56 protein-coding genes (2 of these 56 only partly in view) are annotated in these 56,593 nt (G+C 61.1%); 20 read left to right on the forward strand and 36 right to left on the reverse strand.

Annotated features, from left to right (window positions below; genetic code table 11):
* The 6 genes from AB8B31_RS18720 to AB8B31_RS18745 all read left to right on the forward strand — a co-directional run.
* A protein-coding gene (locus AB8B31_RS18720) for an ABC transporter substrate-binding protein (RefSeq protein WP_130653079.1) crosses the window boundary here: on the forward strand, positions 1–788 show its 3' portion. 373 nt of this gene lie to the left of the window's left edge; the window shows 788 of its 1,161 coding nt (coding positions 374–1,161); the start codon falls outside the window, past its left edge; the stop codon is at positions 786–788.
* 232 nt (positions 789–1,020) lie between these two features.
* Positions 1,021–2,007, forward strand: a complete 987-nt coding sequence (locus AB8B31_RS18725) for an ABC transporter ATP-binding protein (protein WP_166480780.1) — start codon at positions 1,021–1,023, stop codon at positions 2,005–2,007.
* Positions 2,004–2,966 carry an ABC transporter permease gene (locus AB8B31_RS18730; RefSeq protein ID WP_047622383.1) on the forward strand — a complete coding sequence of 321 codons (963 nt, stop codon included), beginning with the start codon at positions 2,004–2,006 and terminating at the stop codon, positions 2,964–2,966. The genes AB8B31_RS18725 and AB8B31_RS18730 overlap by 4 nt, the downstream gene beginning before the upstream one ends.
* Positions 2,956–3,768 carry an ABC transporter permease gene (locus AB8B31_RS18735; protein ID WP_047622382.1) on the forward strand — a complete coding sequence of 271 codons (813 nt, stop codon included), beginning with the start codon at positions 2,956–2,958 and terminating at the stop codon, positions 3,766–3,768. Before AB8B31_RS18730 ends, AB8B31_RS18735 begins: the two co-directional genes overlap by 11 nt.
* 13 nt (positions 3,769–3,781) lie before the next feature.
* Positions 3,782–5,209 carry a gamma-aminobutyraldehyde dehydrogenase gene (locus AB8B31_RS18740; RefSeq protein WP_166480779.1) on the forward strand — a complete coding sequence of 476 codons (1,428 nt, stop codon included), beginning with the start codon at positions 3,782–3,784 and terminating at the stop codon, positions 5,207–5,209.
* A gap of 150 nt (positions 5,210–5,359) precedes the next feature.
* Positions 5,360–5,533, forward strand: coding sequence for a DUF1328 domain-containing protein (locus tag AB8B31_RS18745; protein WP_003552965.1), 174 nt, complete (start codon positions 5,360–5,362; stop codon positions 5,531–5,533).
* Between the two features lie 129 nt (positions 5,534–5,662).
* On the opposite strand, the gene AB8B31_RS18750 is transcribed toward AB8B31_RS18745, so the two are convergent.
* The 8 genes from AB8B31_RS18750 to AB8B31_RS18785 form a co-directional block, all read right to left on the reverse strand.
* On the reverse strand, positions 5,663–6,322 hold the full coding sequence (locus tag AB8B31_RS18750; RefSeq protein ID WP_077988263.1) for a DUF3313 domain-containing protein: 660 nt from the start codon (positions 6,320–6,322) through the stop codon (positions 5,663–5,665).
* A 166-nt stretch (positions 6,323–6,488) separates the two neighbouring features.
* Positions 6,489–7,865, reverse strand: a complete 1,377-nt coding sequence (locus AB8B31_RS18755) for a sensor histidine kinase (RefSeq protein ID WP_166480778.1) — start codon at positions 7,863–7,865, stop codon at positions 6,489–6,491.
* On the reverse strand, positions 7,862–8,602 hold the full coding sequence (locus AB8B31_RS18760; RefSeq protein ID WP_166480777.1) for a response regulator: 741 nt from the start codon (positions 8,600–8,602) through the stop codon (positions 7,862–7,864). The genes AB8B31_RS18755 and AB8B31_RS18760 overlap by 4 nt, the downstream gene beginning before the upstream one ends.
* Before the next feature lie 231 nt (positions 8,603–8,833).
* Positions 8,834–9,112, reverse strand: coding sequence for a hypothetical protein (locus AB8B31_RS18765; RefSeq protein WP_018243640.1), 279 nt, complete (start codon positions 9,110–9,112; stop codon positions 8,834–8,836).
* Positions 9,113–9,306: 194 nt separating this feature from the next.
* On the reverse strand, positions 9,307–9,798 hold the full coding sequence (locus AB8B31_RS18770) for a hypothetical protein (protein ID WP_130759044.1): 492 nt from the start codon (positions 9,796–9,798) through the stop codon (positions 9,307–9,309).
* 123 nt (positions 9,799–9,921) lie between these two features.
* Complete coding sequence (locus tag AB8B31_RS18775; protein ID WP_166480776.1) at positions 9,922–10,371, reverse strand: DoxX family protein; 450 nt, start codon at positions 10,369–10,371, stop codon at positions 9,922–9,924.
* A 57-nt stretch (positions 10,372–10,428) separates the two neighbouring features.
* A complete protein-coding gene (locus AB8B31_RS18780) occupies positions 10,429–10,893 on the reverse strand; it encodes a tetratricopeptide repeat protein (protein WP_166480775.1) in 465 nt (154 codons plus the stop codon).
* A gap of 20 nt (positions 10,894–10,913) precedes the next feature.
* Positions 10,914–11,888, reverse strand: coding sequence for an MBL fold metallo-hydrolase (locus AB8B31_RS18785; protein WP_166480774.1), 975 nt, complete (start codon positions 11,886–11,888; stop codon positions 10,914–10,916).
* A 300-nt stretch (positions 11,889–12,188) separates the two neighbouring features.
* On the opposite strand from AB8B31_RS18785, the gene AB8B31_RS18790 reads away from it, so the two are divergent.
* Together AB8B31_RS18790 and AB8B31_RS18795 are read left to right on the forward strand one after the other, a co-directional pair.
* Complete coding sequence (locus tag AB8B31_RS18790; protein ID WP_026230604.1) at positions 12,189–12,944, forward strand: sigma-70 family RNA polymerase sigma factor; 756 nt, start codon at positions 12,189–12,191, stop codon at positions 12,942–12,944.
* Complete coding sequence (locus AB8B31_RS18795; RefSeq protein WP_166480773.1) at positions 12,941–13,741, forward strand: anti-sigma factor family protein; 801 nt, start codon at positions 12,941–12,943, stop codon at positions 13,739–13,741. Before AB8B31_RS18790 ends, AB8B31_RS18795 begins: the two co-directional genes overlap by 4 nt.
* Positions 13,742–13,794: 53 nt before the next feature.
* Here AB8B31_RS18795 and AB8B31_RS18800 read toward each other — a convergent pair whose 3' ends face one another.
* Positions 13,795–14,463 (reverse strand): DUF1345 domain-containing protein, encoded by a 669-nt coding sequence (locus AB8B31_RS18800; RefSeq protein WP_018243647.1) that lies wholly within the window; start codon positions 14,461–14,463, stop codon positions 13,795–13,797.
* Between the two features lie 93 nt (positions 14,464–14,556).
* The gene (tal, locus tag AB8B31_RS18805; RefSeq protein ID WP_026188531.1) at positions 14,557–15,522 is read right to left on the reverse strand and encodes a transaldolase; all 966 of its coding nucleotides are present in this window, start codon (positions 15,520–15,522) and stop codon (positions 14,557–14,559) included.
* A gap of 405 nt (positions 15,523–15,927) precedes the next feature.
* Here tal and AB8B31_RS18810 point away from each other — a divergent pair, with 405 nt between their 5' ends.
* Positions 15,928–16,953: a sugar-binding transcriptional regulator gene (locus AB8B31_RS18810; RefSeq protein ID WP_065278088.1), complete on the forward strand. Its 1,026-nt coding sequence runs from the start codon at positions 15,928–15,930 to the stop codon at positions 16,951–16,953.
* Between the two features lie 35 nt (positions 16,954–16,988).
* On the opposite strand, the gene AB8B31_RS18815 is transcribed toward AB8B31_RS18810, so the two are convergent.
* The gene (locus tag AB8B31_RS18815; RefSeq protein WP_028733924.1) at positions 16,989–17,861 is read right to left on the reverse strand and encodes a methylated-DNA--[protein]-cysteine S-methyltransferase; all 873 of its coding nucleotides are present in this window, start codon (positions 17,859–17,861) and stop codon (positions 16,989–16,991) included.
* A gap of 179 nt (positions 17,862–18,040) precedes the next feature.
* The gene (locus tag AB8B31_RS18820; protein WP_128408730.1) at positions 18,041–18,538 is read right to left on the reverse strand and encodes a DUF2244 domain-containing protein; all 498 of its coding nucleotides are present in this window, start codon (positions 18,536–18,538) and stop codon (positions 18,041–18,043) included.
* On the opposite strand from AB8B31_RS18820, the gene nth reads away from it, so the two are divergent.
* Positions 18,537–19,343 carry an endonuclease III gene (gene nth, locus AB8B31_RS18825; protein ID WP_018243652.1) on the forward strand — a complete coding sequence of 269 codons (807 nt, stop codon included), beginning with the start codon at positions 18,537–18,539 and terminating at the stop codon, positions 19,341–19,343. The genes AB8B31_RS18820 and nth overlap by 2 nt on opposite strands.
* Here nth and AB8B31_RS18830 read toward each other — a convergent pair.
* Positions 19,308–19,886 (reverse strand): TetR/AcrR family transcriptional regulator, encoded by a 579-nt coding sequence (locus AB8B31_RS18830; RefSeq protein WP_018243653.1) that lies wholly within the window; start codon positions 19,884–19,886, stop codon positions 19,308–19,310. The genes nth and AB8B31_RS18830 overlap by 36 nt on opposite strands.
* An 82-nt stretch (positions 19,887–19,968) precedes the next feature.
* Here AB8B31_RS18830 and AB8B31_RS18835 point away from each other — a divergent pair, with 82 nt between their 5' ends.
* The gene (locus AB8B31_RS18835; protein ID WP_166480772.1) at positions 19,969–20,394 is read left to right on the forward strand and encodes a VOC family protein; all 426 of its coding nucleotides are present in this window, start codon (positions 19,969–19,971) and stop codon (positions 20,392–20,394) included.
* Between the two features lie 224 nt (positions 20,395–20,618).
* Here the strand turns inward: AB8B31_RS18835 and AB8B31_RS18840 are convergent, their stop codons facing one another.
* Positions 20,619–21,332, reverse strand: coding sequence for a sulfate transporter family protein (locus AB8B31_RS18840; RefSeq protein ID WP_018243655.1), 714 nt, complete (start codon positions 21,330–21,332; stop codon positions 20,619–20,621).
* A 237-nt stretch (positions 21,333–21,569) separates the two neighbouring features.
* On the opposite strand from AB8B31_RS18840, the gene AB8B31_RS18845 reads away from it, so the two are divergent.
* Positions 21,570–22,424 carry a MurR/RpiR family transcriptional regulator gene (locus tag AB8B31_RS18845; RefSeq protein WP_018243656.1) on the forward strand — a complete coding sequence of 285 codons (855 nt, stop codon included), beginning with the start codon at positions 21,570–21,572 and terminating at the stop codon, positions 22,422–22,424.
* Positions 22,425–22,451: 27 nt separating this feature from the next.
* Here the strand turns inward: AB8B31_RS18845 and AB8B31_RS18850 are convergent, their stop codons facing one another.
* The 9 genes from AB8B31_RS18850 to AB8B31_RS18890 all read right to left on the reverse strand — a co-directional run bounded on the left by AB8B31_RS18850 (position 22,452) and on the right by AB8B31_RS18890 (position 32,388).
* On the reverse strand, positions 22,452–24,035 hold the full coding sequence (locus AB8B31_RS18850) for an FGGY-family carbohydrate kinase (protein ID WP_166480771.1): 1,584 nt from the start codon (positions 24,033–24,035) through the stop codon (positions 22,452–22,454).
* A complete protein-coding gene (locus tag AB8B31_RS18855; RefSeq protein ID WP_166480770.1) occupies positions 24,035–24,724 on the reverse strand; it encodes an HAD family hydrolase in 690 nt (229 codons plus the stop codon). The genes AB8B31_RS18850 and AB8B31_RS18855 overlap by 1 nt, the downstream gene beginning before the upstream one ends.
* A gap of 97 nt (positions 24,725–24,821) precedes the next feature.
* The gene (locus AB8B31_RS18860) at positions 24,822–26,303 is read right to left on the reverse strand and encodes a mannitol dehydrogenase family protein (RefSeq protein WP_166480769.1); all 1,482 of its coding nucleotides are present in this window, start codon (positions 26,301–26,303) and stop codon (positions 24,822–24,824) included.
* A gap of 84 nt (positions 26,304–26,387) precedes the next feature.
* Entirely contained in the window at positions 26,388–27,386 is a 999-nt protein-coding gene (locus AB8B31_RS18865; RefSeq protein ID WP_166480768.1) for an ABC transporter ATP-binding protein, read from the reverse strand.
* 18 nt (positions 27,387–27,404) lie between these two features.
* Complete coding sequence (locus AB8B31_RS18870; RefSeq protein WP_018072683.1) at positions 27,405–28,235, reverse strand: carbohydrate ABC transporter permease; 831 nt, start codon at positions 28,233–28,235, stop codon at positions 27,405–27,407.
* Position 28,236: 1 nt separating this feature from the next.
* A complete protein-coding gene (locus AB8B31_RS18875; protein ID WP_018497491.1) occupies positions 28,237–29,109 on the reverse strand; it encodes a carbohydrate ABC transporter permease in 873 nt (290 codons plus the stop codon).
* Between the two features lie 138 nt (positions 29,110–29,247).
* Complete coding sequence (locus AB8B31_RS18880; RefSeq protein ID WP_166480767.1) at positions 29,248–30,558, reverse strand: ABC transporter substrate-binding protein; 1,311 nt, start codon at positions 30,556–30,558, stop codon at positions 29,248–29,250.
* Positions 30,559–30,704: 146 nt separating this feature from the next.
* Positions 30,705–31,658, reverse strand: coding sequence for a sugar-binding transcriptional regulator (locus AB8B31_RS18885; protein ID WP_018072680.1), 954 nt, complete (start codon positions 31,656–31,658; stop codon positions 30,705–30,707).
* 151 nt (positions 31,659–31,809) lie between these two features.
* A complete protein-coding gene (locus AB8B31_RS18890; RefSeq protein ID WP_026230768.1) occupies positions 31,810–32,388 on the reverse strand; it encodes an exopolysaccharide biosynthesis protein in 579 nt (192 codons plus the stop codon).
* A gap of 393 nt (positions 32,389–32,781) precedes the next feature.
* Between AB8B31_RS18890 and AB8B31_RS18895 the strand changes: the two genes are divergently transcribed.
* A complete protein-coding gene (locus tag AB8B31_RS18895) occupies positions 32,782–33,693 on the forward strand; it encodes an ROK family protein (protein ID WP_130759055.1) in 912 nt (303 codons plus the stop codon).
* Between the two features lie 51 nt (positions 33,694–33,744).
* Here the strand turns inward: AB8B31_RS18895 and AB8B31_RS18900 are convergent, their stop codons facing one another.
* The 10 genes from AB8B31_RS18900 to AB8B31_RS18945 all read right to left on the reverse strand — a co-directional run bounded on the left by AB8B31_RS18900 (position 33,745) and on the right by AB8B31_RS18945 (position 46,994).
* Positions 33,745–35,655: a beta-N-acetylhexosaminidase gene (locus AB8B31_RS18900; protein WP_130759056.1), complete on the reverse strand. Its 1,911-nt coding sequence runs from the start codon at positions 35,653–35,655 to the stop codon at positions 33,745–33,747.
* A gap of 234 nt (positions 35,656–35,889) precedes the next feature.
* Positions 35,890–39,036 carry an efflux RND transporter permease subunit gene (locus AB8B31_RS18905; RefSeq protein WP_130717952.1) on the reverse strand — a complete coding sequence of 1,049 codons (3,147 nt, stop codon included), beginning with the start codon at positions 39,034–39,036 and terminating at the stop codon, positions 35,890–35,892.
* Between the two features lie 26 nt (positions 39,037–39,062).
* Positions 39,063–40,202 carry an efflux RND transporter periplasmic adaptor subunit gene (locus AB8B31_RS18910; protein ID WP_130653093.1) on the reverse strand — a complete coding sequence of 380 codons (1,140 nt, stop codon included), beginning with the start codon at positions 40,200–40,202 and terminating at the stop codon, positions 39,063–39,065.
* 49 nt (positions 40,203–40,251) lie between these two features.
* Positions 40,252–40,860, reverse strand: a complete 609-nt coding sequence (locus tag AB8B31_RS18915; protein ID WP_018447050.1) for a TetR family transcriptional regulator — start codon at positions 40,858–40,860, stop codon at positions 40,252–40,254.
* Positions 40,861–41,117: 257 nt separating this feature from the next.
* Positions 41,118–41,549: an OsmC family protein gene (locus tag AB8B31_RS18920; protein ID WP_166480766.1), complete on the reverse strand. Its 432-nt coding sequence runs from the start codon at positions 41,547–41,549 to the stop codon at positions 41,118–41,120.
* 147 nt (positions 41,550–41,696) lie between these two features.
* A complete protein-coding gene (locus AB8B31_RS18925) occupies positions 41,697–42,476 on the reverse strand; it encodes an SDR family oxidoreductase (RefSeq protein WP_439007489.1) in 780 nt (259 codons plus the stop codon).
* Between the two features lie 3 nt (positions 42,477–42,479).
* Positions 42,480–43,367 carry an aldose 1-epimerase gene (locus AB8B31_RS18930; protein ID WP_166480765.1) on the reverse strand — a complete coding sequence of 296 codons (888 nt, stop codon included), beginning with the start codon at positions 43,365–43,367 and terminating at the stop codon, positions 42,480–42,482.
* Complete coding sequence (gene araH / locus AB8B31_RS18935; protein ID WP_018243671.1) at positions 43,364–44,314, reverse strand: L-arabinose ABC transporter permease AraH; 951 nt, start codon at positions 44,312–44,314, stop codon at positions 43,364–43,366. Before araH ends, AB8B31_RS18930 begins: the two co-directional genes overlap by 4 nt.
* Positions 44,315–44,435: 121 nt before the next feature.
* Positions 44,436–45,941 (reverse strand): L-arabinose ABC transporter ATP-binding protein AraG, encoded by a 1,506-nt coding sequence (gene araG, locus AB8B31_RS18940; RefSeq protein ID WP_166480764.1) that lies wholly within the window; start codon positions 45,939–45,941, stop codon positions 44,436–44,438.
* 69 nt (positions 45,942–46,010) lie between these two features.
* Positions 46,011–46,994 (reverse strand): arabinose ABC transporter substrate-binding protein, encoded by a 984-nt coding sequence (locus AB8B31_RS18945; protein WP_028734717.1) that lies wholly within the window; start codon positions 46,992–46,994, stop codon positions 46,011–46,013.
* A gap of 213 nt (positions 46,995–47,207) precedes the next feature.
* Between AB8B31_RS18945 and AB8B31_RS18950 the strand changes: the two genes are divergently transcribed.
* From AB8B31_RS18950 to AB8B31_RS18965, 4 genes are all read left to right on the forward strand, one after another.
* The gene (locus tag AB8B31_RS18950; RefSeq protein ID WP_003543153.1) at positions 47,208–47,963 is read left to right on the forward strand and encodes a FadR/GntR family transcriptional regulator; all 756 of its coding nucleotides are present in this window, start codon (positions 47,208–47,210) and stop codon (positions 47,961–47,963) included.
* Positions 47,964–48,029: 66 nt separating this feature from the next.
* Positions 48,030–49,178 (forward strand): galactonate dehydratase, encoded by a 1,149-nt coding sequence (dgoD, locus tag AB8B31_RS18955; protein WP_028734718.1) that lies wholly within the window; start codon positions 48,030–48,032, stop codon positions 49,176–49,178.
* Positions 49,179–49,331: 153 nt separating this feature from the next.
* Positions 49,332–49,727, forward strand: coding sequence for a DoxX family protein (locus tag AB8B31_RS18960; protein WP_018447043.1), 396 nt, complete (start codon positions 49,332–49,334; stop codon positions 49,725–49,727).
* Positions 49,728–49,809: 82 nt separating this feature from the next.
* Positions 49,810–50,589 (forward strand): SDR family oxidoreductase, encoded by a 780-nt coding sequence (locus AB8B31_RS18965; protein WP_166480763.1) that lies wholly within the window; start codon positions 49,810–49,812, stop codon positions 50,587–50,589.
* 16 nt (positions 50,590–50,605) lie between these two features.
* On the opposite strand, the gene AB8B31_RS18970 is transcribed toward AB8B31_RS18965, so the two are convergent.
* Both AB8B31_RS18970 and AB8B31_RS18975 read right to left on the reverse strand, forming a co-directional pair.
* Complete coding sequence (locus AB8B31_RS18970; protein ID WP_018447041.1) at positions 50,606–51,823, reverse strand: adenylate/guanylate cyclase domain-containing protein; 1,218 nt, start codon at positions 51,821–51,823, stop codon at positions 50,606–50,608.
* 63 nt (positions 51,824–51,886) lie between these two features.
* Complete coding sequence (locus tag AB8B31_RS18975) at positions 51,887–52,912, reverse strand: LacI family DNA-binding transcriptional regulator (RefSeq protein WP_166480762.1); 1,026 nt, start codon at positions 52,910–52,912, stop codon at positions 51,887–51,889.
* A gap of 95 nt (positions 52,913–53,007) precedes the next feature.
* Here AB8B31_RS18975 and AB8B31_RS18980 point away from each other — a divergent pair, with 95 nt between their 5' ends.
* The 3 genes from AB8B31_RS18980 to AB8B31_RS18990 all read left to right on the forward strand — a co-directional run bounded on the left by AB8B31_RS18980 (position 53,008) and on the right by AB8B31_RS18990 (position 56,385).
* Entirely contained in the window at positions 53,008–54,195 is a 1,188-nt protein-coding gene (locus tag AB8B31_RS18980; protein WP_166480761.1) for a phytanoyl-CoA dioxygenase family protein, read from the forward strand.
* Between the two features lie 92 nt (positions 54,196–54,287).
* Entirely contained in the window at positions 54,288–55,109 is an 822-nt protein-coding gene (locus AB8B31_RS18985) for an SDR family oxidoreductase (protein ID WP_018243680.1), read from the forward strand.
* A gap of 364 nt (positions 55,110–55,473) precedes the next feature.
* The gene (locus tag AB8B31_RS18990) at positions 55,474–56,385 is read left to right on the forward strand and encodes an SMP-30/gluconolactonase/LRE family protein (RefSeq protein ID WP_018243681.1); all 912 of its coding nucleotides are present in this window, start codon (positions 55,474–55,476) and stop codon (positions 56,383–56,385) included.
* Between the two features lies 1 nt (position 56,386).
* Here AB8B31_RS18990 and AB8B31_RS18995 read toward each other — a convergent pair whose 3' ends face one another.
* Positions 56,387–56,593 carry the 3' end of a ThuA domain-containing protein gene (locus AB8B31_RS18995; protein WP_018243682.1) on the reverse strand. It continues 543 nt past the right edge of the window, so the window shows 207 of its 750 coding nt (coding positions 544–750); its start codon lies beyond the right edge, outside the window — the gene reads right to left on this strand; it ends in the stop codon at positions 56,387–56,389.

Genomic DNA, 56,593 nt, shown 5'->3' on the forward strand with positions numbered 1-56,593 from the left:
GCCTGCAGAACGGACCGTGGTATACGGTCGGTGGCGTGCATTACGGCGTGCCCTATCTCTGGGGACCGAATGTCCTGATGTACAATACCGATGCCTTCAAGGACAAGGCGCCGACCAGCTGGAACGTCGTCTTCGAGGAGCAGACACTGCCCGACGGCAAGTCCAACAAGGGCCGCGTCCAGGCCTATGACGGCGCGATCTACATCGCCGATGCCGCCATCTACCTGATGGCCCACAAGCCGGATCTCGGCATCAAGGACCCATACGAGCTGAACGAGGACCAGTACAAGGCCGCCCTCGACCTGTTGCGCGGCCAACGCAAGCTCGTCTCCCGCTACTGGCACGACGCGATGATCCAGATCGACGACTTCAAGAACGAAGGCGTCGTCGCCTCCGGCTCCTGGCCTTTCCAGGTGAACCTGCTGCAGGCCGACAAGCAGAAGATCGCCTCCGCTTTTCCGGATGAAGGCGTCACCGGCTGGGCCGACACCACCATGCTGCATGCCGACAGCGAACATCCAAACTGCGCCTATATGTGGATGGAACATTCGCTGAAGGCCAAGGTCCAGGGCGACGCCGCCGCTTGGTTCGGCGCCGTGCCCTCCGTTCCTGCGGCCTGCAAGGGCAATGAACTGATGGGGGATACCGGCTGCGCCACCAACGGCTTCGATCACTTCGACAAGATCAAGTTCTGGAAAACCCCTGTCGCCAAATGCACGACGCAGGGCGAATGCGTGCCCTATCATCGCTGGGTGTCGGATTATATCGGCGTGATCGGCGGACGGTGACTTGCGTTCTCACTGAGGGGACTGTTGTAGCGTAGGACCCCTTCCCAACCCCTCCCCACAAGGGGGAGGGGCTTCAGCGGCGCCGCCTCGTCCCTGCTGTATGCAGCAGTAAGGTTGTATCCGGAGGGTGCTGAAGGTTAAGTCCCTCCCCCTTCTGGGGAGGGGTTGGGGAGGAGTTTTTGCGTCTGCAAGAATCTCACCCGTTCAGTGCATCTCAAGACCCGGAGCCCTCATGACATCCGCCGTCCGTTTCCAACAGGTATCACGCCATTTCGGCCAGGTTCGCGCCGTCGACGGCGTCGATCTCGAGATCGCGCCGGGCGAATTCTTTGCCATGCTCGGGCCATCCGGCTCCGGCAAGACGACGTGCCTGAGATTGATCGCCGGCTTCGAGCAGCCGACCGCGGGCCATATCCAGATCTTCGGCGAGACGGCAGACGGCGTTCCGCCCTATCGCCGCAACGTCAACACCGTGTTCCAGGACTATGCGCTCTTTCCGCATCTCAACATCCTCGACAATGTTGCCTATGGGCTGATGGTCAAGGGCGTCGGCAAGGCGGAGCGGATGAAGGCGGCAGGCGATGCCCTCGAACTCGTCAAGCTGCCGGGCTACGGCGCCCGCCGCCCCGGTCAGTTGTCCGGCGGCCAGCGGCAGCGCGTGGCGCTCGCCCGCGCGCTCGTCAACAAGCCGAAGGTGCTGCTGCTCGACGAGCCGCTCGGCGCGCTCGACCTGAAGCTGCGCGAGCAGATGCAGGAAGAATTGAAGAGCCTGCAGCGCGCGCTCGGCATCACCTTCGTCTTCGTCACCCACGATCAGGGCGAGGCTCTGTCCATGGCCGACCGCGTCGCCGTCTTCAACAATGGCAACATCGTCCAGCAAGGCACGCCGCAGGATATCTACCGCTGCCCGAAGACCCGCTTCGTCGCCGATTTCGTCGGCTCGTCGAACGTCATCGCGCCTGATCTGATGGCCTTGCTCGGCGGCGAGAAACGCTGGGCGAGCCTCCGCCCCGAGGCGATCCGGCTGGCAAGCGATGGCGTCGAGGCGAAAGTCGAAAATGCAAGCTTCCTCGGCGCGGCGACGCGTCTCAGCGTCGACCTCAAGGGCAGCCGGCTGCATGTCATGCTGCCGGCCGGCGCGCCAGTGCCGGATCTCGGCGCCGGTATCCGCCTCGCCTGGCAACCGGCCGATATCCACTACATGGATGATGCGGCATGACGGCGCTCACCATCACAGGCGGCAAGACTTCGATCCTTCCGGGGCGTGGCGGTTTCTTCGGCCAACTGTCGGATGCCTTCTGGCGGCACCCGAAGCTCTTGCTCTTCCTGATGCTGACGCCGCCGCTGCTCTGGCTCGGCATCATCTATATCGGCTCATTGATCGCCCTGCTTCTGCAGAGCTTCTTCTCGATCGACGATTTCTCCGGGCTGGTGAATACTGAATTCACCCTCTCGACCTATGCGCAACTGCTGAATCCTGCGAATTTCGACATCATCATCCGCACCCTGGTGATGTCGGCGCTGGTCACCGCCGCCGCCGCCCTGATCGGCTTCCCGATCGCCTATTATGCGGCGCGTTATGCGCAAGGCAAATGGAAGGCGCTCTTCTATCTCGGCGTCATGCTGCCGCTCTGGTCGAGCTATCTCGTCAAGATCTACGCCTGGAAACTAATCCTCGCCAAGGAGGGCATCCTCACCTGGATCTTCGAAAAGCTCCATCTCTCCTGGCTGCTTGATGCCATCCTGAACCTGCCCGTCATCGGCGGAAACTCACTGTCGGTCAGCTACCTCGGCACCTTCATCGTCTTCGTCTATATCTGGCTCCCCTATATGATCCTGCCGACGCAGGCGGCCCTCGAGCGGGTGCCCGGCAACCTGATCGAGGCCTCGGCGGATCTCGGCGCCACGCCGCGCCAGACCTTCCGCACCGTGCTCCTGCCGTTAGCGCTCCCCGGCATCGTCGCCGGTTCGATCTTCACCTTCTCGCTGACATTGGGCGATTACATCATCCCGCAGATCATCGGCTCGTCCAGGCTCTTCATCGGCCAGGCGGTCTATGCCCAGCAGGGAACGGCCGGCAATGTGCCGCTCGCCGCCGCCTTCTCCGTCGTGCCGATCGTCATCATGGCGCTTTATCTGTCGCTCGCCAGGAAAATGGGGGCTTTCGATGCGCTCTGACCACAGGACATCGCCACTGACCTTGAAGATCGCCGCAGCCGTCGGATTGCTCTTTCTGCACCTGCCGATCCTGCTGATCTTCGTCTATGCCTTCACGACCGAAGAGAAGAGCTATCAGTGGCCGCCGCCCGGGCTGACGCTGCAGTGGTTTGCCGTCGCCTGGAACCGGCCGGATGTCTGGTCGGCGCTCAGCCTTTCCGTACAGGTCGCCGTCATCGCCACGGCGATCGCGCTGGTCCTCGGCACGCTCTGTGCTGCGGCCGTCAGCCAGACGAAGTTCTTCGGACGCGAGGCGATCTCGCTGCTGGTCATCCTGCCGATCGCCCTTCCCGGCATCATCACCGGCATTGCCCTGCGCTCCGCCTTCAGCCTGTTCGACATCCCGTTTTCGGTCTGGACCATCGTGCTCGGCCACGCCACCTTCTGCGTGGTCGTCGTCTACAACAATGCGGTCGCTCGTTTCCGCCGCACCTCCGGCTCGCTGATCGAGGCCTCGATGGATCTCGGCGCCGACGGCTTCCAGACCTTCCGTCATGTCATCCTGCCGAATATCGGCACCGCTCTTCTTGCCGGCGGCATGCTTGCCTTCGCCCTGTCTTTCGACGAGGTCATCGTCACCACCTTCACCGGCGGCCAGCAATCGACCTTGCCGATCTGGATGCTCGAAGAACTCATCCGCCCGCGCCAGCGCCCTGTCACCAATGTGGTCGCCATGGTCGTGGTGCTCGTCACCTTCCTGCCAATCCTGGCAGCCTATTACCTCACCCGCGATGGCGACCAGATCGCCGGCGCTGGCAAATAACAGGGAGAACATCATGGATATCCAAATGCTGATCGGTTCCCGCTTCGAAAGAGGCACGGAGACGGAAGAGCACATCCTGAACCCGAAGACGGGCGAGACAGTGATCGACCTTCCGGAAGCCTCGCTCTCCCAGGTCGACGCCGCCGTCGATGCCGCCGAAAAAGCCTTCACAAGCTGGTCGCAGACGACGCCTGGCGAGCGTTCCGGCTACCTGCTGAAGATCGCCGACGCGATCGAGAAGGATGCCGTCGGCTTCGCCACACTGGAGGCTTTGAACTGCGGCAAGCCGATCAATGCCGTGCTGAACGACGAAATCCCGGCGATCGTCGATTGTTATCGCTTCTTCGCCGGCGCCGTGCGCAACCTGCACGCACCGGCGGCCGGCGAATATCTGCCCGGCCACACCTCGATGATCCGCCGTGACCCGATCGGCATCGTCGGCTCGATCGCGCCGTGGAACTATCCGCTGATGATGATGGCCTGGAAGCTGGCGCCGGCCATCGCCGGCGGCAATACCGTCGTCTTCAAGCCTTCGGAGCAGACGCCGCTGACGGCGCTGAAGATGGCCAAGCTGCTCTCCGAGATCCTTCCCGAAGGCGTCGTCAACGTCATTCTCGGCCGTGGCGAAAGTGTCGGCAACGCCTTGATCAACCATGCCAAGATCGGCATGATCTCAATCACCGGCGATATCGCAACCGGCAAGAAGGTGCTGCAGGCCGCTGCCAAGACCGTCAAACGCACCCATCTGGAACTCGGCGGCAAGGCCCCGGTCATCGTCTTCGACGATGCCGATATCGATGCCGTTGTCGCAGGCATCCGCACCTTCGGCTATTACAATGCTGGCCAGGATTGCACGGCCGCCTGCCGCATCTATGCCGATGCCAAGGTCTACGACAATTTCGTCGCCGACCTCTCCTCAGCCGTCTCGAGCATCCGCTTCAACCAGGCCGACGATACCGAAAACGAGATCGGCCCGCTGATCTCCAGGCGCCAGCGCGACCGCGTCGAGAGCTTCGTCGCCCGTGCTTCCGAGCACAAGCACATGGAGATCACTGCCGGCGGCAAGGTCTCCGGCGACAAGGGCTTCTTCTTCACGCCGACCGTCATTGCAGGCGCCCTGCAGGACGACGAAATCGTCCGCCGCGAGGTCTTCGGCCCGGTCGTCTCGGTCACCCGCTTCTCCGATGCCGATGATGCCGTTGCCTGGGCAAACGACAGCGATTACGGCCTGGCCTCCTCCATCTGGACCAAGGATATCGGCCGCGGCATGAAGACCGCCGCCCGCCTGCAATATGGCTGCACCTGGATCAACACGCATTTCATGCTGGTGAACGAGATGCCGCATGGCGGCCTCAAACAGTCGGGCTACGGCAAGGACATGTCGGTCTACGCACTGGAGGACTACACCGCCGTACGCCACGTGATGATCAATCACGGCTGAACCGGCGGGAAAAGCAAGGGTACGAAATTCGACGCAATGCCCATCAGTAGCACCGGGAGGTGCTTCACAGAGATCGCCAATCCATTCAAGCGATCTGGAACATTTTCCCGGTTGCTGCGTCTTTCCCAGGCAAACGCAAAGGATGATGTCATGCTGAAATGGGCTCTGATATTTTTCGTGATTTCGATCATCGCCGGCTTCTTCGGTTTCTCGGGCGTCTCCGCAGCTACCGCGACGATCGCACGCGTTCTTTTCGGCATCGCGCTGGTGATCTTCCTGATCTTCCTTGTCCTTGCGCTGATGGCCGGTCAGGCGATCCTCTGATCGGTTGCGGAGCCGTTTGAAGACATCGGGGCCGCACCACTTCCGCATGCGGCCCTTCCTCTCTGTTGTCGAACGTCTCGGCTAGTTCGGCCGTGCATGGAACACGGCTAGGTCTTTTGCTCCTATCCCCTATTTCAACTCGGCAAGCAGAGCATCGGCACCTTTGCGGACGCCCACCATGGAGGCGTCCATCGCCGTGAAGCTTGCGCCGATATTCATTGCATTGGGATATTGCTTGGTGACATAGGAAGACAGGAGACGATTGCTCGCAGCATCATAGACCTCTACGGCATAATTCACCGAACCGGTCATCGAACCTTCTCGGCCGCGAGCGGCCTGAACGGTGTTGTACAATCCGCCTGCAACATCGATGCGCGTGACCGTTCCGAGTACCGCGGTCGTCGCCTTCGCCCCCGTCAGTGTCAGATGCAATCTGAGCGTTGCCGGAGCGGGTGTGCTGACAATCGCAAAGCGCGTCTTCAATTTTTCGGTGAATTGAGCCTGCATGTAATTGGCCAGGAAGATCCTGTCTTTTTCCGCAAGCTTGCCAAACTGACTGTCAGGACCGCTATAGACGGTAACGGGATCGACGATGATCCGGTTGTATTGGCTCCAGTTGACTTTCGTCCGATAGCGATACGGCACGCGGCCGGTTTTATCCTCAGTGTTCGGCTGGAGCTGTGATGCCGAAGCAAGTCCGGAATAAATCGTGGGGTCAGGGGTCGTGCATGCGGCAACGCTCGAACAGGCGAGCATCACTGCAACGCCGATTTTCAGATTTTTTATCAATGACTTGGCTCCAGCTTTGGAAATGCCGAATGGCATGGGATCTGCTGGCACCGGTTTTATGGAATTCGAATGTTGCTGTGTTTGCTATGATATGCGGAAATGTTCGCGAGCCATCTTTTGCTGCGAAGGCAGCGCGACGCGTGACGACGCCACGACGGGCAGTAAGTCAATGTGATGAAGGGATCGACGGCGAGCCTCCGGGCTGGATCCCCTGAGGGGCGGGAAGATCGATCACGACGACCAAGCCGGTTGGCTTCCTGTCCAACAACGTCAATTGTCCATTGTGCGCTTTGGTGACGATCCCTTTGGCGATCGGAAGGCCGAGCCCAAGCCCAGAACCGCCTTTGGCACTGATCTGGCGGGATTTATCCACTTTGAAGAACGGCTCCAGAACTTTCGCCTTGGCCTCATCGGTCAAACCAGGGCCGTTGTCGCCCACCGATATTTTGATCCCGCCATCGTCGCTCTCTCGCAGATCGATTTCGACTTGCTTTGCATAACGAGACGCATTGTCGACCAGATTGGTAATTGCCCGAGTAAGGGCCTGAGGTTTGCAGATAAACGCCAGTCGCCGCGGACCGGTGAAGCTCACATCGATGCCCATGTCGGAGAAGTCTGTCGCAATCGTCTGCAGCAGGCTTGAGATATCGACCTTTCGATCAGCCTCCGCAGTGGATGCGTCTTTGAAATAGGCCAAGCACTCGTCGATCATGAAACTCAAGGTGGCGATATCGGTCAGCATCAGGCTGCGAAGCTCGGGCTCGCCGGAACGCTCGGCACGCATCCGCAATCTTGTCAGCGGTGTCCTGAGATCATGACCCACGCCACTCAGCATTCTTGTTCGATCCTCTGCCATGCTCTGGATTCGATCGCTCATAACGTTCAGCGATTCCGCCAGACTTCGAATCTCGGATGCGCCGTCCGGCTCGAAAGGCTTTTCCCAGCTGCCCTCCATGCTCGCTCGTTTTGCAGCGGCGGCAAAGTGCCTCAGAGGTTCGGTGATGAGCCGGCTGCTGAAATATGCGAGCAGCACCAATGGGATGACGATTTTTAAAAATCCGCTCGCCGCGGCTGGAACAAACCACACATAGCTGGGAAAAACTGGCAGTTGAAAGACAAGGGCGCGCTTATCATCAATTCCGACAGTCAGGACATCAGGGTGTGATTGACCGATGGCGAAGCGATGAAATGCCGCGAAAATATTGTCGGCGAGCATTGTGTTGATACGCGCCACCAGCTCGCCTGGAGATCCCATCTGCTGTTTGCCGGCGAGCGGCCGGTCTAGCGACAATTTTTCGACCCCAACGCCGAGCGCTGCTGCTCTCGTGAGAACGGCGACTTCATCTTGCGCTGAATTTGCCTGGGCAAATTGCTCCGCGACCATCGCCGCTCTGGCAGCAAACAGGCCGTTTTGAAAGCCGCGATCATGACGGCCGTAGATATAGGGCTCCATGGCGGTCGCCACCACGGAAACGAGCACGACAAGGAAGGTCGCCAATATGAGGATCTGGCTTTGGATCGAAGCCCGCCGGAAATTTCTCAAGAGAGACGCTCTACCTTGGATGCGAAAAGATAACCGCCCAGCCGCACCGTCTTTATGAACGACGGATCTTTCAGATTTGGCTCTATCTTTTGCCTGACCCGGCTGATGTGGGCGTCGATGCTGCGCTCGACCGGCCCCGCTGATCCGGCATGTGTCATCGACAAGAGCTGTTCGCGAGTCAAAACCTTGTTGGGATTGCAGCAGAAGGCCAAGAGGATATCGAACTCCGCGGTTGTCATGGAAACCTGCGCTCCATCGGCGTCGTGGAGTTGACGGCTTTTTGGATCGATGCGCCATCCCGAGAACATCATCGGTCCAAGTGCTTCCTCCTGATGATGAGCATATGACGCTCTGCGGAGAATACTCTTGATCCGGGCCAGCAGCTCGCGGGAGTTGAATGGTTTCGTGACATAGTCATCGGCTCCGAGCTCCAGGCCGAGAATGCGGTCGATATCCTCCTGGAGTGCCGTCAGCATCAGGATTGGCACCGAGCACGACGCACGAAGCCGCCTGCAGATGCTGAAGCCGTCCTCGCCCGGCAACATCGCATCGAGGACGATGAGATCGAATTGCTGTCGCGCCATCATTCGATCCATAGCCGCGCCGCTCTCCACCGACGAGGCCTCGAAGCCGCTGGTTCGAACTAGGTCCACCAGCATATCTGCGATTTCGGGATCGTCTTCGACGATGAGGATATGAGCCTGATTGGGAACTGCCATTTCATATGCCATCGTCATTCGTTCTCTTGCCGGGAGATGTCTCTCGGCGCGAAATTACCACGTTTCACCGTGTCTACATCAGGCGGCCTCGGCCACTGTCAACCGCAGTGGTTAATCTCCCGGACATCAGACACCACGCGATCTGTCGCCGCACCGACACGGCTTCGCCTTTAGGATATCAAGTATCGTGCAATGCTATATTCGATAATGTTGAGATATGTTGCGTGATTTCCGACCCGGAGTCCGCCGTCAAAACTGCCTTTCGGGGTCGCCACTGACTTCCACATGGTCACCTCGGATTGCGCTATCGATGATGACGGTGGCGATGAAACACATCCGAACGACCAGCAGGCAAAAGAACACCAGAGAGACGATCGCCGTCGTGTAATGCTTCAACGCTGAGCGCTTCGGAAGCCGTGCGGTGAGCTTATGGAGAACGTTTCTGGCGAGACGACCGATCGCCACGAGCACGAACAGTGCCGTGATGATATATCCGCTCGCTGACGCTGCCCCGAGCAACTGAAACATGAGAAGACACCCGCACCAAGTCAGAAGTTCTGGTTTCGGAATGACGCTTTCAAGCCGACGAAACCCGGTAGAAAGATGCCCATAGGATCCGTCGGCAACGTGGCCCAGCGTGGCCGGCCAGAGCGCGCGCGCCGGGTCATCGGGATCTGAATCGAGCGAAGACCGGTCTGTCGGCGATGAGAATGCGCCCACGTCTAATCGGCTCGTTCTGCGCTGGGCGCGGCGCGGCGACTTAACAGAAGAGATGTGGCGGCCCGCCACCGGGATGCCTTCGCCGTGCTTGCAATCACTGTCTCGTTTGCGGCCGGATCTCTTCGGACTGCACTAACCCTGCCTGTCCTTGACTCCGTGAGGGCCGCGATCCTTCTTAGAAATGCGTCGCTGTCGAACTCCTTCGAGGAGTGAACGGACTTTGTCGTCGACTGGATAGTATGGAAAAACACCTCCAGATTGATGACCGGTATCGGCTTGATGTTGCGGACCATATCGATATCCGATCGCATCGTTACAGCCAGGAAATATCGGTCCGAACGCAAGGCGTCGAACAGTTCCGGCACCGAGGACACAGCCGCCGCGACATATCCGTTCTCATTCAATTTCGAGACGATGTCGCAGGCAGCGTCTTTTGCGAGAAAGACGAGAATTGGCTTTTGCTGATTGTTTTGCGCGGAAGACATCACTGGCACACTCCTGACTTGTCGCCAAAAGTGTAGCCCGCATCGACGCTTCTGTTTGTTCGGTTTTATTCGGTTTTATTGCGCCACTGAGGGCTCGTGAAATTCATCAGGCCTTCGGATTTCGGTGCGCATTCACGACAACACCGTCCTGAGCCAAGGAGGCATTCTGTTTGTCTGCGTTCTCAGCAGCTTGTCGATCGATATCGATCCCGCACCCGAAACTACCAGGACGAACATACCGCCGGCAATCGCCAGGTCCTTCTCGAAATGCAGCAGCTCGTTCTGGCTCTCAAAATTCGTGTGAAAGAGCAAGGCGGTAGCCAGGCAGAAGAGCGCCAGCGCCAGTGCGCCAAGCCGGCTGAGGAGCCCTGTCGCAACGGAAAGGCCGGCGCCGATCTGAAGGGCAATGGTAGCAAGCGCGACCGGTGCCGACAGCCCCAGTTTCGCGAAAGTGTCGATGGTCGCGGTGACATCTGCCGCGAGTGACCAACCTTCGTGCAGGAAGATCAGTGACAGCAGAAGCCTGCCCAGGAGAAGAATAAGATCAGCCAGTCGGGGCCGGCTTGACGCGTTTTCCATCATACCCTCCAGTTAGAAGAGCAGGCGGCTCTCCCGCCTGTTCTTGCGTTCATATGCGGGTCAATTGCCGCCCTTGGCCGCGATGACCTCTTGCAGGTCTTCGAGTTCCTCGCAGCCGCTCGGACAAAGTTGCTTCAGCGATGACACCTGCTCCTCCGCCTTCGCCATCTCGCCCGTCTCGACATAGAGTTCGCCGAGATATTCACGCGCTGCCCTGTGATCTGGCTGCAGCTCTAGCGCCTTGGTGTAGTAGGTCAGCGACGTTCTGTAGTCGCCCGTCTTGCGCAGCGTATATCCCATCAGATTATAGACATCCGCCTGCTGGTTGTCTTCTGCAAGGCCGCGAAGCTCTGCCAACGCACCAGCATAGTCCTTGGTATCGATCTTGGCCCGCACCGAGGTCAGGTCGGGAGCGTCTGTCGATTGCATGTTGTCGACGGCAAAGGCGGGAAGCGCCGTCACCGCGGAGAAGCCTGCGGATATAGCGCAAAGCCAGATGTATCCGAGAATTGCATATTTCGTCATGGTGATCTCCTTTCGGCCTTTCAGGCCTGGATTGTCGGCGTGAAGCCATAGGCGCTTCCGTCCTTGACAAAGGTGCCGGAGCCAGGGAATGGGAAATGTGAGCCGCAAATCGCGATATTGTCGGCAATGATGCGGTCGATAAGACGGCGGCGCGTGTCGATGGCCGTCGGCCCATCCTGGTCGTAGCTGCCCTGCCATTCAGGATGGGGTGCGAGCAGCGCCGGCACATACATGATATCGGCCGAGACGAGCAGTTGCTTGCTGCCGGAGGCGACAAGATAGGTCGAATGGCCGGGCGTGTGACCGGGCGCGGCGACAAGCTGCACGCCGGGTGCGACTTCGGCGCCATCGGCGACGAGCTTCCAGTTCTTCCATTTCGGAAAGACCTCGGCGATGCGCTTGCCTGCCGGCTTGCGGCCTTCGGCGAGCTTTGAGACGCGGCCGGGCGCGGTCCACCAATTGTATTCGTCGGCATTGACGATGAGTTCGGCATTCGGGAAGACGGGATTGTTGGTGCCCCTTTCCATCAGTCCCCAGACATGGTCGGGATGGAAATGCGAGATCATGATCGTATCGATCTTCTTGTAGTCAATCCCCGCCGCGGCCATGTTCGCCGGCAGATAGGTGGCATTTTCCTGCCACTGACCGACGCCCGAGCCGGCATCCATCATGATCAGGCGGTTACCGAGCTTCAGGACCACGACAGTCAGCGGGATCGGCATGAACTCGGTGGTAAGCCCGGCTTTCGATAGCGCCTCCTTGGTATCCTCGATCGAGGCATTCTTGATGAAGGCCGGGTCATGCGGCTTTCTCCAGATGCCGTCGTAGATTGCCGTGATCTCGATATCGCCGACCTTGTATTTATAGAAGCCGACCGTCGGCTCCAGCGGTGTTGCAGCAAATGCCGGCATGACGAATTCAAGCTTCGACGACAGCCCGAATGCAGCAGCCGCAGCAGCCGACCCCAGGACGGCGCGACGTGACATGGTCAACATGAATATGCCTCCTCTTGTTGATGGCATTTCTGGTGGCGAAGACGACTATTGCTCATATGTCCTCGCTGACGAACTAGATCGCCGGCAAGGAACGCTTATTCCCGATCTCCAGCGTTATTTCTTCAAGTGATTGAAAAACAAGCGTAATTTATATCGCGTGCGACCGGTATCCCGCTGCGTGCAGAAAAATCGGCGCCGGCGTGGAATAAAACCCCGTGCCGATCGGTCTAGACGGCAAGGGACCGCATTGCATGCCTGCCGGTCTCACGCCTAAATTCGGCTGCTGTTGAGGCAGGGAGGATGATGACAAACGCTCAGATCACCTGTCCCGTCGGATCGACCGATTGGACGCTGCTGTTGGCCCGGCACGCGTCAAGAACCCGCATTCGGCCATCACCGCTAGCGGAGTTTCTCGGCGGCGTGGGCCGACTATTGCACCTCATGGTCTCGGAAAAATCGAGCAGCGATCCGATCGCTTCGACGGCGGATGCGACCATGCAGCACGAGTTCATGCAGCGCTTTCAGGACATGATCGTTCCGCATCTTGACGCGGCCTATAATTTTGCCCGCTTCCTCAGCCGCGACGCAGATGCCGCACAGGATATTGTGCAGGAAGCGTTCTTGCGCGCCTACCGCAATTTCGAAACCTATCGTGGCGGCGATCCGCGCGCGTGGCTCTTTGCCATCGTGAGGAACTGCTGCCATGTCTGGCGCCAGCAGGATCGCCGCAAGGCGCGGTTCGAGCAGCCTATGGGCAATGATGGCTACGCTGACCCTGATGAGGGTGGTGAGTACCAGATCGCCTCGGAGGAGGATTCGCCGGAGACAGAAACGATCCGGCGAAGCGAGCAGCAGCGCGTGCGCGCTGTTATCAGCCGGTTGCCCGAGGCGATGCGGGAAATTCTTGTCTTGCGCGAGCTTGAGGATCTCTCCTACCGGCAGATCGCCGAGATCATCGATGCGCCGATTGGCACTGTCATGTCGCGGCTTGCCAGGGCGCGGCGTGACTTTGGCGAAGCCTGGGATGCATGCAACAAGAGCGAGACCGCAGGATGAGTGAAGCCCAACGGAAAAGCTGCCCGGAATGGCGCGTCATGCTGCACGGCTTTGTCGATGGCCAGCTGGATTCCGCCCATGCAGCGCAATTCGAGGATCATCTTGCCACCTGCGCGCATTGCAGGGCGGAGATGGAAAGGGTCCGTGCCGTGAGAGAGATCATCGATCAGGATGGCGTCAAGTGGCGACCGCCGGAGGCACTGCGTTCGCAGGTCCTGTCGATGTTGTCATTCGAACAGGCAGCGGCGGCGTCCAGCCTGTCCCCGCCGCGCCAGGCGCCTGTCTGGCGCCGTGCCTTGGATTTCATTCGGCAATGGAGCTTCGTGCCTTCGCTCGCCGTCCTGGCGGCAGGCGCCATCCTATTTGTCAACGCGCCGTCGCAGACCGTGCTTTTGCAGGACCAGATCATGGCAAGCCATGTCAGGTCGATGATGGCCGATCATCTGACCGACGTGCTGACCTCGGATCAGCATACAGTAAAACCTTGGTTCAACGGCAAGATCGATTTCTCGCCGCCGGTCAGCGATCTCGCCAAGGATGGCTTTCCGCTGGTCGGCGGACGTGTCGACTATATCGGTGATCGCGCCGTTGCGGCCCTCGTCTACCGGCGCCATGGCCATGTCATCAACCTGTTCATCTGGCCGGCGGCATCGGCCGCGCAGACGACGACGGTGCATGACGGCTACAACATGACGCAATGGTCGGATGGCGGGCTCGTGTTCTGGGCGATTTCGGATGTCGCCGCCGGCGACCTGGCCGAGTTCGAGTCCTTCTTCAGGGCGGCGGCGAGAGCATGATGCCTAAAAGTGTGAGCGGTTTTCGGATGGCATCGTGTTCTGCTTTTTGATGTCTAAAGCAGGCTCGCCCCGACATTGATCGCCAGTGCCAGGATCGTCGTATTGAACAGAAACGATAGCACGGCATGCAACAGCGTCAGCTTGCGCATGCTGGTCGAACTGACCGCGACATCCGCCGTCTGCGCGGCAACGCCGATGGTGAAGGAGAAATAGAGGAAATCCCAGTAACCGGGCTCTTCGATCCCGTCAGGAAACTTGAGCCCGCCCTCCTCGTCCGCCCCGCCATAGAAATAATGGGCATAGTGGATGGTGAAGAGCGTATGCAGGAAGATCCAGGAGATCAGGATCGTCAGAACCGCGGCACCTGCCCGTGCCAGCGCGACGTCAGGTGCCGCCTCCTTGATCGAGTGGAGCTCAAGGCCGATGCCGGCGATGCTGGCAAGTGCCGCACCGATCGAAAGAGCCAAGAGGACGGTGTCGGAGAAGTCGAGATCCGCGGAGCGTTTCCGGATGCTTTCGACCGTCGCCCGCAGCATCTTGCGCCAGCTGAGAGCCACAAAAACGCCGGCGCTGACATTCCAGCCGAACAGGATGTTGCCGGCGCTGACGTCGCGCGACGTCAGAAGCAGGAAGACCACCAGTCCGGCAAGGGCGGCGATGATGAAGCTCGCATGCTTGTAGGCAAATGCCGCCAGCGAATTTGCTCGTTCCTCATCCGCCATATCGGTCTCCGACAGCATATGCCCTTGATAACACCACGAAAAAGGCGCGCCTGCCAGCCGGCAGCCGCGCCTCCGATTGCATGCCGTGCCTTATCAGGCGGCGGCGAGCTGCAGTTCCTTCTGCACCATGGTGCGCAACGTTCCCAGATCCTTGGCGAAGGCGCGGATGCCTTCGGCGAGTTTTTCCGTCGCCATCGCATCTTCGTTCATCATCCAGCGGAAGGTCTTCTCGTCGACCGAGACCTTCGGATCCGGCTTGCGGCTGTCCGGCAAGAGCTTGCGCTCCAGCTTGCCTTCATCCTTGGCCAGTTCGTCGAGCAGGTTCGGGCTGATGGTCAGGCGGTCGCAGCCGGCAAGGGCTTCGATTTCGCCGGCGCTGCGGAAGGAGGCGCCCATGACGATCGTCTTAATGTCGTTCGCCTTGTAGTAGTTGTAGATTTCACGGACGGAGATGACGCCCGGATCTTCCTCGGCAGTGTAGTCCTTGCCGGTCGACTTCTTGTACCAGTCGAGTATGCGGCCGACGAAGGGCGAGATCAGGAACACTTTGGCGTCGGCGCAAGCGATCGCCTGGGCCTTGCTGAAAAGAAGCGTCAGGTTGCAGTCGATGCCCTCCTTCTGCAGGACTTCCGCAGCGCGGATGCCTTCCCAGGTGGAAGCGAGCTTGATGAGGATGCGGTCCTGGCCGATGCCGCGATCCTTGTAGGCGGCGATGATTGCGCGCGCCTTGGCAAGCGAAGCCTCGGTATCGAAGGAAAGATCGGCATCGACTTCGGTCGAGACGCGGCCTGGGACGAGCTTCACCAGGGCTGCGCCGACGGAGATGGCGAGACGATCGGCGACGGCTGATGAAACGGCTTCGGGATTGCCGCCCTGTTTCTTGCCCCAGGCGACGGCTTCCTTGATGGCGTCAGCAAACATCGGCGTGCCGAGAGCCTTGAGCACGATGCTCGGGTTCGTCGTGCAATCTACAGGCTTCAGGCGTGCGACGGCCTCGATGTCGCCGGTATCGGCGACCACGGTGGTAATCTCGCGGAGTTGGTCAAGCTTGGATGTCATGGTCAATAATCCTTGTTGAACTTGGGCTGCGACCGGCGCGAGTTCCGCCGGGCAAAGGTGATCTACCGACAGGTTGTTTGCATGCTGCAGGCGAAAATGCGCGCATCCGTCACGGATGATTCATAAACGTGAAGGACAGTAGCCATGTTCCCGGACGCAAGCGATGCCGCTTGCGGCTGGAAGGCCGGCCGTGACTTTCGGCATGCCCGCACTATGTCCTCCTCGGACGGACAAGAACGACGTGTGTCACCCGGACTATCGCCATTCGCCTAACGAAAAGTCAAGGACATTTGTGCAATTCAATTGACATAAGTTTCACACCCGTCATTATCCCCGGCAACAAAAGCGTCGCTAAGGCCTTTCATCCCATGAGGGATCTAGGGCAGGAAATCGTGCGGAGGAGATGTGGTCAAGCTCAAACGCGGCACGCACACGGCCTATTCGGAGGCATCCTCGCTGCGGCTAAGGGCGGCATGGCTCTATTACAACGAGGGCCTGACCCAGAAGGACGTCGCCGAACAGCTCGGCATCAGCCGCACGACGGTGATCCGCCTGCTCGACGAGGCGATGAAGCGCAGCGAAGTCCAGATCTGGATCAACGATTCGATCGGGGACTGCGTTGAACTTTCGGTGAAGCTGGAGCGTGCCTATGGCCTCGACGAGGCGATTGTCGTCCCTGCGCCGGTCAATGGTGACGTCAATTCGCTGGCTAAAAATGTCGGCCTGGCGCTTGGCCAGTTCCTCTCCGAAGCCATCCCCGACGACTATACCATCGGCGTCGGCTGGGGCCGCACCATGACCGCCTCGCTGTCGAGCTTCCGGCCGCCGCGCCGCGCCAATTGCAAGGTCGTCTCGCTGCTCGGCGGCATCGTCGCCGTGCACCAGACGAACCCGATCGATTACACATGGCGGCTGGCAAACCAGCTCGGCGCCGAATGCTACATGTTCCTGGCGCCGCTTCTCGTCGATTCCATCGAGACCAAGCGGAATCTGATCGAGAAATGCGGGCTGGACACGATCTATCGCCTCGCCGAGAACCTCGATCTGGCGATCGTCAGCTGCGGCGATATCGGCCCGCATTCGACCTCGCTGTCGGAGGGCTGGATATCAAAGGCCGAGTTGCAACAATTGATCGATGCCGGCTGCGTCTGCGACACGATGTTCAACTTCCTCGACAAGGACGGCAATTCGGTTGACCATTCGATCAATCGGCGCGTCATGTCCGTCGATCTCGACACGCTGAAGGAGGCCAAGCACATCGTGCTCTCCTCCGGCGGCGCCCATCGGGCCGTGGCAATCCGTGCGACGATCAAGCGCATCGGCTGCAACACGCTGATCACCGACGAAAGTGCTGCCCGGGCATTGCTGGAACTGGCCGAGACATCACCGTCTGCCACTTCTCCCCAGCAGGGAGAACTGCCGGAGCGATAAGCGGCGAACGACCCGCCTCCGCCCAGGAAACCCGCTCAGGCGTGCGCCGATTCCCAGCCGAGCATCGCCCGTTTGCGGGTGAGGCCCCAATGGTAGCCCGTCAGCGCGCCATTCTTGCCAAGCGCCCGATGGCAGGGCACCACGAAGGAGATCGGGTTTGCCCCGACCGCCGCACCAACGGCGCGTTGCGCCGTCGGCCGGCCGATATCGTTGGCGATATCGGAATAGGTGACCGCCTTGCCGAACGGGATTTTCAACAGGCTCTGCCAGACGCGCACCTGGAAGTCCGTGCCGATCAACACGACACGCAGCGGCTGGTCCGAGGACCATTTGCCGGGCTCGAAGATGCGGGCGGCATAGGGAACCGTCGCCTGCAGGTCTTCGACATATTCGGCATTCGGCCAGCGGCAAGTCATATCCTCGAGGCAGGCCCGCTCGTCGCCGGAATCGCTGAAGGCAAGGCCGGCAAGGCCGCGGTCGGTCACCATGATCAACGCCACGCCGAAGGGGCAGATGTGGAAGCCGTAGCGGATGGTGAGACCACCGCCCTTCGCCTTCCATTCTCCGGGCGACATCGCCTCATGCGTGACGAAGAGGTCGTGCAGGCGGCTCGGCCCGGAGAGACCGACCTCAATCGAGGTCTCGAGCAACGGCATGTCTTCCCCACGCAGCAATCGCTTGGCGTGGTCGAGCGTCACCGCCTGCAGGAAGCCCTTGGGCGACAGGCCGGCCCACCGGGTGAAGGTCTTCTGCAGCTGGGTCGGCGACTGGTTGAGCCGCGCCGCGATCGCCTCCAGCGAAGGCTGGTCGCGGTAATCCTCGGTGATGAGTTCGATTACCCGACGGACAATGTCATAATCAGGGCCGTCAGGCGTGATGTCTGTCTGCAGGTTGGCAATCATATTCATCGTCTTTCTCCTTGTCACAAGGAGATAGTCAATAGGGGGTGAGCAAACCACCCGATTCTTGCGTAGCCGCTGGATAGAGCAATTCCAGGAAAAGTGCGAAGCGGTTTTCCGTCCGGAATTGCGTAAAAGCAAAAGCTAGAGCGGTTCTGCGCTTCCGTGAAAAGCTGAACCGCTCTAGCTCAGATCCGCTGCTTGACCGTCGCCAGTGCTCCCTTGAAGGCCTTGGCGAAGCTTTCGCGATCGTCGGGATTGAGGAAGGAGCCGATATCCGTGCGCCGGCCCTCACCGAAGATATGCATGGAAAGAATGCCGATCTCCTGGTGCCGGCGAACGAGGAAGCGTGCCCAGAACGGATTGAAATGATGCTCTACCATCCGTCCCGATGGCGTAAACTTGCGCACCGACACGTCCACACGCGACACCGTCACCTGTTCGCGCGCTTTTCCGGAGCGGTAATTCAGCCAGAAGGCGCCGTAGAGAAGCACGAAATCCAGTCCGAAGAAGAAGCCTATCGGCCAGGCGCCTGTCGCGATGAAGAACATGCCGTAGAGGAAGCAGACCGCACCGGACAGGGCAAGCAGCACCTTGAAGCCCCGGCGGCCAAGTGACCGGTGGGGAAAGAGTTCGGCAGCGAAAACAGGCTGCTCGTTGGAGCTGTCGGCGTTGCTTTCCATCATGGCTGCTGAGTATAGAGTTTCCATGGCAAATCCGAAACTCAAATCCGTTACCAAGACGCCTCAGGATACGAAAGTGATCGTCAGCCGCAAATCGGCGGCAGCGGTGCGCACCGCCTATTCACTGGCCGAGCGAGAGGAAATCTTCCGTCGCTTCTCGGTGCAGCGGCCGGAACCGAGGGGCGAGCTCGAGCACACCAACCCCTTCACGCTCGTCGTCGCCGTCGCGCTTTCGGCGCAAGCGACCGATGTCGGCGTCAACAAGGCGACGCGCGCGCTCTTCAAGGTTGCCGATACGCCGGAAAAGATGCTCGATCTCGGCGAGGAGCGGCTGCGCGATTACATCAGGACGATCGGCCTCTACCGCAACAAGGCGAAAAACGTTATCGCGCTCTCACAGATGCTGGTCGACCAATTCGGCGGCAAGGTGCCGGAGACGCGCGACGAACTGGTGAGATTGCCGGGCGTCGGCCGCAAGACCGCCAATGTCGTGCTGTCCATGGCCTTCGGCCAGGCGACGATGGCCGTCGATACGCACATCTTCCGCATCGCCAATCGCATCAGGCTTGCCCCCGGTAAGACGCCAGACGAGGTCGAGGCGCGGCTGATGAAGGTGATCCCGAAGCATTACCTCTATCACGCCCATCACTGGCTGATCTTGCATGGTCGCTACACCTGCAAGGCGCGCCGGCCCGAATGCGAGCGTTGCGTCATTGCCGATCTCTGCAAATCGCCGGAGAAGAGTTGGGATGTGCCGGCGCCGCTCGTCGAGCTACCGCCACAGATGATCGGCGAGGCCGTCGAGTAGAACAGCGATCGCCTGTTCGTAATGCCGCCTCTCAGCGCCCGCCTCGATCGCGATCGCCGCGCGATCGAAGGCCGCCGATAGCAGCGACGTCAGCGGTTCGAGCATAGCGCCGGCCTTCGGAAGCATGGCTGCAAGCCCTGCCCGCAGCGTCGCTTCCGCATTCTCTGCATCGATCGCCGCGGTCGCCGACAAGCCGAGAACGGCAGGTGCCTCGATCAGCAGCAGCCGCGTGCGCCCTTCCGCCCTCATCGCATCGAAATAGGCCGAGGCACCGGCGATCAGCGTGGCACGCGGCGCGTCGTAAGACGCCGAGCGCGCCTCGATGGCCTCGCCCACCGCTTTCGCCTCGCATTCGATAACCGCGCGAAAAAGCGCCTTCTTGTCTTCAAAATGATGATAGAGCGCGCCACGCGTCACTCCCGCCGCCGCCACGATCTCCGGCGTCGCGGTTTCGGCATAACCTTTCTCGACGAAGAGGCGCCGACCGGCGTCGATCAGCGCCTGTCTCGTCTGTTCCGTTCTCTCGCGATTGCTGCGGCTCATACGCTCTCTTTACATACAAACTGAATGTATGTTAATAGGCAAAAACATACAGATTGTATGTAAATGCAAAGGAGGAAAAGAGATGAAATCGACGAGCTATTATCCTGTCATCATGACCGACGACGTTGCCGGCACCGGCAGCTTCTATTGTACGCATTTCGGCTTCAAAGCTCTGTTCGAGAGCGACTGGTACGTTCACCTGCAATCGGCAGAGAATGAGCACATCGCGCTTGCCATCCTTGACAACAGCCACGAGACCATCCCGACTATAGCCCGCGGCAAGGTGTCTGGCCTGCTCCTCAATTTCGAGGTCGCCGATGTCGATGCAATCTATGCAGCCTGCCGGAGCGCCGGCCTGCCAATTCTGAGAGAAATCCGCGACGAGGATTTCGGCCAGCGGCATTTCATCACTGCCGATCCGAACGGTGTGCTGATCGACATCATCAAGCCGATCCCGCCGAGCGCTGAATTTGCGGCGATGTACGACTTCTCCGCCCTGCCTGGTTGAGCCTTAGAGCCTTTCCGGGTTAGATTGAAGCATTCTGCCGGAGCAGGTTTTCGTCAGGGCAAAGGCGATTGGCGAAGGGCATACCTCTTGGTACGTTCGAGCCGATCGCCTCTGATCCTGACGGAAAGATGCCCGGCCCTTCGGGTTGGCTGAAACGGGCCGGCTGATCGACCGGCCGACTCCGTTTGAGCCAACAGAATGCTTCAATCTAACCCGAAAAGGCTCTAGGTCCGCAAACCGGTATCCCGTGCGGAAACCAGTTTGTGCAGATGCACCATCATGCCGGCGGCAAAAAGCGGTGTCAGCAGATTGACGATCGGGATCGCCAGAAAGAGGGCGATCACCAGCCCGCCGAGAAAGACGGTGGAGGCATGCTTGGCGCGGAAGAGCCGTGCCTCATCAGGCGAACGGGAGCGCATAGCGGCGAATTCGAAGAACTCCCGTCCGAGCAGATAGCCATTCACCAGAAAGAACGCGACCAGATTGACGCCGGGGATAAACAGCAACAACAATGCCACGATATTGCCGAGGATCACCACGCCGAGGAACTTGATCGAGCTTGCCATCGCCGGACCGAGCGGCATGGCGGTGCCCGGCGCGTCCTTGGGATAGTCGCGCTTTTCGATGACATCGGCGACATCGTCGAGAAACAGGCCGGCGATCAGCGCCGTCACCGGCGACAGCAGCAGCGCCAGCATCAGCGCAAGGCCGATACCGGCAAGGATCGCGAAGAGGAAAGCGAGCCACCCCGCCCAATCCGGCATATCGGGAAAGAAGCCCGTGAGCCAGGGAAAGAGGAAGGCCATGAAGGCCCCGCGCAAAGCGAACCAGAGGCCGACGAGCACGAGAATCGTCAGGCCGAGCACCTTCCAGAAGACAGAACGTGTTTCCGATGCGAACAAATTGGCGAGCGAAAGTCGAGCGGCGTCAAGAATCATGTCTCAGGCGTCTCCGGTTGCGCCGAAGATGTAGGAAAGGTGGAGGCCATCGACAAGAGAGAATAAAATTGCATTCTGTAATAGAAAACTTGTCGAAAACTGAATGCTAATATAATATTGTAAGGCATCTAAAATACGCATGGGCCTGAGAAGCAGCTTCCGAGAATAGTTGCAAAGACAAGGGCGCGCAACAGCGCACCCCCGGAACGCCTCTGAGGGAAGACGGGGGAGGCTGATGTGGAAGACTTTGTGCACAAACTCAGGCAATACGCAAAAACCGGCACGCCGGCCGAACGCCGTATCGCGAAATATTTCACCGAGCACCTGAACGACCTGCCGTTCGAGACGGCTGCGTCCGTCGCCGACAGACTGGATCTTTCGCCGATGACCGTCGGGCGCTTCCTGCGCGCGCTCGGCTATCAGGGACTGGACAGCGTCAAGGTGGAGATTCGCGAGACCGTGACGACATCGCCGGCGCAATTGCAGAGCGCTATGAGCGAGCTGCATGCGGACGCCGCGGAGGGTAAACCGCTCGCCGTGCTGGTTGCCGAACAGATCCAGGCCCTCCATCACATCTATCATCTGACGGCGCAGGCGCACTGGTCGGAGGCCGTCGGCTTGATCAGCACTGCCCGCGAAGTGTCGATCGCCACGCATGCGCGGCTCTCAAGCCTGGCCAATCATTTCTGTCAGCGGCTGACGCAAGCCCGCGACGGCGTGCGCACCCTCGACGCCGCCGACAACCGTTTTGCGGAACTCTTCGCCCGGTTGGCGGTCGACGACGCGCTGCTTGTCATCATCGATTGCCGCCGCTTCGCCAAGGCACGGCTGCTTGCCAGAACGGCGCGGCGCTACGGTTATAAGGTGGTGCTCATTTCGCCGCAGCAAGCGGACTGGATGGCAGACCAGTCGAACGTCATGCTGCCTTTGCCGCCCGCTCGCGCCCCCGATCTCGATAATCTTCCGCCGCTGATCGCGCTGCTCGATTGCTTGTCGGAATCCGTCATCCTCCAAGTCGGAGAAGAGGCTGCGCTTCGCCGCCGCCGCATGATGGAATTCGCGACAGTCCTCGGCGAGACGGCAAACCACTAATTTAAAAGGCCAGCGCATAGGCGGCGTCTATTGCATCGTTTCCAGTTCGGCGCGGTGCCGGTGCATGGCGAGAAGACGGCGGTAGTCGCGGTCGTAAAGCGCCTGCTTGGCCTTGTCGGGAAGCCGTTCGTCGCCGCCCGGATACATCGCCTCGCCGGCCGCCGCCAGATCCTTGTACAAGCCGCAGGCGACGGATGCTGCGATCGCGGTGCCGAGCAGCACCGCCTCGTTCATCCTCGGCACCACGACCTTGCAACCGGTCGCATCACTATAAAGCTCCATCAGCACCGGGTTCTTCACATGCCCTCCGGCAATATGCAGCGTATCGGGCATGTAGCCGTATTCCTTCATCATTTCCAGGATATGGCGGATGCCGAGCGCAATCCCCACCGCAGACCGCCAATAGAGCGCGCAGAGCCCGTCGAAGGACGTATCAAGTGTCAGCCCGCTGACGACGCCGACGGCATGCGGATCGGCGAGCGGCGAACGGTTGCCATGGAAATCCGGCAGCACGAAGATCCGCGCACCGAAGTCATCGCCCTCCTCAGCCCGCAATTCCGCGATGCGCGCGACGATCTTCTGATGCAGCGCTGCCGTCGGCTCGCCACCGGCCGCATGCATGCGCACGATGTGGTCGAGCAACGCGCCGGTCGCCGATTGCCCGGCCTCCACCAGCCAGGACTGCGGGAAGACAGCCTCGTAATAGGGACCCCACATGCCATGGCTCGGCTTACGTTCCCGCGAGAAGGTAACGATGCAGCTCGACGTGCCGGCAATCAGCGCCAGCTGGTGCTCGCGTTTGACAAGATCGGCAGCGTAGCCGCCGAGCGCGCCGAGTGCGCCGGCATAGGCGTCGATCATCCCGGCAGCGACATGGCAGTCCGTCGTCAGCCCCAGCGCTTCCGCCGCTTCCTGCGTCAGCCGGCCGACGCTGTCTCCGACCGGCGTGGTCTCATCCGGCAGGTGGCCGCGCGCCTGAAGGTCCTCAAGGCCGATCCGTTCCAGGAAATCCTGCTGCCAGCCCTTTTCGAGATGGGCGAGATAGTTCCATTTCGCCGTCAGCGTGCAGCGCGAGCGGGCGGGCGATCCGGTCGATTTCCATGTCATGAAATCGGCGAGATCGAAGAAGTAGCCGGCCTTTTCCCATGTGGCGGGCAGCTTCTTCTTCAGCCACATCAGCTTCGGCATCTCCATTTCCGGCGACATCACGTGGCCGGAATGTTCGAGCACCCTATGCTGCGTCGCCGTGCAGAAATCGGCTTCCTTCAGCGCCCGATGGTCGAGCCAGACGATCGTGTCGAAACGCCTCTCCCCGCCTGTGGAAACGCTGAGCTGCCGGCCCTCGACGTCACGGACGACGAGCGAACAGGTGGCGTCGAAGCCGATCGCTCCGACCGAGGCGGCGGCGATGCCGGATTGCTCCATCGCCCTGCGCACTGCCATGCAGGCGGCCGACCAGATATCTTCGGAATCGTGCTCGGCATGGTTTTCGCGCGGCCGGTTCATCACGATCGGATGCTCCGCCTTGGCGAGCAGTCGGCCACGTGCATCGAAGACGCCGGCGCGCGCACTGCCCGTGCCGATATCTACCGCAACCACATGATCACGCATCAAGTCTTGGTCCCGTCCAGCTTATGGTTGCGGACAAGGTGTATCAAATCCGGCATGGCGTCAAACACCACTTCCGGCGAAAGGCGGTCGAGTTCGGCACGGTATCCGGCGAAGTTGGCGTGTGATCCGCCGGTGAAGGCGAAGACCGTCATGCCTGCCGCCTTGGCGGCGGCAACGCCGGCCGGGCTGTCTTCAACGACAAGGCAATGAGCAGGCTCGACCTGCATTTCACGCGCCGCATGCAGGAAGAGATCAGGCGCCGGTTTGCCGCGCTTGACCATCGTCGCGCTGAAGATGTCGGGCAGTTTGTCGAGAAGTCCGGTCACCGACAGCGACAGCCGGATTCGCTCCATCTGGCTCGACGAGGCAACGCAACAGGGAAGGCCAAGCCCGTCGATCGTCGCGGCGATACCCTCGATCGGCTTCAGTTCCGTGCGAAAACGGGCGTAGAGATCGGTGCGGATACGCTCGAGGAATTCCTCGCCGGCATGAACGTTGAATTCGGTTTCCAGCGTATCGATGAGAGTAGACAGGCTGCGGCCGAGAAAACGCTCATAAGCCTGGTCCTCGGTGATCGAGACGCCGAGATCGTTCATCGCCCCGACGAGCACGCTGATCGAGATCGGCTCGCTGTCAACGAGTACGCCATCGCAATCGAAGATGACCAGCCGTATTTCAGCATCAGCCATGGAAGACCCAACCTGAGTTCAATTCGGACGCGTTACCGTCCCGCGTCACTCGCAAGGCCGGACGAATGGCGGCAGCAGATACCGCCATCCGGATTCCTTACACTGCGAGCTTGCCGTCGAGATAGAGCTGCAGCGTCTCCCGCGTGCCCTTTTCCCACAGGGTTTTGAGAGCATAAGCGAAACGCTTGCGGAAAAGTTCGGATTTCGCCACTTCGCCGAATATATCGTCGAAGACGAGGAAGGCCGACGGGTCGTCCTTGGCTTTCAGCGCCGCCGCATGCAGGCGCTCTGCGCTCGCATCGTTGAAGACGATATCCTTGCCGCTGTCGGACTTGCCGGCGAAATAGCGGCACCAGAGAGCTGAAACCAGCGCCAGGCCGACGACGTCCCTGCCCTGACGCAGATTGTCGAGCGTCGACGGCAGGATGAATTTCGGCTGGCGGTTGGAGCCGTCCTGCGCCAGCCGCGGAATGGTATCCGCAATCTTCGGATTGAGCAGGCGATGTTCGATCAGGGCGAAATAATCCGTCAGCGACGTGGTCGGCACCGGCGGCACGATCGGGATGATCTCGTCTTTCTCGAGCTTGGCAAGGAAGGCGCGGATCAGCGGGTCTTCCATGGAATCATGAACGAAATGAATGTCCATCAACGCCGCCGGATAGGCGATCGCGGCATGCCCGCCGTTGAGGATGCGGATCTTCATGTGCTCGTAGGGCGTGACATCGGGGACGAAGGTGACGCCGACCTTTTCCAGCGCCGGCCGGCCGGCCGTGAACTTATCCTCGAGCACCCATTGCTTGAATTCCTCGCAATAGACCGGCCAACTGTCCTCGATCTGGAAATTGTCCCGGAGGAAATCGACCTCGCGCTGGCTGGTCGCCGGGGTGATGCGGTCGACCATGCCGTTCGGGAAGGCGACATTCGCCCGGATCCAGTCGGCAAAGGCAGGGTCCGAAAGTGCGGCCGTGCCGACGACGGCGTTGGCGGTGACGACTCCATTATGGGGAATGTTATCGCAGGACATGACGGTGAAGGGACCGATGCCCTTGTCCTTGCGCGCTTTCAGGCCGGCGACGATCAGGCCGAACACTGTTTTCGGCGCGTTGGGATTTTGCCCGTCGGCGGCGATCGCCGGATGGGTCGGATTGAATGTGCCAGATGCGTCGATGAAATAGCCGCCCTCGGTGATCGTCATCGAGACGATGCGGATCTCCGGATCAGCAAGCTTGGCAATGATCGCAGTGGCATCTCCGACCGGCAGGATGTCGATCATCGGTGCCGTGACGCGCGCCGCCGTCTTGTTGTTGTCTTGTTCGACCACCGTCGTCAGGAAATCCTGCGCCGCAAGCTTTTCGCGCATGGCGGCATCCGACGGCAGCACACCGGCGCCGACGATCGCCCAGTCGTGATCCGTGCCGGCGTTGAAGAGATCGTCGAGATAGATCGCCTGGTGGGCACGGTGGAAATTGCCGACGCCGAAGTGCACGATGCCGGCTTTCAGCGATGCCCTGTCATATCCAGGGATGGCGGCAGTGCGCGCCACATCCGAAAGCGTTGCCAGCGATAATTTGCACGTCATGTTTCAGTCCTCTTGAAGGTCTTCCGGAAGCGGCCGGGCGCCATTGTCCGGCTCGCATGCCTGCCCCCAGCCCGGCCGCCTGCCTCAGATGGCAAGACCGCCCTCGTTGAATTTGTGAATACGCGAACGGTCCGGCGTCAGGAAGACCGTGTCTCCCGCTTTGGCCGGGAAGTCGCCGCTACCGCGCGCCGTCACCATGCCGATGCCATCGGCATCAATATGCAGGAAGGTGTCGGAGCCGAGATGTTCGGCGACCACGACCCTGCCCTTCCAATCGCCGCTCTCCATCGACAACAGCACATGTTCGGGCCGGACGCCGATGGTATGCGCATTGAGCGCGGCGGCGTGTTGGCTTGTGATGAAGTTCATCTTGGGCGATCCGATGAAGCCGGCGACGAAGAGGTTGCGGGGGCGGCTATAGAGTTCGAGCGGCGAGCCGACCTGCTCGATATTGCCCCTGTTCAAGACGACGATCTTGTCGGCCATGGTCATCGCCTCGACCTGGTCGTGGGTGACGTAGACCATCGTCGTCTTCAGCTGCTGGTGCAACTCGCTGATTTCGAGGCGCATGTTGACGCGTAGCGCCGCATCGAGGTTCGACAGCGGTTCGTCGAACAGGAAGGCCGACGGCTGGCGCACGATGGCGCGACCGATCGCCACGCGCTGGCGCTGGCCGCCGGACAGTTGACGCGGCTTGCGTTCGAGATAATCGGTGAGGTTCAGCACCCGGGCGGCATCGCTCACCTTGCGGTCGATCTCCGCCTTGTCGACGCCGGCCATCTTCAGCGGGAAGGCGATGTTGTTGCGCACGCTCATATGCGGATAAAGCGCATAGGACTGGAACACCATGGCCAGGCCGCGCTCAGACGGCGCCTTTTCGGTGGCGTCCCTGCCGTCGATGACGATCTTGCCGCCGGAGACATCCTCGAGCCCGGCGATCAGCCGGAGCAGCGTGGACTTGCCGCAGCCCGACGGGCCGACGAAGACGACGAACTCGCCGTCCTTGATGTCGAGATCGATCGAAGGGATGACCTTGGCTTCGCCGAAGACCTTGGAAACCTTCTGAAGGGTAATGCTGCCCATGTTTCTCTCCCTTTTATGTTATTTCACAGCGCCGAAGGTCAGGCCGCGGACGAGTTGTTTCTGGCTGAACCAGCCAAGGATCAGGATCGGCGCGATCGCCATCGTCGATGCCGCCGACAGCTTGGCGTAAAACAGGCCCTCGGGGCTGGAATAGGAGGCGATGAAGGCCGTCAGCGGCGCCGCCTTCGAGGCGGTGAGGTTGAGCGTCCAGAACGCCTCGTTCCAGGCAAGGATGATGTTCAAAAGCAGCGTCGAGGCAATGCCGGGCACCGCCATCGGCGTCAGCACGTAGACGATCTCCTTCATCAGCGACGCCCCATCCATGCGCGCCGCCTCGAGGATCTCGCCGGGGATTTCCTTGAAGTAGGTATAGAGCATCCAGACGATGATCGGCAGGTTGATCAGCGTCAGCACGATGACGAGGCCGGTGCGCGTGTCGAGCAGGCCCGAATTGCGAAACAGCAGGTAGATCGGGATCAGCGCGCCCACAGGTGGCATCATCTTGGTCGACAGCATCCACATCAGCACGTCCTTGGTCCGCTTGGTCGGCGAAAACGCCATCGCCCAGGCGGCGGGAATAGCGATGATCAGGCCGATCAGCGTCGAGCCGAAGGAGATGATCACCGAGTTCATGAAGTGGCTGAGATAGTTCGACCGGCTCTGAACCTCGGCGTAGTTTTCCGTCGTCCAGTGGAAGAACAGGAACTGCGGCGGCGAGGCGATGGCGTCGGCTTCCGATTTGAAGCTGGTCAGAAACGTCCAGAGGATCGGGAAGAAGATCAGGATGCCGAGCGTCCAGGCGATCGCGGTGACGATGAGCTTGCGCTGCGTTGTGACTTTTCTGGCCATCTCAAGCCTCCAGATTCTTGCCGACGAGGCGCACGAGGAAGATCGCGACGATATTGGCGAGGATAACAGCCACGATACCGCCGGCCGATGCCCCGCCGATATCGAACTGCAGCAGCGCCTGGGCATAGACGAGATAGGTGAGGTTGGTGCTGTCGGTGCCCGGCCCGCCATTGGTGGTGACGAGGATTTCGGCAAAGACCGAAAGCAGGAAGATCGTCTGGATCAGGATCACCACGGTGATGGCACGCGCCATATGCGGCAGGATGATGTAGATGAACTTCGAGATCGGCCCGGCGCCGTCCATTTCGGAGGCTTCCTTCTGCTCCTCGTCGAGCGACTGCAGCGCGGTCAGCATGATGAGGGTAGCAAAGGGCAGCCACTGCCAGGCGACGATCAGAATGACGGAAAACAGCGGCGCATTCGCCAGCCAGTCGATCGGCTGCAGGCCGAGCGCCTTGGCAAGATGCGCAAACAGGCCGTTGACCGGGTTCATAAACATGTTCTTCCAGACCAGTGCTGCCACCGTCGGCATGACGAAGAACGGCGCGATCACCAGAATGCGCACGATGCCCTGGCCATACATCGGCTGGTCGAGCAGCAGCGCAAAGGCGATGCCGCCGATGACGGTGATCAGCAACACGCCGGCGACGAGCAGCAGCGTATTGATCAGCGCCGCAAAGAAGGCCGGATCCGTCAGGAAGTATTCGTAGTTCAGAAAGCCGACGAAGCTCTCCATGCCGGGGCTGAGCAGATTGTAGTTCAGCAGCGAGAAATAGATCGTCATCACAAGCGGGACGATCATCCACGCAAACAGCAGCAGCACGGAGGGCGCAATCATCAGGCGCGCGGCGGAGCGGGTATGTAACGTTGCCATGGCAATCACCGATCTGGACGGAAGCGGGGAGCGGCCGCAAGGCAGCTTTGGTTGAAAAAAGAGGCCGCCGATGCAGTTCGGGCAATCGGCGACCCAGAGGGGCGGATTGTCAAGGATCCGCCCCTTGCTCAGGAGGTTTTATTTAATGTAGCCGGCTTTGGTCATCTCGCGGGTGGTCAGCTGCTGGGCGCTCTGCAGGGCCTGGTCGACCGAAAGCTGGCCGGCAAGAGCTGCGGAGAACTGCTGGCCCACTGCCGTGCCGATGCCCTGGAATTCCGGGATCGCCACGAACTGGACGCCGACATAGGGGACCGGCTTGACGGTCGGCTTGCTCGGATCGGCCGCGTTGATCGAGTCGAGCGTCATCTTCGCGAACGAAGCCGCCTTCTGGTAGTCCGCATTCGCATAGAGCGATTTGCGGGTGCCCGGAGGTGCGTTCAGCCAACCTTCCTTCTCGGCGACGAGGTTGCTGTATTCCTTGCTGGTTGCCCAGGCGACGAACTTCTCAGCAGCTTCTGCCTTCTGGGTACCTGCCGGGATGGCCAGGCTCCAGGCCCAGAGCCAGTTGCCGCGCTTGCCGAGACCCTTGTCCGGGGCGAGCGCGAAGCCGACCTTGTCGGCGACCTGCGATTGCTTCGGATCGGCGACGAAGGAAGCGGCAACCGTTGCGTCGATCCACATGCCGCACTTGCCGGTCTGGAACAGCGCCAGGTTCTCGTTGAAGCCGTTGGAGGAGGCGCCCGGAGGGCCGGCATCCTTCATCAGCTTGACGTAGAAGTCGAGCGTGTCCTTCCATTCCGGCTGATCGAACTGCGGCTTCCACTTCTCGTCAAACCAGCGTGCGCCGAAGGAATTGGACATGGCCGTCAGGAAGGCCATGTTCTCGCCCCAGCCGGCCTTGCCGCGCAGGCAGATGCCGTAGATTTCCTTGTCCTTGTTGGTGATCTTGCGGGCAGCGTCGGCGACGAAGTCCCAGGTCGGCGCGTCGGGCATCTTCAGGCCGGCAGCGTCGAACAGGTCCTTGCGGTACATGACCATCGAGCTTTCACCATAGAACGGCGCAGCATAGAGCTTGCCGTCTACAGTCAGGCCGCTGCGGATTGCCGGCAGCAGGTCGTCGACGTCGTAGTTGGCGCCGAGATTGTCGAGCGGCAGCAACCAGTCCTGTTTTGCCCAGATCGGAACTTCATAGGTGCCGATCGTCAGAACGTCGTACTGGCCGCCCTTGGTCGCGATGTCGGTCGTGACCTTCTGGCGCAGCACGTTTTCTTCGAGGGTTACCCATTCAAGATCGATGCCGGGATTCTTCGCCTTGAAGTCATCCGTCAGCTTCTGCATCCGGATCATGTCGCCGTTGTTCACGGTCGCGATCGTCAGCGTTTCGGCCGAAGCCATGCCGGCAAACGCCAGTGCTGAGCAGGCGCCCAGCAGAAAAGTTCTCAATGTCATAATCTTCCTCCCAGAAGATGGGGTGTGAGCATTCGCTTCGCTCATGGGCAATTACTCAACAAACAGCAAAGAATGTCAATCGGCAATCGTTGCTGCAGTGCCGAAGGCAATAGTCATCCCATTGATTTAAATATAATATTTTTTGCTCAGTTCTTGAGCAAAAACTCAGCAGTCTCTTCGTCGGTGATCAGAGCGTTGATTTGATGGCCGACAACGGCGGCCCTGATCGCCTTGAACTTGCGCTTGCCCTTGGCCAGCCCAATGACCATCGATGCATCGCGGGATGGGATCGGCGCGGACGCGACGCGCTCGTTGATCGGGTTGTCGATCAACCTGCCATCGACATCAAAGATCCAACCGCAGATTTCGCCGACAGCGCCCCCCCGCATCAGCTCCATCATCTCGTCCTTCTCGAGAAAACCGTCGACGCAGAGCGGCCCATCGATGCCGAGCTCGCCGATGCCGACGAAGGTGACATCGGCCTGGGCGCTCATATTAAGCGTCGAGCGCACCAGCTGTTGGCCATGCAGCAACTCGCGCTCCTCCGCCGAGGTGACGAGCACCGGCAGCGGCATCGGATAGTGTCGTGCCTTCACCGCATCGGCCATGCTGAAGATGACGTTGTAATAGGCCGCCGATCCGTCCGGTGCGATATTGCCGGTCAGCGAAACGATGCGGTGATTGGGACATTCGATCGCCGGAAGCTGGTCGACCGCCGCCTTCAAGGTGCGGCCGGTACCGATGGCGAGTACGATGGGCTCCGGCCGTTTCAGCCACCGCTCGATCTCGGCCGCCGCTGCCTCGGCGATACCGACCGTCGTCGACGACGACGCGGGATCGCTCGGCACCACCTCCACATGTTTCAGCCCGAATTTACGGCGCAGCTGACTTCCGAGCTCCAGGCAGGCTGCGATCGGATGATCGAGCCGCACCTTGATCAGGCGCTCGGCGACCGCCAGCGACACCAGCCGCTGCGCCGATTGCCGCGAGATGCCCATCGCAGCGGCGATTTCGTCCTGCGTGCGCCCGGCGACGTAGTAGAGCCAGCCGGCACGCGCCGCATCGTCGAGCCGTGCAGGGGTCTCGGATCTTTTTACCATCTAATGCCTACCGCGCAAAGTGAGCCGGCGCGCCGTCGCCGAACATGATTTGAGTCTGTATCGCGCCAGATCAAAACAAAATTCCGGCAAATGTCGAGCCTGTTGCAGGGAGCCCAGCCAAATAACCGCCTTCACTCGGGCAAACCCCCGCTTAGGCAAGCCATCGCAGGACGAGATAGATCGCTGCCTTCACGAGACCGTAAATCACCCCGCCGGCAATAACGAGCGACACTGCCGTCATCACGAAGCCGATGAGCGCGAAAAGACCGTCACGGCCCAATATGCCGAAAGCGAAGACCGAGATCGTGATCGCCGGCAGAATATTGCCGAGCGGGACCGGCAGCAACAGCACGATCGACAGCAGCAGGCATGCCGCCCCGGCCAGATATTCCGCCGGCGGTTCGGCGAAGATCGCCAGCCGCGGTTTCAGCATGCGTTCGGCCCAGGCGAGCCAGCGGTGGATGCGGCCGACAATGGTCTCGAAATCCTCCCGGCGCATCGAACGGTTGGCAATCACCTTCGGTAGCCAGGGTTTCAGCCCGAAGGTCAGTTGCGCTGCCAGGAAGATCAATGGCGCCCCGAGCACGGCCGAGGTGCCCGGCGGAGTAGGAAAGGCGTTCGGAAGCGCGAAGATCAGCATCAACGCGCTGATCGCCCTGTCACCCATCGTGTCGAATAGATCGCCGATCGAGATCCGTTCGCGGCTGTGGTCGGCGGCCATCTGCCGCAAAATGGATGAGAGGCGGCGGCCTTTGGGACGTGGTCTTCGGATGGTACTGTTTTCTCTCGTATCGATTGTCGTGGGTCCGACAGTTTATGAAAGTGTAGGGCCGGATTCTGGCGATGCAATATGCCAATTGAATGACTTGCGGGGTTAGAAATTACCGTTGCGATCGGAGCCGATGGGCTGGGGATCACCAGATTTCTCCAACGTCTTGCCATGACGGAATGGAAGACGGAGTACCGTCCGCCTATTCGACCTGCGGGAGAGATGTCCTGCAGAACAGAGGGGATGGCACACGGCACGCCCTAAAGCCGGCGACACCCCGCCGAATGAGCGCTTGAAATTCCCCGCCAACAATGCAAGCAGACGCTGGGAGACCAGAGAAACGGCAGAGTGGCAATGATCATTTCATTCGACATCGGTGGCACCGCCATCAAGGGTGGCATCGCTCGTTCCGAGACAGACATCGTTCCCCTCGGCCGCCGCCCGACACCCAGGGATGATTTTGCCGCTTTCGTCGAGACCCTGCGCGACATCATCGCCGAAACCGGCGAACAGCCGAACGGCATCGCCCTCTCCATCGCCGGCGTTGTCGATCCCGATACGCAGCGCCTGATCTGCGCCAACATTCCCTGTATCCACGACCGCACGCTCGCGGCCGATCTCGAAGCCGAACTCGGCCTGCCTGTGCTGATCGCCAACGATGCCGACTGTTTCGCTATTGCCGAAGCCGGTCTCGGCGCCGGCCGCGGCCACCGCATCGTCTTCGGCGCCATCCTCGGCACCGGCGTCGGTGGCGGCCTGGTTGCCGACGGGCGCCTCGTCAACGAGGCCGGCGGCTTTGCCGGCGAATGGGGCCACGGGCCGATCATCGCATCCGCGGCCGGCAATCCGCCTGTGGCCATTCCCGCCTATGCCTGCGGCTGCGGCCAGCAGGGCTGCGTCGACACTGTCGGCGGCGCCCGCGGCCTGGAGCGACTGCACAAGACGCTGCACGATCTCGACCTTGCCAGCGAGGAGATCATCGCTCAGTGGCGCCGTGGAGAGGAGAGGGCGACACGGACGATCGACGTCTATGTCGATCTCGTCGCCTCGCCCTTGGCGCTGACGATCAACATCACCGGCGCGACCATCGTACCGGTCGGCGGCGGGCTTTCCAATGTCGAGCCGCTGCTTGCCGAACTCGACCACGCCGTGCGCGCCCGCATCCTGCGCAAGTTCGATCGCCCACTGGTGGTGCGCAGCGAATGCCGCATCGAACCCGGCCTGATCGGCGCAGCGCTTTTGGGGCTGAAGGCCGAGACGGCCTGAAGCAATTCCACGAAAAGTGCGAAGCGATTTTCCATCCGGAATTGCGATTCCTTAAAGCACCGGCCACATCCGCACGATCGCGGCGAAGCGATCCCAGTCCTTACGCACAGAAGGCGTCCAGGCAGCCTCGGCGACCGCCGGGAGACGCGGAAAAACCAGCCGGTTGAAATAGGCGCGCGAGATGAAGTTCTCGGTCCAGATGCAGGCCTGGATGCCGCGCATCTTATCCTGCAGCGCCTCCGGCAACTCGCCCTCGGCCTCGTAAGCATAGGTGTGTTCCGGCGGCGCGTAGCCCGCCCAGGCGGCGCCGGGCTCGGCCCAGGCCTCAGCCTGCGCCATGTCGAGATAATAGGCCTGCCCTGGCGTCATCACCACGTCGTAGCCTTCCTGTGCCAGCTCGATGCCGACGGCGGGCTTTTCCCAGGCCATCAGCAGCGTGCCGTCGCGGTCGACGCCGCCGCCATGCGAGACCTCGTTCCAGCCGGCAAGTTTCCTGCCGCGTTCCGACAGCATGGCTTTGATACGTTTCAGGAAATAGGATTGCAGCTCGGCGGTGCCGGCAAGTTTCTCCCGCTCCATCAGTGCCTTGCAGAGCGGCGAGGACAGCCAGGAGCCATGCGCCACCTCGTCGCCGCCGATATGAAGATATTCGCCGGGGAACAGCGCCACCATCTCGTCGAACACCTTGCCGAGAAATTTATAGGTGAATTGCACCGCCGGATTGAGCGCGTTGTTCGGATAACCCTGCACCGAGCGGTAACTGTCCGGCGCCTCCTGCCCGTCGACGAGTTCGGGCAGCGAGAACAGCGTCGCCATGCTGTGGCCCGGAATATCGATTTCCGGCACTACCTCGATATGCAGCGAGGCTGCATGCGCAACGATCCGTCTGGCGTCCTCCTGCGTGTAGTGGCCGGAGCGCGTTTGCGCCCCGTCGCCGAGCTGCGGCACGAGCACTTCATCCGGCCCGCGCCGGGCGCCGATCTCCGTCAGCGCGGGATAGGCCTTGATCTCCAGCCGCCACGCTTCGTCATCCGTCAGGTGCCAATGGAAGATGTTGAGCTTGTTCCAGGCGAGAATATCCATCAGCCGCATGACGTCCGCCACCGGATAGAACTGCCTGGACACATCGAGATGGCAGCCGCGCCAGTCATAACGCGGCTGGTCGGCGATCGTGCCGAAATTGGGGAATTTGAAGCGCTCGGGATCGGCGCGGGCGCCGTGCAGCAGTTGCACCAGGCTGATCAGCCCGTAATGCCGCCCGGCGACATCCGCACTCGAAAGCACGATCTCATGTGCCGTAAAACGCAATTCGTAGGCAAAGGCGGCGATCGACGATTCGGTGACGAAACGAATGGCCCGCCCGCCTTCGACGGCACTGAGGGAAAACGGCACATTGTCGGCCGGATAGAGCCGCTGGTAGAGCGCGAGAACCAGCGAGAGCGCCTTGACCGCATCGGGCCGCATCCGCTCGGCCGGATAAAGGATAACCGGCAGCTCTCCCGCCTTCAGCCCGAGCGCCAGCGGCCAGGGCAGCAGCGAGTAAGGTTCCTCGGCCCGGCCCGGCGGCAGAAGCGGCAAGGCCACGCCGCCATCTCGGCCTTCGAGCATGAGATCGCCGAAACCGACAGGAACGTGGCGCCCGTCACCGAGTGTCAGATAGGCCGATTTGACGCCGGCCGTCCTATGTTTCGGCTCCCTGGTCAGCCCCTCGACGGTGAACCGCCAGCGCCCGCCGGGCGGCACGCTCAGGTCTTCGGGCGGCAGGAATTCATGGAAATGCGCGATCCGCCGCTTGAGGCTGCCGCCATCGCAGACATGTTTGTCGGCAACCCGCGTCTCTGATGTATAGGCGAGCAAGAATGTCGACAGTGGCTCGGCCGAAAGATTGAACAGCGTGAAGGTCAGGCGCCCAAAGCTGCCTTCGATCGGGCTCCAGCTTGCTTCCAAATGGTAATCGGCCATGATCGTACCTTGCCCTGTCGATGAGTGACCGGGATCGCGACTGGGCTCCCGGCATGATTCCAAGCTTAGCTTTTTCGGGGCGGCAATGGAATCGGCGCGCAGGCTCAGGGCGGGCGAGCAGCGATGAGAACCGTTCAAAGGCTGCCTGATGGGCCCCGCGGGTTCAGCAGCGGCCTGTTTTGATGGGAATCGACGGCCGAAGAGGAAAACGGCGCGGCCTTCGCCGCGCCGTCCTCACTCAGCTGCCAACGCCGGCGGATGTCTGTCATCCGCCTCTTCCTGGATGGCGTCGGCATGCCGGCCTGGCTCGTCCTTTGCCTTCGGCTCTCGGCCGAAGAAAAGGGCGTAACCGGCGGGCAGAACCAGAATGGTAAGCACGGTCGCAACCAGAATGCCGCCCATCATCGCGTAGGCGAGCGGACCCCAGAAGACACCGCGCGAGATCGGGATCAGCGCCAGCACGGCGGTCAGGGCCGTCAGCATGATCGGCCGGAAACGGCGCACGGCCGCGCCGACGATCGCCTCCTGCCGGTGCATGCCGGCCTTGATATCCTGGTCGATCTGGTCGACCAGGATGATCGAATTGCGCATGATGATACCGAGCAGCGCGATGACGCCGAGGATCGCCACGAAGCCGAAGGGCGCGCCGCTGATCAGCAATGCGGCCGCCGCACCGATGATTCCAAGCGGTCCGGTGGCGAGCACCAGCATCGCCTTGCCGAAATGCTGCAGCTGCACCATCAGCAGCACGATGATGACGGCGAGCATGATCGGCGCCTTGGCGGCGATCGACATCTGGCTTTCCGCTGCATCCTCGGCGCCGCCCTGGATCTCGACCTTGTAGCCGGCTGGCAGGCTGTCGCGCAGGTCCTTCATGTCGGCATACATCTTCATCACCACGTCGTTCGGCTGCACATCGTCAGGCAACGTGGCGCGCACGGTGATCGTCGGCAGCCTGTCGCGCCGCCATTCGATGCCCTGCTCCATGACGGGCACGACCTTGGCAACCTGCGAGACCGGCACGAAGCCGCCGAAATCCGTCGGGACATAGACCGAGTTGACCGCCGACAGCAGCGAACGGCTGGCATCCGGCTCGCGGGCGACGATCGAAACCGTCTCCTCGCCGTCGCGGAAATCGTCGAGCGCAGCCCCTGACATGGCGGTCTGCAGCATCTGACGGACACGCTGCGAGGAGACGCCAAGTGCCCGGGCGCGATCCTGGTCGATCACCAGCTTCATCGCCGGCACCTCTTCCAGCCAGTCGTCATGGATGGCGCCGAGCATTGGATTGGCCTGGAAGCGCGCCTTTACCTGGTTGGCGATCTCCCTGACTTCCTGGCGGTCAGGCCCCATGACGCGCATCTGCACCGGCCAGCCGGTCGGCGGACCGAGGAAGAGGCGGTCGACCTTGCCGCGAATATCGGGGAAGTCTTCCGCAAGGATCGTCCGCAGCTTGACGATCAGCCGCTCGCGCGCCGGTTCGTCATTGGCCATGACGAGCAGCTGGGCGAAGTTCGGATTGCGCAGCTGCTGGTCGAGCGGCAGGAAGAAGCGCGGCGCGCCTTCGCCGATATAGGTAGCGATGAACCGCTTGTCGGGATCATCCATCATCTTGGCTTCGAGCGCCTTTGCCTGCACCTCGACTTCCTTGATGCTGGTGCCCTCGGGCAGCCAGAGATCGACGAGGATTTCCGGCCGCGAGGATTGCGGGAAGAAATTCTGCGGAATGAACTGGAAGGCCCAGAGGCTGGTGACGAAGGTGCCGAGCGTCAGCAGCAGCACGATGACGCGGTGGCGCACCGCCCAGCTGACCGTGCCGCGCAGCCTGCGATAGAAGCCGGTGTCGAAGGCGTCGCGATGCTCGCCGGCGTGATGGCGCTGCTTGAGGATCATATAGCCGAGCCACGGCGTGAAGTAGACCGCGACGAACCACGAGGTGACAAGCGCGATGCCGACGACGTAGAACAGCGAGCGCACATATTCGCCGGCCGTCGAGGCGGCGAAGCCGACCGGGATGAAGCCGGCCGTGGTGATCAGCGTGCCGGTCAGCATTGGGAAGGCGGTTGAGGAATAAGCGAAGCTTGCCGCGTCGATCTTGACGAGCCCCTCCTCCAGCTTTCGCTCCATCATCTCGACGACGATCATTGCATCGTCGACAAGCAGGCCGAGCGCGATGATCAGTGCGCCGAGCGAGATGCGCTGCAGGTCGATGCCGAGTTCGTACATTAGCGCGAAGGTGGCGGCCAGCACCAGCGGAATGGCAATTGCGATGACGAGGCCCGATCGCCAGCCGATCGACACGAACGAGACGACCAGCACGATGATGAGAGCTTCGCCGAGTGCATGCATGAATTCGCTAACCGCATCGGTCACCACGTCCGGCTGGTTGGCGATCTGATCGACGGCGACGCCGTAGGGCAGCGCCTCTTCGAAACGCTGATAGGTCGCCTCAACACCCTTGCCGACATCGGTTACATTAAAGCCCTTGGCCATCACGACGCCGACCTGAACGCTGTCGTGGCCGTTGAAACGGTACTTGCGCTGGTAGGGATCTTCGAGCCCGGAACTGACGGTGGCGATATCGCCGAGGCGCGTCACCTGGCCGCCGGCGCGAAGGCGCAGCTCGCGGATATCGGCCGCCTTCTTCACGTCGCCTTCGACCGATATGCGCACCGAGCGCAGGCCGGTATCGACCGAGCCGGCCGGATCGACATTATTCTGGCCCTTGATGGCGTTCTGTAGATCGAGGATCGTCAGGCCGCGCTCGGCGAGCGCCTTCGACGAGACGTCGATATAGATCTTCTCAGGCTGGTCGCCGATGATGACGGCCTTTTCGACGCCCGGCGTCGTCAGCAGCATGTCGCGCGCCTGGATCGCGAATTTCTTCAGTTCCGGATAGGAATAGCCGTCGCCGCTGATCGAATGCAGCGTGATGAACGTATCGCCGAACTCGTCGTTGAAATACGGGCCGAGCAGGCCCTGCGGCAGCTCGCTGGAGATGTCGCCGACCTTCTTGCGCACCTGGTAGAAGGCATCCGCCACTTCTTGCGAATTCGTGTCGCCCTTGACCTGCAATGTGATGATCGCACTGCCTGCCCGCGTATAGGACTTGACCCAGTCGATATGCGGCGTTTCCTGCAGCTTGCGCTCGATCTTGTTGACGACCTGATCTTCCATTTCCTGGATGGAAGCACCCGGCCAGATCGCCTGAACGACCATGACGCGGAAGGTGAATTCCGGATCCTCGCGCTGGCCCATGCGCATCAGCCCGAGCACGCCGGTGATGATGATCAGCCCGAAGAGGAAGCGGGCGATGCTTGGATGTCCGATCGCCCAGCGCGACAGATTGAAGGGCCGCTTTTCGGTGGTGGTGGCGTCCATGGTCCTGTTCTCTCTTTATGGCGCGTTCAGCGAACGGTCTGGTCGGTGGCAGCCAGGGCCGACTGCTGATCCGGCACCTTCACCTTCAGGTTTTCGCTCATGAACTGCGTGCCGGCCGAAACGACGAGATCGCCGGTATCGAGACCCTCGGTCACATGCACGCCGTCGCCGGTGAAATCGGCGACCTTGATGTCGCGGCCATGCACGGTCGCCGTGTCGCGGTCGACGGTCCAGACCATCTGCTTGCCGTCCTTTTCAGCCAGGGCACTGAGCGGGATCGAGACATAGCTGTTGCTGTTGCTGACATCGGCCTCGATCGTCGCCGTCATGCCGAGCAAAACGCGCGGATCGTTCGGCAGGCTCACCCGGACCGCAAAGGTGCGCGACTGCTGGTCGGCGCTTCCGGAAACCTCCCGCACCTTGCCGTCGAGCACCAGCCTGTCGTCGGCCCAGAAGCTTGCCTTGACCGTTTTGCCCGGCTTGAATTCCGCAATGTCATTTTCCGGAACGGCGATCTGCACTTCCTTTTCGCCGTCGACGGCAACGGCGACGACGGGAGTGCCCGACGCAACGACTTGGCCGACATCGGCATTGATCGTCGTGACAATCCCGTTGTGGTCGGCCTTCAGCTCCGCATAACTCACCTGGTTCTTCGCCTGATCGAGTGCCGAGACGGCGGCATCGCGGCTTGAAACGGCCTGATCGTAACTGAGCGAGGCTTGCTCGAGTTGGGATTTCGGCGAAACATTCTTGTCGAAGAGCTGCTGATTGCGCTTGTTCACGAGATCGGCGGTTTCGACGCCCTTTTCAGCGGCTGCGAGATTGGCTTCCGCCGTCTTGACCGCCAGCTGGTAATCGGTGGAGTCCATCCGAGCGAGCACGTCGCCCGGTTTCACCTTGTCGCCGATATCGACGAGGCGTTCGGTGATCTTGCCAGCAACGCGAAAGCCGAGGTTCATCTCCGTACGCGCCTTGACCGAGCCGGAATAGTCGAGCTTGCGGGTGTCGCCGGCCTTGGCGATCTCGACGACCTTCACCGGCCGGATGACTTCCTTGACCTCAGCCTTCTCTTCCGAGCAGGCGGAAACGCCGATGCCGATGGCGCCGACGAGCACGAGACTGGCGACGGACGGCATGCGATGGCTGAGGGTCTTGAGCGAAAACATCTTCCGCACTCCTGGATCGTTTCGGGGTTCCGACGGCGGCTGCCGTCCATTATTTCTTCAGCGCCCTGATCACGTAGTCGATCAGTTCGTCGACGCTTGCGCGGTTCGTTTTGGCAAGACATTGCGCCACCATCTGCGGATGGCAGAGATTGATCGTCGCCGCACCGAAGCAGCGCGAGGCAACGACCGGGTCCTGCTCGGCGAATTCCCCGGCTGCAATGCCTTCGGCGATGATTTCGGCAATGAGATCATGAACACGGTCGATATGCTTTTCGATGACATGCCAGTCGCGCTCGATCGCGACGATGATCATCTCGTGCACCTTCATCTCGTCGAGCATCAGATCGAGCGTCAACTGATGCTGGGTCTCGACATAGCGGCGCAGCCGCTCGCTGGCGCTGATAGGCTGATGGCGGATGTCGTAGGCGATTTGATAAGCGGTGGCGAGCATGCGCCCGCAGAGCGCCTGGTGGATTTCCACCTTGGAGGCGAAGAAACGATATATATTGGCGGGCGACATGCCGAGATCGCGGGCAATGTCGGCCACCGTCGTCTTGCTGTAGCCATAGTGCCGAAACAGCCGTTCGGCCGCGTCGAGAATGCGTGTGACATTCTCCTGCCGGGTGACGTCGAGCGTGTTTTCCGCGATCTCGTCCATGACTTTCGATGCCTCGAATTACGACTGACGAATTTTGAATTTCGTCAGTCGTAAAATATCAGGCGTCACTTGTCAACATCCCGGAGCGCAGTATAGGTTCGGGTCGGCTGTGCTCGTTCGAGCGGCTAGCGCCGGTCGGCGCACCACGAATTCATTGGATGTGAGGATTTGGAGCGGCTGAATGATGGACATCGAACGCAATTGAAAAGTGCCGCGACGCGAACGCGCGCGGCACCTCATCGCCGGCAGCAGGGAAATCAGACGATCTTGACGTCGAGTGTGATCGGAACCGAGGCAAGCGCCTTGGAAACCGGGCAGCCGGCCTTTGCCTTGTTGGCGAGTTCGTTGAAGGTCGCCTCATCGGCACCGGGAATACGGCCGGAGAGCGAAAGATGGATGGCGGTGATGGCAAAGCCGCCCTCGACGCTTTCGAGCGTTACCTTGGCAGAGGTTTCCATATGCTCGGCGGTAAAGCCGGCTTCACCGAGGATCAACGACAGCGCCATGGTGAAGCAGCCGGCATGGGCGGCACCGATCAGTTCTTCCGGGTTGGTGCCGGCGACGCCTTCGAAGCGGCTCGCAAAGCCGTAGGGATAATCCTTCAGGGCGCCGCTCTGCGTCGAGATCAGGCCTTTTCCGTCCTTGAGGCCACCGGTCCAATGAGCCGAAGCCGTACGATTGATCTGCATGCCGTCCTCCTGTTTTCGATTGTGCTTTCAGAAAGCGGCAGGGGCCGCTCCATGCCTGCGGGAGATCAGATAGCCTTCCCGATGGGCAATATAATGCTCTATCCCGAGAAGACGACAGGCTTGTAAAAATAGCGGGATCGAAGCCCTTCAAGCGGGATGCTGCAGCACGCTGAGGCCGCCGTCGATCGTCAGGCAGGTGGCATTGATGAACGGGCACTCGTCTGAGATCATGAACACGGCCGCCATGGCAATCTCCTCCGGCGTCGCGATGCGCCCGCCGGGATGCAGTTTCATCGTCTCGGCCCTCGCCGCCTCCGGATCGGGAAAGCTGTTCCAGTAACCGATCACCTTCTGCGTCGAGACATAGCCCGGCGCCAGCGCGTTCACCCGGATATTGCGGGCCGCATATTCGAGCCCCAGGGATTTTGTCATCCCGAGCAGCGCGTGTTTTGCCAGCGGATAGGGAAATGTGTGCGGGATGATCGTGAAGGCATGCGTTGAGGCGATGTTGAGGATGACGCCGCCACCCTGTTCGATGAGGCCCGGCAGCACCGCCTTGCAGCAGTTCCATGCGCCCTTCAGATTGATGTCGAAGCAGCGGTTCCATTCCTCGTCCGTCGTCGCGAGCGGTTCGGCAAAGACATTGACCCCGGCATTGTTGACGAGCGCGTTCAGCTGTCCGATCTCTTCATTCGCCTGAGCCACCAACGTCGTGATCGTTCCGGCATCGGTAATATCGGCCGGCAGATAACCGAGCCGGCCGCCGCTGCGCTGGAGCTCTTTCGCCGCCTGCGCCAGCAGCGCCCCATCGCGATCGACGAGAAAGACGGCGGCATCCTCCCGCATGAAAGCCTTCGCCATCGCAAGGCCGATACCCTGCGCAGCACCGGTTATCAGGATGTTCTTGCCCTGCAGACGGCTGCTCATCTATCACCCCTTCGGTTGAACCGGCAGCGTCGACATCAGGATCGTCACTGTGCCGGCAAGCGCCTCACCTGGCGCAAGCGGCGTGAGCCCACCGAAATCAGGAAGGTGATGCCCGTTCGGCAGATGGCTCATCGGCTCGAGGCAGAAGAAATCGCTCCGGTTGACCGGCATATACAGCATGAAGCGATCGAGCGCACCGTCGGCTTCCAACGCCGCCCGGATTCCAAGTTCCGGCCAGGTGATAACAGCCCGCCCATTCCAACCCTCGAAGGCATTGTTCATCCATCTCTGCGGTAAAAGCGTCTCAGATCTGAAATCGAAATAACCAGGCACAGGGCCGGGCATCTCTGGCAGATGGTCCGGCCGCTCGCTCCAATAGCGATCGGCAGCAATCGCCAGTCGTGTCTTTGGCGTGCGCGCGAAGAAGGGATGTTGACCGAGCCCGAAGGGAAGAGCCGTATCGCCGCGGTTTTCCACGGAAAGCCTCAGCACCAGTGCATCGCCGGCGAGACGGATCTCTTGCCGCGTAAGATAGGCATAAGGTGAAACCCTGTCGGCGCTGCGGGAAAAGCAGAACTGCGCATGCTCCGCGCTGGCGTCTTCAAGCTGCCAGAGGCTGAGCCAGCCGTCACCGTGGAGATAGAGCGGATCGGAAGCATTCGGTTGGAAGCCATAGTCGCGTCCGGCAAAGGACATGGTGTTGCCTTCCACGCGATTGCCGAACGGCACCATCGCGAAATTCGCCATCGCTCCCTCCGGCCCGCCGGCCGCCACGAGAAAGGGCATGCCGCGATAAGTCGCGGCGGTGACGGCGGCACCCCGACGGCTGACCCGGACGGAGAGATCGCCGTGCCCCAGCTCGATGTCGTCTCCGGCTCGTCCTTGGTTCATCCACGTCGCCCCGCAGCCGAAGACCTCAAATTATCGAGCAGCACTGCGATCAGCAGGATCAGCCCGCGCACGACATACTGATAGAACGCCTGGATATTCAAGAGGTTCATGACGTTTTCGGCAATGCCCATGATCAGCACGCCGACGATGACACCGCTCATCGCCGCTCGGCCGCCGGCCAGCGAAACACCGCCGAGAACGCAGGCCGAAATCACCGAAAGCTCAAGCCCTGTCGCCGCATTCGGCTGGCCGGAAGTGATGCGCGAGGCAAGCAGGATGCCGGCAATGCCGCAGACGAGCCCCTGCAGCGCAAAGATCCAGATGCGCATGTTGACGACGTTGACGCCGGCAAGCCGCGAGGCTTCCGGATTGCCACCGATCGCCAGCGTGTTCTTGCCGAAGACGGTGCGGTTGAGCACGAACCCGAAGAGGATGAAAAGGATCAGCATGATCCAGATCGGCGTCGGCACGGTCAGGAAGCGCGACAGAGCAAGCTGGTAGAAATCGGGATCGTTGATGCCGACGGCGCGGCCATCGGACGCGATCAGCGCCAGCCCGCGCACGATCTGCATGGTCGCAAGCGTGGTGATCAGTGCATTGACCCGAAAACGCGCAATGACGATACCATTGACGAGGCCGACGACGGCGCCGCACAGCAGGGCGGCGAGCAGCCCGACGGGAATGGAGCCTGTCGCATTCGAGACCATCACCGCGATCATGCCGGAGAAGGCGACGATCGATCCGACCGAAAGGTCGAAATCGCGCGATGCCAGGCAGAACATCATCGTGCAGGCGACGATGCCGATCGTGACGACCGATTGCAGCAGCCCCAGCATGTTTCGCTCGGTCAGGAAGTTCGGAACGAAGAGCGAGACGATCACGAAGGCGGCAGCGAAGATCACCACCAGCCCCTGTTCGCCGAGAAGGATTTTTTTCAACGAATTCATCGTCCGTATATTCCTGGTCCTAGAGCAATTTCAGGAAAAGTGCGAAGCGGTTTTCCGTCCGGAATTGCGTAAAAACAAAAAGTTAGAGCGGTTCTGCGTTTCCATGAAAAGCTGAACCGCTCTAAATGGTGCCTGCGGCATTCTTGTCGGGAAGCGCTGCCGTCAGGATGTTGCGCTCGTCGAAATCCTGGCGGGTGACATTGGCCGCCACCCTGCCCTGGCACATCACCATGATGCGATCGGAAATGCCCATGACTTCGGGCAACTCGCTTGATATGACCACGATCGCCATGCCGCCGGCCGCAAGCTCGTAGAGGATTTCGTAGATTTCCGATTTCGCCCCGACATCGATGCCGCGTGTCGGCTCGTCGATGACCAGGACCTTGATGCCCTGCTCGGACAACCAGCGGCCGAGAATGACCTTCTGCTGGTTGCCGCCCGAGAGGTTGATGATGTCCTGCTTGCGCGAGGGCGTCCGCACCCGAAGCTTGGCGATGAACCGATCCGCCAGCGCCGCCTCTTGTCTCGGGCTCAGAATGCCGAAAGGCGAAAAATGCCGGCGCGACGAGATCGCGATATTCTCCTCGATCGATCGCCCTTGGACGATGCCGTCGAACTTGCGGTCCTCGGGGCAAAGCACCATGCCGGCATTGATCGCCGCTTTCGGATTGTTAGGCGCAACGGCTACGCCGTCGATCGTGACCTGGCCCTGATGTCTGGTGTCGGCGCCGTAAAGCAGCCGCGCCATCTCGCTGCGGCCGGCGCCGATCAGGCCGAAGAAACCGAGAATTTCGCCCTGGCGGACGGAAAAGCTGATCGGATGACGCAGCCTCGGCCCCGACAGGCCCTTGGCCTCCAACCGTACGTCGCCGAGCGCGCGTTCGCGCCATCCCCAGACATTGCTGATCTCGCGTCCGACCATTTCCGAGATGATCTGCTCGCGCGTGGTTTCGGCGATCTGAGGATGGTGGGCGGCAAGTTTGCCGTCGCGCAGCACCGTCAGGCTGTCGCAAAGGCGGAAGATCTCGTCGAGGCGATGGGAGACGTAGAGAATGACCGTTCCCTTCGCCTTCAGCCTGTCGATGAGCGAAAACAGGATTTCGCTTTCGCGGGAGGAAAGCGAGGAGGTCGGCTCGTCGAGCGCAATCACCCGCGCATCGAGCATGACGGCCTTGGCGATCTCGACCATCTGCCGCGCACCGATCGAAAGCGAGGCGACCTTGGCCGACGGATCGACATCGATGCCGATCTCCTCGAGCTTCGACCGCACCGTCTCGATCAGCGCCTTCGAATGGATGACACCGCCCTTGGCCGGAAAGCGTCCGAGCCAGAGATTTTCGGCGACCGTCAACTCTGGAACGAGTTGCAGTTCCTGATGGATGACGATGACGCCGGCATGGAAGGCGTCGCGGACGGAGCCGTATTTCTGCTCCTCGCCGTCGATGAGGATGTTGCCGCGATCGGCGGCCTGATCGCCCGACAGTACCCGGATCAGCGTCGATTTACCGGCACCGTTTTCGCCCATCAGGCCGTGGACGGCGCCCTTCTCGACCGTGAAGGAAACATTCGCCAGCGCCTGCACGCCGGGATAACCCTTGGAGATATTGCTGAATTCGAGGAAAGCCATCTTCGCTCCGTCGAGAAAGACCGGCGGCACGCTACGCGGCCGCCGGACGATATCATCTTGGAAGGACGATCACTCGATGCCAAGATCCTTGCGGACCTTTTCGTAATCGTCGCGCAGCGCCAGGGAACCCGAGGTCAGCGTCAGCTTTGCCGGCTCCTTGTCGTTGGCGATCCAGTCGTACATGTTGAGCGCCGTCTCGTAGCCGTGACGCTTCGGCGAGATGATGACGGTGCCGAAGAAGCCCGTTGCCGCCGGCTTCTTGAATTCATTGATCGCCGATTCCGCACCGCCGATGCCGACACCGATGACGTTCGTCGCCGGAATGCCGACCGATTCGGATGCACGGACGGCGCCGAGGACGGCTTCATCGTTGAGGCCGAAGGCGACCCAGTATTTCACGTCGGCATGCTTGTTGAGAACGGTGGTCGCCGCGTTGAGCGCTGCTTCCGTATCCGTCTTCGCCTGTGGCGCATCATAGATGTTTTCGGCCGGGAAACCGGCGGACTTCAGCACAGAGATCGCACCTTCGACGCGGTCGACAGCGGTCGGCAGCTGGTCATAGGAGACCCGCACGGCGCCGACATTCTTCATGTCCCAGCCGCGCTTCTTGATTTCGTCGACGATCGCCTGGCCGACGGTCTCGCCGATCTTGGTGGCTGAAATGCCCATATGCGGCACGTCTTCCAGCGGCTTGCCGTCGGCGCTGACGAGGCGGTCGTCGACCGTCATCAGCTTCAGCTGGTTGGCTTCGGCCTTGGCGACGATGCCGGGGCCGAGCTTGACGTCCGGCGTGCAGATGATGAAGCCCTGCGCACCCTGAGCGCCGAGATTGTCGATCGCCGATTGGACCTTCTCGCCGTCTTCGGCGCCGATCTTGACGACGGTGAAGCCTTTGTCCTTTGCGGCCTGATCGGCGAATTTCCATTCGTCCTGGAACCACGGCTCCTCAGGCTGCTTGACGATGAACCCTATCTTGACGTCCGCGGAAAATGCCGAGCCGGCTGCCAGAATGGCGAAAGTGCCAGCCAGAATGGCTGCTTTGAACAAGCGCATGTCTCTCTCCCTAAACTCTCAAAAACCGAGCAGCTGCCTCCCAGGCAACGTCCAATGAATTATGACAAATCATCATACCAGTCAATTGCCAATGTATGATGATTGGAATAATAGGATTATTGACGAGATGCCGGGAGGAAGCGTCGCAAAGCGGATCGAATTCGGATAATCAGGTTCGATTGCCTAGCACGCGAGACAGAGCGGAGAGGTGAGTTGGAAACAATCGAGCGACAGAGCGGGGCCGAAAGCCGCCGCATCGAGCGCCGCCCGCGCGTACGCCGCAACGTCACGGCGGCGATCGCTCAGGATATCTGTGCGGACCGCTATCCCGCGGGCTCGCCGCTGCCCCGCGAGAACGATCTCTGCGAGCTCTACGGCGTCAGCCGCACCGTCATTCGCGAATCGCTGAAAGTGCTGGAATCCAAAGGCCTTGTCCGTGGCAAGCCACGCATCGGAACCACCGTCTGCGATAAGGACGACTGGAATATCCTCGACGCTGACGTGCTTGAATGGATGGGTCCGTATATCAAGGATTTCGACCTGCTCGGCTGCATTCTCGAAGCCCGCCGCACCATCGAGCCGGCAGCCGCCGAATATGCCGCCGAGCGCGCCAGCGCCCAGGAGATCGCCGATCTCGACAATGCCTGGCGGCAGATGCGCGACAGCGCCCGCGACCCGGAAAGCTTCACCGATGCCGACGTCATGTTCCACACGGTGCTGCTCACCGCCAGCCACAATCAGGTCTTCCGCCGCCTGTCGAGCGCCATTCACGCGGCGCTGAAATATGCGCTGCATGCCTCCAATATCGGCGTCGAGAATCGCGAGGATGCGGTGCTCGTTCACGGTCAGTTGGTCGAGGCCCTGCGCATGCGCGACAAGGCGGGAGCCCGTGAATGCGCCAACCGCATGCTCGATCTTGCGGTGCGCGATCTAGCCGCCGCCGAAAAAGCGATCGGCAGAACGAAATGACGGATCACCACAAATCTGCGAACGCGCCGTCGATCGCAAACCCGGGAAGAGACTGAAAGAACAGCGATGAAGATCACCAAACTCACCACCTATATCGTTCCCCCGCGCTGGTTGTTTTTGAAGGTCGAGACCGACGAGGGCATCATTGGCTGGGGCGAACCGGTCGTCGAAGGCCGTGCGCTCACCGTTCAGGCCGCCGTCCATGAGCTGGAAGACTACCTGATCGGCAAGGATCCTTTCCTCATCGAAGACCACTGGACCGTGATGTATCGCGGCGGCTTCTATCGCGGCGGCGCCGTCCACATGAGCGCGATCTCGGGCATCGACCAGGCGCTGTGGGACATCAAGGGCAAAGCGCTCGGCCAGCCGATCCACTCCCTGCTCGGTGGCCAGCTCCGCGACCGTATCAAGGTCTATTCCTGGATTGGCGGCGACCGTCCTTCGGATGTCGCCAACAATGCCAAGGAGGTGGTTGCCCGTGGCTTCAAGGCGATCAAGCTCAATGGCTGCGAGGAAATGCAGATCGTCGACACCAACGAAAAGGTGGAGAAGGCGGTCGAGACCATCGCCGCCATCCGCGAGGCGATCGGCCCGCATATCGGCATCGGCGTCGATTTCCACGGCCGCGTGCACAAGCCGATGGCGAAGGTTCTCGCGAGGGAGCTCGACCCTTACAAGCTGATGTTCATCGAAGAGCCGGTGCTTTCCGAAAACAAGGAAGCGCTGCGCGATATCGTCAACCATACCTCGACGCCGATCGCGCTCGGTGAACGGCTCTTTTCGCGCTGGGACTTCAAGCAGGTTCTGTCCGACGGCTACGTCGACATCATCCAGCCGGATCTCTCCCATGCCGGCGGCATCACCGAATGCCGCAAGATCGCGGCGATGGCCGAAGCCTATGACGTGGCGCTGGCGCCGCATTGCCCGCTGGGCCCGATCGCGCTCGCCGCCTGCCTGCAGGTCGATGCCGTCAGCTATAACGCCTTCATCCAGGAACAGAGCCTCGGAATCCACTACAACAAGGGCAACGACATCCTCGACTACATCTCCAACAAGGAGGTGTTCCACTATGCCGATGGTTTCGTCTCGATCCCGCAGGGTCCGGGTCTTGGCATCGAGGTCGACGAAGCCTATGTCATGGAGCGCGCCAAGGAAGGTCACCGCTGGCGCAACCCGATCTGGCGGCATGCCGACGGCAGCTTTGCCGAATGGTGAGAGCGCATAGCCCCGAAAATCGGAACCGACTTTCGGAAAGGATTATGCGCAATTCAAAGTGACAGGGTCGCGCAAGCGGCCCTTTTTCATTCCCCGTGTAGGATATCACGTGTCCTGTCCGTCATAGTGGAAGCTCAAAGAGGAGATTTCAGAATGGCCAGAGCAATTGCAATCATCGTCGCCCGCATCATCTTCAGTTTCATCTTTTTCATGGCGGCCGGTTTCAAGTTCGCCGATATCGGCGCGACGGCAGGCTATATCACCGCCGCCGGCTTTCCGATGGCGACGTTCCTTACCTGGATCGCCGCCTTCTTCGAGATCGCACTGGCGCTCGCCTTTATATCAGGAGCCTTCTTCACCGAGGCCAGCCTGCTCGCAGGCATCTATGTGATCTTCCTCGCTTTCGCCTTCCACGGCCCATCCCATTGGCAGCAGAACCAGGCCGAGTTCGGTTTCTTCATCGATCACTTTACCTTCCTCGCCGGACTGCTCTTTGCGGCGGTCCACGGGCCGGAGAAATGGGCGTTGAAGCAAACGCTTCTAAGATAACTGCGACGACCCGCCTCCTTCCGGAACCAACTGCCGCGCCGAACAGTTGGCATGTCGGCAAAACGGCAAGGAGAGCCCGCCCATGGAGCTGAAGGGAAAAATCGCATTGGTGACAGGCGCCGGTTCGGGCATCGGCAAGGCGGCCGCCTTACGGCTCGCCGCCGAGGGAGCAAGGGTCGCAGCGTTGAGCCGCACCGCCGAAGAGGTCGAAAAGACCTGCGCCGAGATCAAGGCCGCCGGCGGCCAGTCGATCGCGTTGACGGCAGATACCAGCGACGAAGCTCAAATGCGGGGCGCCGTGGAGCAACTGACCAACACCTTCGACGGCCTCGACATCGTTGTCGCCAATGCGGGGATCAACGGTGTCTGGGCGCCGATCGACGATCTGAAACCGGAAGAATGGGACAAGACGATCGCCGTCAATCTGCGCGGCACCTATCTGACCCTGCATCTGACGGTTCCGCATCTGAAGCGCCACGGCGGCTCGATCATCGTCGTCTCCTCGATCAATGGCACCCGCACCTTCACCACCCCGGGCGCCACCGCCTACACCGCAACCAAGGCGGGCCAGGTCGCCATCGTCCAGCAGCTCGCCCTCGAACTCGGCCGACACGGCATCCGCGTCAATGCCGTCTGCCCGGGCGAGATCGAGACTAATATCAGCGCCAATACTGACAGCCGCCATCGCGAGGAGACGGAGGTTCCGGTCATCTGGCCGCAGGGGGATATTCCGATTGCCGGCGGCAAGGCAGGCAAGAGCGAGGACGTCGCCGAAACAATCCTCTTCCTTGCATCCGACCGCGCTCGACACATCACCGGTACGCCGATCTGGATCGACGGCGGCCAGGGCCTGTTGCGATAGCCTTGCAGTCAGGAACTCAGCTGTTCAGCCGGGCGCTGTCGAGAGTATACAGTTCCTGCGCGCGCTGCACGCCGCGCAACGCATAGCGTCCGACGCAGGCGAGTGCGGTACGCTGCTGCTCCGGTATCGCCGCGGCGAAATCGGAGGAGATCAACAGGTTGAGATCGACGGAACGACACATCGAGGCGATCCGGCTGACCTCGTTGACGGCAGGTCCGATGACGGTGAAGTCCAACCGGTCCTGGCTGCCGATATTGCCGTAGAAGACATCGCCGATATGCAGGCCGATATAGACGTCGGTCGTCGCCCGGCCGTCGGCCGCACGCGCGGCATTCAGCGTGGTGAGCTTTTCCCGCAGCAACGATTCGGCGCTCAGCGCCGCACGACACGTCTCCGCCGGCACCTCGCCCTTAAAGATGGCAAGCACACCGTCGCCGATCAGCTTCAGCACGTTGCCGCCGGACTCGTGGACCGCTGTGATCACCGCCTCGCTATAGTCGTTGAGCAGCGGGATGATCTCCTCCGGCGGCACGCTGTCGGAGATCTTGGTGTAGTTCAGCAGATCGGAAAACCAGAGTGCCGCGGAAATCCGCTCCGATTTGCCGCGGCTGATCTTGCCTTCCATCACCTGGCGCGCGGCGTCCTCGCCGAGATACACCTCGGCGATGGTGCGGGCGATACGTCCAAGCGCGATGCATTTGATCGCCAGCCCCAACACCGGCACCAGCTTGCGCAGGATGGCGAGGTCGTGATCGGAAAAGCCCTCAGGATGTTTCGTCGCGAAATGCGAGAAGAAGCAATCCATCTCGCCGATCGTGCCGGCCTCGGAGAAACGATGCATCATCGCCACGAAATCCGTGTGACCGGCTTCAGCAATCGTATCGAGCATAGAGAAATCGATCGGATCGCCGAAACCGAGACGCCGGCGGATCTCCCGCTCGTTGCGAGACCAAAGATGATAGAAGGCCGAACGCTGCCAGTTCGACGCCGCCTCCCCCGAGATCGTCGGACCATATTCGAACTCGGTCTGGATCTCCTCGACGCTGTCCCATCGGAAGGCTCGGCCCTCATGCACCGGATGCAGCGTATCCATCAGCGCCAGACCGCGGTCGAGCGGCAGGCCGGCATCCCGGCAAGCCGAGCAGAAGCCGGTCATCAGCTCGGCTTCCGAAGCGCCCTTCAGTCCCTGCTCCGTGATCCAGGCTGCAATCGTGCTGACGTCGCTGTAATCCATGTTCCACCTTCACCCGTGCCAAATCTGTAGCCCGAATTCGGCATGGAAGGAAAGCGAATTGGCTCAGTCGGCCGCGGGCATATTGTAGGGCGTGACGATTTCGACTGATGAAAGCGAGGGCGGAACCGTTCGCGGCAATGCAGTCGCGCGGCTCATGATCGCCCTGAAGGCCGAGCGCGCATCAGTCCTGAGATCGTGGTGCAGCACGAAGCCGATCCGGCGCGCCGCAAGCAAGGCGCGGTTGTCCGCATCGAGATCATGGGCGACGAAAACGCGGACGGGACGTTTGGCCGCGTCGAAGGCCGCAAACACCGCCCGGTTGCCGCCGCCGATCGAATAGACGGCGTTGATGGCGGGGTCGGCCGCAAGCGCTGCCGCGGCAAGCGTTCCCGTCGCGGCATCGGTGCCGTGCCCCTCGCTGATTTCGGTGATGCCGATGGCGGGATAACGAGCGCGGATGACCCGGCGGAAGCCGATTTCGCGCTCCTCCTCGCCGCGGAACCGTCCGCTCGACAGCGTTGCCAGCACCTTGCCGCCATCAGTCCCGAGAAATTCACCGATCAGATAGGCGGCCGTCTCTCCTGCCGCCCGGTTGTCGGCGCCGGCATAGGCGATACGGGCCGAATTCGGCAAGTCGGTCACCAGCGTCACCACGGGAATGCCGGCGGCATCCGCCCGCGCCACGGCGGCAGCCACCTCGGCGACGTCAGGCGCCTTCAGCACGATGCCGTGCGTGCCGCGCAGCCGGATGCGGTCGAGAAGCTGCACCAGTTCGGCCGGCTTCATCACCTCGGCGAAATGGAACCTGCAGCGGAAGACGCCGGGCAGGAAGGTCGCCATCTCCGCCTCGAAGGCGGCGCGCACCGCATCGCTGAAACGCTGCGGCGTCTCCATGACGATATCGATCGCCAGCACGCGGCCGCTGCCGATCGCCCCGGCCTGCTGTTTCTCCAGCTCCGCGATCGCCGCCTTCACCCGCATTTCGGTCTGCCGGCGCACACCCGGTCTGCCGTTCAGCACCCGGTCGACGGTGGCGGTGCTGAGTCCGGCCTGGAAGGCGATGTCCTTGACGAGAAAGAGATGTGTCACGCGATTGGCCTGATGGTTTTTTGATGGATTTCTGATCTATATCACCGCGCACTGCGGCGTATAGTGCCCCCATCGGAAAGAGGGAGGAGCCCGCTATGAAAACCGACAACCAGCAGAAACTGCGCGCCGACCGCGTCTGGCTGAGCGAAGAGGCCTGCGATCTCGATGATTTCCGCAGCCTTGCGGAAAAGGCGACTGTGCTTGCCGATTACCCCTCGGCGTCTGCGGTCGAAAAAAACGTGCTGATCTATGACAGCCGCAAGGTGATGGCAGCGGCCGCAACGGCAGAAGGCCGACGCGCCGTGTTGGCCGAAATCTGCGAGGCTTTCGGCGAGGGTCCTGGTGTCGTCGTGTTCAAGCGCGCTTACGAAGACACCGGGATCATCGATCGGGCCAGCACGATCTTCGACGCGATCATCGAGGAACAACACCGCACCGCGACCGGCGGCGGCGATCACTTTGCTAAACCCGGCGCCAACGACCGTATCTGGAATTCGCTGGAGAAACATTGTCTCGCCGATCCGGCAAATTTCGCCGAATATTACGGCAACACCATAATCGCGCTGGCCAGCGAAGCCTGGCTCGGTCCGAGCTACCAGATGACGGCGCAGGTCAACCGAGTCAATCCGGGTGGTGCGGCGCAGTCGGCGCACCGCGACTACCATCTCGGCTTTCAGTCCTCAACGGTGATCGAACAGTTCCCGGCGCATGTACACCGGCTCTCGCCGGTGCTGACGCTGCAGGGTGCGGTCGCCCATTGCGACATGCCGCTCGAAAGCGGTCCGACACTCTTCCTGCCGTACAGCCAGACCTATGTGCCGGGCTATCTCGCGCTAAAGCGGCAGGAGTTCCGGGATTATTTCGAGAGGAACCATGTCCAGCTGCCACTCGAAAAAGGCGACGTCGTCTTCTTCAATCCCGCCCTCTTCCATGCCGCCGGCACCAACCGCTCGGCCGACATCAAGCGTGTCGCCAACCTTCTGCAGGTCTCTTCCGCCTTCGGCCGGGCAATGGAAACCGTCAATCGCGAGCGGATGAGCGCCAGGCTGTTTCCCGCGTTGAAGACCTTGCAGGGAAAACTCTCGCCTGACGAAATCGCCAACGCCGTCGCCGCCTGCGCCGAGGGCTACTCCTTCCCGACCAATCTCGACCGCGACCCGCCGCTTGGCGGACTGGCGCCGAAGACACAGGCGCAGCTGATGCATGAGGCGCTGAAGGAAGGCTGGAGCGATGAAGTCTTTGCGGCAGCACTTGCCGAGCAGGCGCACAGGAAGTTGAGCTGATTTGGAGCTCGGGCCTCTTGCATCCGCACTGAGATAAAAGCCTCCCGCACCCGCGGGAGGCTATCCGCGCATCATCACACTGGAGGAACCACATGAGCACCGACCACGGCCGCCTTGACGGCAAGATCGCCATCGTCACCGGCGGCACGCAAGGATTGGGCGCGACCATCGCCCGTCTCTTCGCCGAACGCGGCGCGGAAGGCATCGTCATCTGCGGCCGCAACGAAGCCAAGGGCAAGGCAAAGGCGGCGGAGATTTCGGCCGCGACCGGCGCCCGGATCGTCTACGTCAAAGCCGACCTCGGCAAGGTCGAGGATGCACAGCATGTCGTGCGCGCCTGTGACGAGATCTTCGGCCGTGTTGATGCGCTGGTCAATGCCGCCGCCATCACCGATCGCGGCACCATCCTCGATACCAGCCCCGAGCTCTTCGACGCCATGTTCGCCGTCAATGTGCGCGCGCCGTTTTTCCTGATGCAGGAAGCGGTGAAGGTCATGCGCCGTGAAAAGATCGAGGGCACGATCGTCAATATCGGTTCGATGTCAGCCAAAGCAGGCCAGCCCTTCATCGCCGCCTATTGCGCCTCCAAGGGCGCGCTGGAAACGCTGACGAAGAACACTGCCTACGCGCTCCTGCGCAACCGCATCCGCGTCAACGGTCTGAACATCGGCTGGATGGCCTCCGAAGGCGAAGACCGGATCCAGCGCGAATATCACGGCGCACCTGCCGACTGGCTGGAGAAGGCGGCGGCAAGCCAGCCCTTCGGCCGCCTCGTCGATCCGCACGAGGTGGCGCGCGCCTGCGCTTACCTGTCGTCTTCCGAATCCGGCCTGATGACCGGCTCGGTCATCTGCTTCGACCAGTCGATCTGGGGCGCTTATGACGGCTCGCCGCATCCGGTCGCGGCTCTCTAGAGCCTTTCCTGGTCAGATTGCAGCATTCTGCCGGAGCAGGTTTTCGTCAGGGCAAAGGCGATTGGCGACGGGCATACCCCTAGGTACGTCCGAGCCGATCGCCTTTGCCCTGGCGGAAAGATGCCCGGCCCTTCGGGTTGGCTGAAACGGGCCGGCTGATCGACCGGCCGGCTTGGCCGTAGAGCTTGGCTACGACGCGCGCCGGCCGGTCGACCATCCGACTCCGTTTGAGCCAACAGAATGCTTCAAGCTGACCAGGAACGGCTCTAGGAAAACCGGAGCCCGGCAATTCCGTCGCCGGGCTCTGGCACCTCCAGCTTTTTGCCGCTAGGAAAAGAACGGCAGCATTCAGGGAGGAACTGGCATGGGCGACAATCCGATTTATGAGATCCGCGACGAACGCTTCGGTGCAATGGTCATCGGCAGCGCCGGCCTCGAGGAGCTTTATTCCGGCTGCCGCTGGACGGAAGGCCCGGTCTGGTTTTCCGACCTGAACTGCCTTCTCTGGAGCGATATCCCGAATGAACGCATGATGCGCTGGACACCGGACGGTACGGTCTCCGTCTTCCGCTCGCCCTCCAACTACGTCAACGGCAATACCCGCGACCGGCAGGGCCGGCTGGTCTCCTGCGAACATGGCGGCCGCCGCGTCACCCGCACCGAGACGGACGGCACCATCACCGTTCTCGCCGACAGCTACCAGGGCAAACGGCTGAACTCGCCGAACGACGTCGTCGTACACTCCGACGGCGGGGTCTGGTTCACCGATCCGACCTACGGCATCCTGTCGGATTACGAGGGCCACAAGGCCGAGCCCGAGCAGCCCACGCGCAACGTCTACCGGATCGATCCGGCAAGCGGGGCGATCGACGCCGTCGTCGAGGATTTCATCCAGCCGAACGGCCTTGCCTTCTCGCCCGATGAGACGAAGCTTTATATTGCCGATTCCGGCTCCGCAAAACATGACGTGCCGCGCCATATCCGCGTTTTCGACGTCATCGACGGCAGGACGCTTGCCAACAGCCGCTATTTCTGCAGCCTCGATGTTGGCCATCCCGACGGTTTCCGTTTCGATGTCGCCGGCAATCTCTGGACGAGTGCCTCCGACGGCGTGCACTGCTTTTCGCCCGACGGAACGCTGCTCGGCAAGATCAGGGTGCCGCAGACGGTGTCCAACCTCACCTTCGGCGGCCCCAAGAAAAACCGGCTTTTCATCACCGCAACGCGTTCGGTCTATTCGATTTATATCAAGACGACCGGCGCGCAATATCCATAGATCAGGCCTTCGGTCTATCGGGGCGGCCGTGCAGCGGCTCGGCCCGATGCCAGTTTTCCAGGATGCGGCCATCAGTGTGTTTCTGCCGCGCCCAGCGGACGCCGTTCGAGATCACCTTATGCACGGTCTTGTCGTGATAGATCGGGTAGGTCTCGTGGCCGGGGCTGAAGAAGAAGATGCGCCCGCGCCCGCGCTGGAAGGTGCAGCC

It is taken from the genome of Rhizobium sp. 62_C5_N11_2, from assembly GCF_051811185.1.
In the GTDB taxonomy this organism is placed as follows: Bacteria; Pseudomonadota; Alphaproteobacteria; order Rhizobiales; family Rhizobiaceae; genus Rhizobium; species Rhizobium leguminosarum.

Bases quoted from the DNA above. Each gene is read 5' to 3' on its own strand.
- dgoD (WP_028734718.1), top strand. From the start codon at position 48,030: ATGAAGATCACCAAACTCACCACCTATATCGTTCCCCCGCGCTGGTTG.
- AB8B31_RS18930 (WP_166480765.1), bottom strand. From the start codon at position 43,367: ATGAACCAAGGACGAGCCGGAGACGACATCGAGCTGGGGCACGGCGAT.
- AB8B31_RS18785 (WP_166480774.1), bottom strand. From the start codon at position 11,888: ATGTTGACCATGTCACGTCGCGCCGTCCTGGGGTCGGCTGCTGCGGCT.
- AB8B31_RS18885 (WP_018072680.1), bottom strand. From the start codon at position 31,658: ATGGTAAAAAGATCCGAGACCCCTGCACGGCTCGACGATGCGGCGCGT.
- AB8B31_RS18735 (WP_047622382.1), top strand. From the start codon at position 2,956: ATGCGCTCTGACCACAGGACATCGCCACTGACCTTGAAGATCGCCGCA.
- AB8B31_RS18780 (WP_166480775.1), bottom strand. From the start codon at position 10,893: ATGACGAAATATGCAATTCTCGGATACATCTGGCTTTGCGCTATATCC.
- AB8B31_RS18760 (WP_166480777.1), bottom strand. From the start codon at position 8,602: ATGACGATGGCATATGAAATGGCAGTTCCCAATCAGGCTCATATCCTC.
- AB8B31_RS18730 (WP_047622383.1), top strand. From the start codon at position 2,004: ATGACGGCGCTCACCATCACAGGCGGCAAGACTTCGATCCTTCCGGGG.
- AB8B31_RS18870 (WP_018072683.1), bottom strand. From the start codon at position 28,235: ATGGCCAGAAAAGTCACAACGCAGCGCAAGCTCATCGTCACCGCGATC.
- AB8B31_RS18910 (WP_130653093.1), bottom strand. From the start codon at position 40,202: ATGTTTTCGCTCAAGACCCTCAGCCATCGCATGCCGTCCGTCGCCAGT.
- AB8B31_RS18790 (WP_026230604.1), top strand. From the start codon at position 12,189: ATGATGACAAACGCTCAGATCACCTGTCCCGTCGGATCGACCGATTGG.
- nth (WP_018243652.1), top strand. From the start codon at position 18,537: ATGGCTGCTGAGTATAGAGTTTCCATGGCAAATCCGAAACTCAAATCC.
- AB8B31_RS18990 (WP_018243681.1), top strand. From the start codon at position 55,474: ATGGGCGACAATCCGATTTATGAGATCCGCGACGAACGCTTCGGTGCA.
- AB8B31_RS18740 (WP_166480779.1), top strand. From the start codon at position 3,782: ATGGATATCCAAATGCTGATCGGTTCCCGCTTCGAAAGAGGCACGGAG.
- AB8B31_RS18980 (WP_166480761.1), top strand. From the start codon at position 53,008: ATGAAAACCGACAACCAGCAGAAACTGCGCGCCGACCGCGTCTGGCTG.
- AB8B31_RS18900 (WP_130759056.1), bottom strand. From the start codon at position 35,655: ATGGCCGATTACCATTTGGAAGCAAGCTGGAGCCCGATCGAAGGCAGC.
- AB8B31_RS18905 (WP_130717952.1), bottom strand. From the start codon at position 39,036: ATGGACGCCACCACCACCGAAAAGCGGCCCTTCAATCTGTCGCGCTGG.
- AB8B31_RS18800 (WP_018243647.1), bottom strand. From the start codon at position 14,463: ATGGCGGATGAGGAACGAGCAAATTCGCTGGCGGCATTTGCCTACAAG.
- AB8B31_RS18965 (WP_166480763.1), top strand. From the start codon at position 49,810: ATGGAGCTGAAGGGAAAAATCGCATTGGTGACAGGCGCCGGTTCGGGC.
- AB8B31_RS18820 (WP_128408730.1), bottom strand. From the start codon at position 18,538: ATGATGGAAAGCAACGCCGACAGCTCCAACGAGCAGCCTGTTTTCGCT.
- AB8B31_RS18795 (WP_166480773.1), top strand. From the start codon at position 12,941: ATGAGTGAAGCCCAACGGAAAAGCTGCCCGGAATGGCGCGTCATGCTG.
- AB8B31_RS18725 (WP_166480780.1), top strand. From the start codon at position 1,021: ATGACATCCGCCGTCCGTTTCCAACAGGTATCACGCCATTTCGGCCAG.
- AB8B31_RS18970 (WP_018447041.1), bottom strand. From the start codon at position 51,823: ATGGATTACAGCGACGTCAGCACGATTGCAGCCTGGATCACGGAGCAG.
- AB8B31_RS18945 (WP_028734717.1), bottom strand. From the start codon at position 46,994: ATGCGCTTGTTCAAAGCAGCCATTCTGGCTGGCACTTTCGCCATTCTG.
- AB8B31_RS18745 (WP_003552965.1), top strand. From the start codon at position 5,360: ATGCTGAAATGGGCTCTGATATTTTTCGTGATTTCGATCATCGCCGGC.
- AB8B31_RS18860 (WP_166480769.1), bottom strand. From the start codon at position 26,303: ATGACGTGCAAATTATCGCTGGCAACGCTTTCGGATGTGGCGCGCACT.
- AB8B31_RS18835 (WP_166480772.1), top strand. From the start codon at position 19,969: ATGAAATCGACGAGCTATTATCCTGTCATCATGACCGACGACGTTGCC.
- araG (WP_166480764.1), bottom strand. From the start codon at position 45,941: ATGGCTTTCCTCGAATTCAGCAATATCTCCAAGGGTTATCCCGGCGTG.
- tal (WP_026188531.1), bottom strand. From the start codon at position 15,522: ATGACATCCAAGCTTGACCAACTCCGCGAGATTACCACCGTGGTCGCC.
- AB8B31_RS18850 (WP_166480771.1), bottom strand. From the start codon at position 24,035: ATGCGTGATCATGTGGTTGCGGTAGATATCGGCACGGGCAGTGCGCGC.
- AB8B31_RS18815 (WP_028733924.1), bottom strand. From the start codon at position 17,861: ATGAATATGATTGCCAACCTGCAGACAGACATCACGCCTGACGGCCCT.
- AB8B31_RS18765 (WP_018243640.1), bottom strand. From the start codon at position 9,112: ATGTTTCAGTTGCTCGGGGCAGCGTCAGCGAGCGGATATATCATCACG.
- AB8B31_RS18880 (WP_166480767.1), bottom strand. From the start codon at position 30,558: ATGACATTGAGAACTTTTCTGCTGGGCGCCTGCTCAGCACTGGCGTTT.
- AB8B31_RS18925 (WP_439007489.1), bottom strand. From the start codon at position 42,476: ATGAGCAGCCGTCTGCAGGGCAAGAACATCCTGATAACCGGTGCTGCG.
- AB8B31_RS18830 (WP_018243653.1), bottom strand. From the start codon at position 19,886: ATGAGCCGCAGCAATCGCGAGAGAACGGAACAGACGAGACAGGCGCTG.
- araH (WP_018243671.1), bottom strand. From the start codon at position 44,314: ATGAATTCGTTGAAAAAAATCCTTCTCGGCGAACAGGGGCTGGTGGTG.
- AB8B31_RS18960 (WP_018447043.1), top strand. From the start codon at position 49,332: ATGGCCAGAGCAATTGCAATCATCGTCGCCCGCATCATCTTCAGTTTC.
- AB8B31_RS18775 (WP_166480776.1), bottom strand. From the start codon at position 10,371: ATGATGGAAAACGCGTCAAGCCGGCCCCGACTGGCTGATCTTATTCTT.
- AB8B31_RS18895 (WP_130759055.1), top strand. From the start codon at position 32,782: ATGATCATTTCATTCGACATCGGTGGCACCGCCATCAAGGGTGGCATC.
- AB8B31_RS18920 (WP_166480766.1), bottom strand. From the start codon at position 41,549: ATGCAGATCAATCGTACGGCTTCGGCTCATTGGACCGGTGGCCTCAAG.
- AB8B31_RS18875 (WP_018497491.1), bottom strand. From the start codon at position 29,109: ATGGCAACGTTACATACCCGCTCCGCCGCGCGCCTGATGATTGCGCCC.
- AB8B31_RS18865 (WP_166480768.1), bottom strand. From the start codon at position 27,386: ATGGGCAGCATTACCCTTCAGAAGGTTTCCAAGGTCTTCGGCGAAGCC.
- AB8B31_RS18840 (WP_018243655.1), bottom strand. From the start codon at position 21,332: ATGATTCTTGACGCCGCTCGACTTTCGCTCGCCAATTTGTTCGCATCG.
- AB8B31_RS18985 (WP_018243680.1), top strand. From the start codon at position 54,288: ATGAGCACCGACCACGGCCGCCTTGACGGCAAGATCGCCATCGTCACC.
- AB8B31_RS18915 (WP_018447050.1), bottom strand. From the start codon at position 40,860: ATGGACGAGATCGCGGAAAACACGCTCGACGTCACCCGGCAGGAGAAT.
- AB8B31_RS18855 (WP_166480770.1), bottom strand. From the start codon at position 24,724: ATGGCTGATGCTGAAATACGGCTGGTCATCTTCGATTGCGATGGCGTA.